This is a genomic window from Paenibacillus sp. FSL L8-0340, assembly GCF_038593145.1.
Lineage (GTDB): Bacteria > Bacillota > Bacilli > Paenibacillales > Paenibacillaceae > Paenibacillus_AQ.
Map to the genome: position 1 here is coordinate 3,978,465 of NZ_CP151967.1, position 57,671 is coordinate 4,036,135.

The following is a 57,671-nucleotide window of genomic DNA, read 5'->3' on the forward strand; positions in this document are numbered from 1 at the left end:
CGGCGATATGCTTTCGGTCGAACCGGTCGGCCACAACACCAACGATCCAGAATACTGCCAGTGTAGGCAAGGAATACATCAACTCCGCGGTCGTTGCCAGGGAGGGGCGCTCGCTGAACCGGTCTACCAGATAATAGGCAAAAGCCATGTTACCGACCACCGTACCCAGTTGGGAAGCAAAAGCCGCAATAAACAGCTTGCAGAACACAGGATTGCGAAAAAGTGACTTCATTGAATCTCCTCCCTTAAACCAAAGAAATCCATTGCTTGGCCGGCTGACGGTTGAAGCAGACTGTACAGATAGTGAAGTAGTGCATTGAATTGCATACCGGTATCCGCTTGCCTGGTGCCAACCGTGATGGAATGTGTAACGATACCTTCCTGAAAGGATGAGACCACCCTGGATATCTCACTAAGATCCATGACTGGAGTAAATTCACCGCGGCTTACCCCCGTCCGAAGCAAATCTGCAAAACGTTCGATGCCTCTTTCGTACCGTCTTTCAAGCAGCTCTCTGCGTGAAGAATCACGCCAGCCGACTAGAAAATACTCGTAAAAAGCAGGCATCATTCCGCCGCCCTCCATTTGCTCCAAATCATGAAGCTGCTGGGTATAGAGTGTGATAATGACCTGCCAAATGGATGATGAAGCAGCCTTCAAGTATTCAAGATACTGTTCATACTCAAGATCCTGACGATCCAGCAAGGCTTCAAAAATTTCCTCCTTCGTTTGATAATAGAGGTAAATCCAGCCCCGGCTCATGCCAGCTTCCTCGATAATATCCTTCAGCGAGACCGCGCCGTAGCCTTTTCTACTAAATACGCATTTAGCAGCATCCAATATCTGCCGGCTTCGCTGTTCTTTCCGGTGATCCGTCAATCGGGGAGACATTTACCCGCCACCTTTCTAAGTATCCAAAATGAACCGCGTGTCATTATTATTTTAATGACACGCGGTTCATTTTGCAACAAATAAATAGGAGGCTGGAAGAGGAAGGCAGTCAGCCGTCCTACCGTGCCATGTTATAGTATCGAATCTGAATTCCAAGGGTCAGACTGTTGTTTCCGGAGTTGTAATTCCGGTTGGTGCCGCCTTCTACAGCCCAGTAATGTCTGATAAAAAATCCTTTTACATACTTAATTTAGTATTTAAGGGTGATATATTAAAATTAGATGGGAAAAAGACGATATATAGGGAATTAAAGGAATTGCATGAAGGAGATGACACAATGGCAATGTCAGCCGTTAGCTATGAACATTTGCATATACTTCCTTTTGAGATGAGACTGCATCATGTGACGTTGGTCAAGAAAATCAATGACCACGCCAAATTGACGTTTACGGGCATGATCTCGGAAGATAGGGAAGAGCATTATGTACGGATGGCGGATGAAAATACCCCGGTAGAGCTTCTGTATACCGACGAGAAAGGAAATAGGAAGCGATTGTTTCATGGCACGATCCTCAAACTCCGTGTCAAGGTCGATAAGGAAGCCTACTGGCTGGAAGCGGAAGCCATCTCTCATACCCACGCAATGGATCTCAAACCGCAGACGCGTTCCTACCAGAACAATTCTATGCTCATTCCCGATTTAATGCAGAAGATCAGCGGGTACTACCCCAATGGGCAAAGCTTTAATACGTTTGTGGAAGATAAAAGACTGGATGCGTATACCCTGCAATATCAGGAGACAGACTGGCAGTTTCTGAAGCGTCTGGCCTCCCGTTATCACACGGTGCTGGTTCCTGTATCCACGGAAGACAGCGTTCGCGTGTATTTGGGCATTCCAGATCATCGGGACGCAGGCAGGATAGAAGCTACCCATTACCGGATGTACAAGGATATATTAGCCTTCAAAAAAGAGGCGGGAAACGGAGAGAGCGGGCTTAGTGAACGGGATTATATTTGTTATGAAGTGATGCTGAACAATCAGGTGCTTGAACTTGGAGATCAGGTCACCTTCAAAGGCCAGCAGCTTCACGTGTTCGAGGTACGGACCGAAATGAAGCAGGGTCTGCTTACACATCACTACACCCTCTGTCTGAAACGGGCAGCTTACCGGCGCATGAAGTATAATTCCAAGCTGATAGGCTCTTCCCTCTCAGGAAAAGTCATGGAAGTGGTCCGGGATGAGGTCAAGGTGCAGCTCGATTACGATCAGGACTGGAGCCTCGCGATCGCTAGCCCTTTTCCGTATTCCACGATGTATGCCTCGGACGATCAGACGGGATGGTACTGTATGCCGGAAAAAGGCGACGCTGTCCGGATCTATTTCCCCAATGCGAAGGAAGCAGAAGGCATTGCACTCAGTTCTGTGCGGAAGAAGGTGCCGGAAGAAGCAATGGCTCCCGCATCCAAGCCGGGCAGTACATCCGCTGCTGCAGGCAGACACAGCCAAAATGTGACGACGACCGTAGTCCAGCAAGAACAGCTGCAGCCTGTTATTCATTACGACAAGGATCTAAAGGAAGATTTAATGGCCAATCCGAACACGAAGTTCTTGTTGACGCCAACCGGCCAGAAGATCACGTTCGAGGAAGATAAAATCATCATTACCGGTGCGACCGGGGGCGCAACGCTTACTTTAACGAGTGCGGGCACGATTATTCTGAATTGTGAGAATAAGATTACATTGCAGGCCAGCAAGCAAATTGAAATGGTCTCGGAATCCATTATGATGGTTGCCAACCAGATTGAAATGTCCACCAAGGACGGAAACGGCGGCTTTACGATGGATCAGGGGCAGGTCGTGATTAAAGGCATCGAAGTGCTGATGAATCAATAGAACACACCGAAGAGAGGAGCGCACGGGATGCACGACCTGGAGATATGGAACCATTTTATAGAAGAAGATGTCCTGCCTCAGCGAAATGAGCAAATTAAATCCTTACATACCTATTACGTTCAGCATAAAAAACAGATCACCACCCAACTCGTCCCGCTGTTTGACCAGTTCTGCGAGAAGGTACAACTCCAGCAGCAAGAGGGGAAATTAATGAAATGCGCCTATCTTCATCTCTCCCTGCTCCGGACGAGCCTGAACGAAGGGAAGCCCGTCTATATGCTGGAGGCCAGCGACAGGGACACGGAAAGCAAGGTGCAGCTGACACCTTTTCATTATGATGCAGGCTGGATCTACGGATTCGCGGACGCTTGGGATCAAGCATGTGAGGAGAAACGCAGACGTTATTTAAACCGTATTCACCGCCATTCGTTCGAAGTCTGGAAGGCCCGGCAGCTGTATCCGTTCCACATCTATATGGTACATGCTGTTCGTTATGCCATGGATACCATCCGGCAGCTTGTTTCTTTCCAAAACCTGGAGAAAGACAGTGCATTTGAAGTGCGTGTCGGTCAATTTCGGGACCCTGAGGTCAGTGAATCTGTGTACCGCGTCAATGAAAGGCAACGTTCCTCCATTACTTGCAAAGGGTGGCTGGAAAATAAGTCAGATCAGGAATACATCTATGAACATATTGCCAAGGTCAACTTGTCCCGTGGCTATTACGAAGGCGTTGATCTGAGTTATGCAAGGTTTGAAGAGGTGACGCTGACCGGAAGTCATTTCGGGGGCAGCCGAATGCTCGGTACCCGCTTCGAGCGCTGTGTGTGCGATCAGGCCGATTTTCGCGAGAGTCTTCTGGTGGATGCGGACTTTCGCGATTGTGACCTGACTTCTGCAAGGTTCGACCATGTGCTGGGGATTCGGGACATGGCGGCAGAAGCACATGGCTTGGTATTCGGCTTGAATGGCGTGTTGTTTCAACAGGCCAATCTGACGTTTGCCAGCTTTCTGGGCGCGAGAATTGCCGGAGATTTCACAGGTGCACAGCTGGAAGGGACGAATTTCACAGGTGCAGACTTGACGGGAAGCCGAATGCTGGAGCGGGATGCTGCTTCGGTAACACTGACCAAGGAACAGCGTGGCACGATGATCTGGGTGGGGGAGGCGCAGCATGAGTAGCATGAAGTACTTCGTGCTGGAGCATGACCGGCGCTTGCCGGCAAATGGAGTGAATCTGGCATTCCCGGAACGTATGCTGAAAGGTTATGGGTATGCCGGGCCACAGGAAATCGTCTACACCAAGCCGGGCAATCTCCTCTCTGCCAGCAGTCTGATCGAACATCCGATATTGCTGGTCAGCGAGGAGCTGCGGGCAACTGTAACTAAGCAGCTACCGGACATTCCTTATAAAAGTGTGGTCGTAATGGACCTGGAACAGCAGGGGCAATTTTATTATGCATGGATGGACTTTCCGGAAATTCCTTGTCTTGCACCTGACCGCACAGAGACGGAAAATGGACGGATTCACACCCTTTGGGCAGACACAGAAGCATTAAAGGAAACGGCAATTTTTCAAATTCCATATTACCGGAGTCGTGTGCTGGTTGCACGTGTGGACATCGCTGAGAGCTTGCTTAGAAAAAGTCTGTATGGCTTAAGTGTCAGACCGATCCGGTTGACGAGAGGAGAAACTTGAAATGGGAATTATGGATACCTTGTTGACGAAAAGCACGCTTAACAAGCTCCTGGAATCCCCGTGGCGAAGCGAGGATACGTATGTGACGGCGGGGGCGTATATGCATTGCACGCGAGGCACACATGAGGAAGTGCTGAACAAGCAGGACCCGAACGGTGTGTACATCAATGGCAGGCCGATGTTGACGGTGAAGGATTGTGCGTTATCCACCTCGGAACCGGGAACGATTCAGGGCGCTATTCCCTTTGACCGAATGGGACAGGCGCTCGATGGAAACTTCTATTCGTTCGGCTATTGCCGGAGTGATATGAATCCGCTGAAGGCGGCTGAGAAAACCTTGGGTTTTACAGATCCTTCGTATATGGTCGACCCCGATCCGGAGGAACCCACCACAGGCCAGTTTATTTATCCTTGTGCGCCCAAGCTGATGCCAACGGTGCTGGGACCTTCTTCTGCTGGAGGCCCATCCCCTGAACCGCAATTCAAGCTGTCAGGTGCAGTATCTGCGCTGACCACATTGCTGGAGCGCTTAGCAGGCGCTCAGACAGAGTGGACCAACGGCAGTCCGAATGTTTCTATTCAAGGGGTACAGGCGCTGACCAGCAAGTCCTGCTTATTTTGCCAGTATGGAGGTCAGATCCGGTTGCTCACGAATGGAATGGACCCGGCGCCGCCTGAGTTCTCCGCGAGATAAAGAAGAGAGGTGATGGTGAGGGCATGGGAGCAGAGTATCACGGGGATGGCTACGAGCTGCAGTGGCCTTATGAGCTAAAAGCGATCCGCAGTTTCCGGATTGAACGGAAATTTAATACACATGCGCGGTGCACGTTTACGGCGGTCATGACGGAAGAAGAAGCGGAAGCCTGCTTGCTGAGAAGCAGCTTCGAGGACAGCCTTGTCTTCCGCAAACCGGCCAAGCCGCGGGTGGAGAGCTGGTTCGCCGGCGGCATTACGAATGTAGATATCCAAATGGAAGACGGGATTTCGCATGTGCAAATCGAGGCGCTCTCACGCAGCTATGCGATGGATATGGAGCCGAAGAACCGGTCGTACCAGAATAAGCATCTGACTTATTCGGAAGCCATTGCAGGGCTTGCTGCGAACTATCCCGGAGGGGATGCGCACAATATGGCGACGGGCAAGCAGGACGCCCTGGGCACCTTAATGGTTCAATACGGTGAAACTGACTGGCAGTTTATGAAACGGCTGGCTTCCCGGGTGGGGACAGTGATCTTGCCGGATGTCACACTGGATGCACCGCGCGTCTATTTCGGCGTGCCGGACCTGTCCTGGGGAGAGGAGCTGAAGTCCAAACATTATACGGTCATAAAGGACCGGGCCGCCTATGAAGAGCTGAAGGCGCATGCGGAAGGAACGGAAGCGGATCAGCTCCATGAGGGGGATTTTGTCCGTTACCGGGTGGTCAGCGGTCAATATTGCCAGGTCGGAGACGATGTTCTTTTTAAGAATCAGATGTGGGTCGTCTCCGAATCGGTGATCAGCTATGAATCCGGGCTGCTACAGTATGAATATGTGCTGGTGAAACGCCAGACATTGCGAAGGAAGTCGCGGCGCAATGAGGCGATTCAAGGGGTATCCCTTGAAGGCCGGGTCGTGAAACGGGCAAACAATATGGTGAAGGTGCACCTTGACATCGATGCCGGGCATGACACACAAGGGAACTGGTGGTTTCCGTACTCTGGGGAAGGGAACAATATCTTTCACTGTCTGCCGGAGGAAGGTGCGCGGATCAAGGTGTATTTTCCAAGCGGGGTAGAGAAGAAGGCGATAGCGATTAACTCGGTTCGCGGCGGGAGCGAGGAGATGAAGAGCCGGACAGTGTTCCAGAAGCCGACGACGAAGGTGTTCGAGATGCCGGGCGAAGCGAAAATGCAGCTGGGAGACGACGGCGTCCTGTTCCAGAAAGGGACGGTCAGCCTGCATTTAGATGGCGGGAACATCACCGTTAATGCCAGCGAGGATCTATTGCTGGTAGCGAGCAATCGGATGGAGCTGGGAAGCGGGGACGGAAAGAGTATACTGGAATCCATCCGGATGCGGGCAAAGCAGCAGATTACGCTGCAAACGAACGCCGCCCATTATATGGTCGTCAGCGAGAAGCGGGTGGGCATCCATAGCAGCAAGATCGACTTCCAGAAAGTCGAAGTGGATTACATGGAGCTGCTGACGGATGCCGAGCTGAAGGAGCTGTATATTGACGAGCTGGCCAAAGGTGAAATCATGATGCAAGAAATAGATTTAAGCCTTAAATTAGGTGCGGCCACGCAATTAACAGAAGGGCAAAGATCAGACATCCGCTCCAAAGTGGCGGCTGAAGCGAGCAGCAATCCGGGTACCCAGGAAGTGGCACGAAGCTGGATGAGCGGGAAGGCGGCCGAAGAGCAGCAGAGCGCCTACAAGAAGAGGTATGCCCAGCCGCCCGCCAGCGAACCGGAGAAGCAAGGCGAGGAAGAAAAACAAGCGGAGCTGGAGAAGAACCAGCAGCTCTATGAGGTGGAGGACCGGAACCGGACAGCGGTTCATGCCTGGAATCAAAGCGCGGAGAGGATCATTGAGCAAGGCAGGAAGGAAGGTAAATCGCGAGATGAGATCGAAGCGATGATACCAGCGCTGCCAGAACTGGCTGCAAGCGCACTTCAGCAAAGCAAGCAGCCGGGAGTTATGGAGCGACTGCTGGATGCAACGGGAATCCGTCATCTGGTGGACAAGATGAAGCCTGTCCTGGAGCCCGCGCTGGATGACTGGCTGCTGCAGAATGTCGTGCCGCAGAAACCAGATTATCTGAGCAAAAAAATGGAGAAAACAGTATACTTATCTCGATATACGTTCCAGGTATTAATCCTAGACCCCCAAATGCTAGTCGCGGAGTTCAACCTCTTATTCGGCGTGGTGGCGATCATCTCGGCGATTCCGACAGCCGGAGGATCGTTATATCTCTTGGCGGCTGCAGACATCGCCTTTAGCGTAGGCGTGATCGTGGTCAACGTGGAGAAGTTGAACGATCTCAAGAACGGAAACGCCTATACGAATCCGACCTTCCTCGGCATGGACCAGTCACTGCTGGATGGACTGGGGATTGGCATCGCCTTTGTGAGCCTGGCCAGCCTGCTCAAGCACGGCTTGTATAAGACTGCAGATAAAATAGCGAACCGCAAGAATATTGCGGCGCTGGATGATGCTTTGAAGGTGTTGACGAACGAAGCGGACACCGCTGCTAAACTTAAAACAAACCTGCCCCAGGAAATGGTGATTAAAGATGGCGGCGGGTGGGTGGATGACCTAGCAAAGAGCAAGAGTCTTGCAGGGGCTGATGACACCAGGACAGTGGGAAAAGCAAAAGCGGAGGGTTCGTCGCGGTCGGTTGAGGAGACGGGTAAAGTAACGAAAACAAAAAATACTGATCCGCCACCTTATGATAGAGAGAAAATACTAAGAAACATTGAAGAAAGTAAAAAAGCTCGTGAAGCCTCCAATTTCGATAAGTATTTACAAGAAGAAAAGGTGCTTCTTGAGAAGTTGAACAAGGGGACGGGTGAACTTAGTCTTAATAAAGTAAAGAAAAATACACCAGGAATTGGAGGAGAACTCTATCGACGTAGTCAAGAACTTCGAGATTTGTTGCCTGAAGAAATAAGAGATTTAGGTAACTATGGACTAGCCCGTGTTGAGATTCCTGGATTAAAGAAAGAATTTAAAGCGCATAGTCAAATTCAGGATGCAGATCAGAAATGGTCAGAAGGTTACTCTCCTTTACCACCCGAAAAGATCGAAGAACGAATATTCGAGCCTAAAGATGTTAATCCGTGGAATGAGGTAGATAGAGAGGGGGCTTATAGTAGGAAATGGGATACCGAGTATAAAATTCTCGAAGATGTTGCAAAACAACTCGGTGGCAGCAAAGGGGCTGTGAATAAAGATGTAACTGGAAAAATTGATTTCTATACTGATAGAGAACCATGTGCCAGTTGTACACCTATCATCCAGGAATTTAAAGAAATGTTTCCTAATGTAAAATTGGTTATTTACTTTAACCGTAATTTAAAAAAGAGATAGTTTTGGAGGCGATTACCATGGTAAATAAGTTGTCATACGATAAAGTAATAAAATATGGTACACAAGGCTTTGAAAAATATTTAAGTGAGGGATTCACTGTTAATCAAGCAACTTCAAGGTCAATCGTAGAATTCGAAATTCAAACTGACGATTTTCAAGATGTTGAATGGATTTTGTACCTTGTCTTAGCAAAGTTAGGTATTGAACATGGCGACTTAAGAGACGACATTAAATCCCAAGCAATGGATATCATACATTCGAATAAATTGGTGAAGTTTTGGAGACAGGAGGGGCTTGATAATAAAGAACTTGAAGAAAGGGTTTTATTTGTAGAAGGGATAAAGGATTTATTAACAACAGTCTAAGACACTTCTATGAATTAACTGGTTATAGGATCATTAGCCATGCGCACCATACACCGCCCATTAAGCGAGCGGGAGATAATGAAGCCAAGCAAATTTAGCTTTTCATGCCCGCGCGAAGATTAAACTGAACCTGAGAATCAGGGTCTGTCAATTATTTTGTGTAACCAGTCGTTCAATACCACACTACGAGTTAGCCACCCGTATTGTGGTATTTTTTGTCATAGTTCCTATCCTAGTTGTTAATGAATTGCCCCCACCCAGTGCCGAATGAATCAGGCAGCAAGGCATTCTTCGAAAATGAATTATGCAAAATGCTAAACTCAAAAATGTGTATAACTACCAGGAATGTAGTCCAAGCGATCTTTTCAGTTCTACGTATATTAACGTATAAAACTTGAAAGGGGAAATGAAAGATGGCAACAATTATAAGTTATGGTTCCAAAGCGTTAAATCCATTAGGAGCTGCTGTATTAACAATTCCACCGGGGCAAAATGTTGGAATACTTGATACCTCAGTAGTTATTCCTCCGGAAAATCCTGCATCTTTCTCAAATAGAGTTGAGTTAAAAGCAAGTATTAACATTGACCAGATTGCAACTCCTGATAATTTCAATGTTGTAATTCTCAGAGCTGGGACAGTAATATATCGCTCTCATATTCGACTTGTGGGTACAGCAAATCCTGAAATTAAGCAAATAAATGTTCTGTGGGTTGATGGTGCCCCTTTGGGCGTTATAAACTATCAATTGGGTATTGAAAATTCGATTCCGGGCACTACCTTCATCAATATAGTTGGACCAGTAGTATTTACTGCAACAGCTATTGGAGGAGAGGGCGTAATTTAAGTCGTGCACTAAGATTTTCGTTCAACCAGGTAACAAAAGCGACATTCGCCGGAGTAGTTCATTACGCCCCTGTGAAAAGCATTGGACAGTTGAACCGATCTGGTTCAGCTGTCCTTTTTTTCATGGCTTATACGTAATTAGAACGATTGCTGAAAAGGGGGTTATGCTGTATACATTTATCTCCGCAAAGCTTCCCAATGTCTGAGCCAATTAAATTACTTACAGATTCGATAACTGAAGAAATAAAAAACCACTCACGCTCGGAAATCCCAAGCTTAAATGGTTAATCGTGCTTTTATATCTTATAACAACCTTAAGTTGTCGGGTTCAACGCCCCTTGATACTCATTCATTAAATTGTCGATAATCTGCTGTACGGACAAAATCTCTTTAATCTCATGGACTCTGGACCCAGCAAAAACTAAACCGTTCTTAACATCTCCTCTAAGGGAAGTAAGCAGGGATTCCATTGTACAGAAGCGATGTGAACAAACCTTTAGACAATCATAGCATTTGACTATCTTTAATTTGGCATTATCACTGATCCGGTCCGTAAATTCATTTCGAATTGCTCTACCTTCTAGACCCACTGTAGACTTGATGAGGACAGTATCTCCCTGCTGAGCATCTACATACTTTTGCTTGAAGGCTAAGGGAGCATCACACTCATGGCTAGCCACAAAACGGGTACCCATTTGAACACCAGATGCGCCAATCCGAAGGGCTTTTGCGATATCATCCCCTGTCAGAATCCCACCTGCAGCAATAACCGGAATCGAAACGGCCTCTAAGACTTCAGGAAGGATATCAAACATGGCTCTGTCTGTACCTAAATGGCCCCCTGCTTCGAACCCTTCCACAACGACTGCGGAGGCACCAAGTCTTTCGGAAATTCTGGCTAATTTGGCGGATGAAACAATAGTTACAACAGGAGTACCATATTCTTTACCCCAAGCATAAATATCTCTAGAAATTCCGGCTCCGGAAATAATAAAGTCAACCTTTTCTTCCAAAGCAACCTTCATTTTTTCGGCAAAATCCTTTACTGCGAATAGTACATTCACACCGATATAGCCAATCCCTTTAGAGAGTTCTCTTGTTTTGCGAATATGCATTCTCAGCTCATCAGCAGTGATCCCTGTACCAGAGATGGTGCCGATCCCGCCTGCATTAGCTACAGCAGCGGCTAGTCCACTTAAGGATATGCCTACGCCCATTCCACCTTGAATAACAGGAACTCTGGATTTAATATGTCCGAATTGGATTGTTGGAAGTTTCAATTACGCACCTCTTTCACAAGTTGTAGATATCATAAAAACTCCTCTGGAGTAATTAGCTATAACTTAACACAGTTAAGTCCAGGCTGTCGAGAAAGTCTCGACAGCCTTATTTATATGTAAATAATTTAAGACGACACCGCGTTAATGTTGTATAATATAGGTAACTATTTATAGAACGGATGGTGTTTGGTATGTTGCGGTCCAACCGAGAAAAACAGCAAGCCTACGAGTTTGTTTCAATCGAAGATCTAGTGCCACAAGACCATTTGCTGCGCAAAGTAGATAAATATATCGATTTTTCCTTTATCGATGAAATAGTTCGACCGTTATACTGTGCAGATAATGGTCGTCCTGCCATTGATCCTGTCGTCTTATTTAAAATGATTTTTCTCGGTTACTTTTACGGTATTCGTTCTGAACGTCAATTGGAGCGAGAGATCCAAACCAATTTAGCCTATCGCTGGTTTTTAGGACTGGGATTGACAGATAAGGTTCCAGACCATTCGACGATTAGCTGGAACCGACGAACCCGGTTTAAAGATACGAGCATCTTCCAAGATATTTTCGATGAGATTGTTCTCCAAGCAATCTCACACCGAATGGTTGGCGGACGTGTTCTCGTAACCGACTCTACTCATGTGAAGGCCAATGCGAATAAACACCAGTACACGAAACAACAAGTGCTACAAAATACCAAGGATTACGTGGACGAGCTCAATGCCGCCGTGGCCGAAGACCGGAAAGAGCATGGAAAAAAGCCCTAAAACTCAGAGAGGAAGTGAACGAAGAAAAAGAAATTAAAGTGAGCAAAACCGATCCAGACAGTGGATATATGATTCGAGATGGCAAACCAGAAGGCTTCTTTTATTTGGACCACCGTACAGTCGATACCAAATACAATCTCATTACTGATGTGCACGTGACGCCCGGAAATGTTCATGATTCCGTGCCCTATTTGTTGCGTTTAGATCGCCAACGAGAACGTTTTGGATTTGCCGTAGAAGCTGTTGCACTTGATTCAGGTTATTTGACTACACCGATTTGCCGGGGACTACAACGTCGAAAGATCTTTGCCGTGATTGCTCACCGGAGATTTCATCCCAAGCAAGGCTTGTTTCCGAAGTGGAAGTTTACCTTTGATGCCGAACGTAATCTATATGTTTGTCCAGCGAGTCACGAACTGAAATACCGAACCACAGACCGCAAGGGTTACCGGCAGTACGCTTCCGATCCGGAACATTGCAAAAGTTGCCCGTTGCTGGAGCAATGTACACAGTCCCGAAATCATCGAAAAGTGGTGACGAGGCACGTGTGGGAGGACAGCAAAGAATGGGTCCGTAAAAACCGGCTAAGCACGTCCGGCAAGAAGTTATACCGCAAACGAAAAGAGACAATAGAGCGAAGCTTCGCGGATGCTAAAGAGCTCCATGGGTTTCGCTATTGCCGTTTGCGCGGACTTCCAAACGTCAGGGAACAAGCACTGATGACGGCTTCCGTGCAGAACATGAAAAAGATAGCGATCCACCTGGATCGCCTGGAAAAGCGGGGGTAACCCCCTCCTTTTCCCCATTTCACCTCTGCCTGAACGTAAAAAGAAACCCACAGTCATAAAAATGACCTGGGTTTCTCGACAATCTGAACTTAACACAGTTAAGTCTTTCCCGATGTGACTGTGAGCATGCTCAAACCATGTTAAATATCATGTCTTTCAACTGATTTCTTTTATGAAATTTATAACGCCTTTTGGGCAGATGACAGTTTTTAGAAACAAGTGAAGCTTGCTTTAATAATCAGTATGGATCAATTTTATATTCGTATTCATCATTGGATTGAAGGAATCGCCGCTTTCTAATTTTAATGGATTCATCCTAATGAAGATAAATCCAACTCAATTCAGGGGCTGCAGGCGATGATAGAACTGGGGAAGAAGCAAACAGGCGGTATTTAATGAAACTAACGAATGATAATCTCCTGTTTAACTATAAAGTAGAGGCAGGAAGATATCATGGTAGAGATATTCCACATGATGCACATGGGGGATGGGAGACGGAAACCTTTACACAACCTGTTCCTAACGTTCTAAATAGCAATCACAAGTGGCGATCACGACCTCATTACCGGTCCGGATTTGGAGCATTGCTGCACAAGAACACGAAAACACAATTTATCGACATATCCAGCCATCCGAAACCGTATTATGCCAGCTTGATGGAGAAAATTATGAAGCTGTTCATAACAGGAATATCTGATATAGATACTGAACAAACGCTTCAGATACATTCTTTTCCTGGAAGCGGCCAATGAAAGTCGTGAATTTGGTTTAGAAGTCTATTTATAGGTGGAGGTACCTGAATCAGCTTCAACGTACAAGTCAATATTGGAGGACAAGAATCTGTTCCGATAATTTATGGAAAAGCAACCCGCTAGGGCTGCCTTTAATTTTACGACTGATACTGCCAGTTTCTTTAATTTATTAAATCCACCGAACAGTTCTTCTTAAGAACGAAACATTTTATTAACCTGCGGTTGTTGCAACCAATCCTTCAGCGTGGTCAATTGGAGATCAGGGACAATCACGCGATCTTTAACATCATAATAGTTCAGGGAATCAATATTCGTTCCAATCCAACGGTAGAAGCTCGCAACACCAGATGCTTGTTTTTCTCCCATCACCGGCGTGAGAGATGCTTCGAAATCATCGTAGCTCAGAGACTGGAATGTGACATTTTGGCCCAGTGCTTGTGTAAAGCGATCCCCGAGTTCTGCACCAGTCAATGCTTCAGGCCCTGGAGCCAGTATCGTTAGACCTGCCAGCTCAGGATGACTTAATGCATAATAATGATATTGCGCCGCGTCATCGGAGTTGATCCAAGGAATAGATATATCCGCTGGCACAGGGTAGAACAGCATCCCATTATTGATAAGCCCTGGGATCAAGAAGTTTTCCATGTAAAGCGTTGGTTTTACCAAGATGGTCGGAATTCCGCTTTGTTGTACGTATTCAATCATTTCGCGCTTTACATCCAATGTTTTGGTATCGGTAGGCTGTTCTGGCAAGAAGCCATTCGAATTGACGACGATCAATTTTACGTTTGCTTGCTTTGCGGCTTCAACAGCATTGGTGATGTGTAGTTTGATCAATGCTGTGTCATATTCAATGGGCATATTCAAGAAAATTTTATCAACACCAGCGTTAACTTCTTTTAAGGTCTCCAATGCAGACAAGTCGCCAACATAAGCATCGATACCTTGTTCTTTCAGAACTGCTGCGTTTTTCTCCTGACGTGTAATTGAACGAACAGTTACTCCTTTAGAAGCTAACAATCTTGCTACTGCTCCACCTTGTACCCCCGATGCTCCATAAACCAAAATGGATTCCATATATCCAACATCTCCTTAAAGTATATTTCATTGGTTGAGTATCGAACTAAATGTTATATTTATATTAAACAACCAACAAACTTTATGTAAGTACGCACATTAGAGATATCTGGTATCTCTCGTGATACTATTGGAGGAAAACTTATGGAGACAGAACTATTGGGAAATTGCAGTCCATGTCCAGTCGAATTCACAGTCAATATCATCGGCGGAAAATGGAAACTTATGATTTTATATCATCTTTTAGATAATGACATGATCCGGTTTAATCAACTACAGAAAAAGCTTTCTTCAGTAACACATCGTACATTGACGCGGCAGTTGCGTGAATTGGAGGAGGATGGTGTGGTCAATCGAGTTACTTTTGCTGAAGTACCCCCCCGTGTAGAATACTCGTTGACGGATAAAGGGAAAAGTCTCACACCCATGTTATTACAAATGCGAGATTGGGGGCTTCAACATATGTGACGGCAATAAAAAACCTCGAATTTTCACAACAACAATTGGGATCATATAAGAGACGGTGATTTTTCTTGATTTGGATAAAGGAAACGACCATCCGTTTGTTAGGATGGTCGTTTTTTTAAAAAAACTTGCCGCTTCAGCAAAGAGTTTTATTCTAGATAGTTCTTCGAGTAATTCGAATTGAAGACATGGCATCATTATTAAGATAGGTAGTACTTAGATTATCATTTGTTACTAATGTTGAAGAACGTCCTTTAAAGTCCGCATCTGAGTAACCTACAACATCATAAGGTCCAACAATCTTAATAGAGCTCACTGCATCATTCATACCAATATCTTTAAAGTTCGTAACACTACTTGTCAATTGCTTAGAGGTCCCTGAAAAGTTAGAATCTTTGTAAATATAGACCCCTTGTTGCGCTAATGGAAAACTCGGGTTTGTTATTACTTCATAATCAATTATAGCTTCTGATAAATCGGCTTTTCCTGCAATATTCCCTGTATCTAAAGGAATTACAACAGATCCCATATAATCATCCGCATCTGTTGATGATGAATCATAATCCTTTACTTCCAACCACAACCGAGGACTACTATTAGACACTGCGATATGAAGTGTATTCGAACGCTCTGAAAAAGTAGTATTTGCGGTTTTTTGGTCACCACCAAAAATGACGGGGTGCGGTACATTTAAAGCCGCATCCGCTTTCATCCACACTCTTTCACTTATATATCTCTTTCCACTTAGTGGATATGTGTCCATACTAATATATATATCAGGTAGATTATTGCTTGGGTCCTTATAAACTTTAGGGGTGACAGACTTGAGGGTTACTTTATGTGTCCAATAGAGATTGTATACATATTCATGCGAGAATGTCCCTAATCCATTAAAGTCAATATCAAATAAATAAGCTGGATCGGTGAAAAAGATTCCCATTCCTAGTGTTCCATCTTGGTCTTTATCAGACCAGTTCCAAGGGGCATTTGCATGGTTGTTGCTTGTGTGTGTATTTGGAAAAACACCAAACGATTGAAAAGGCGTATTGTTATATTGAAATTTCCTCTCCCATAATTCATCTATTGGCAGGATTCCATAATTATAAGTGTGTTTCCACTTTGGTGAAAATTGATTAGGCTGTCCAGAATATGAAGGCTCTCCAAATTTATAGACAATCCCATCATCGCCAACATCTTCGTTACTAGTATAAGCACTCACACCATGCCCATGGTTCTCACCAAGTCCATTTGAACTTATAAACACCTCTGGATGGGTTACTTCAGAGTAACGAACTGAAGTACTTTCAATTCCAACGTATCCTGGCTGCACATTAGGATCTTTTAAACGATACCGTAGGAAATCAGAATGACTAATTGTTTCCATTGCCACAGGAACACCATAGCTTCCATCTTTTCGAACTGCCATCATCATTCCTTCTAAGTCATTTTCGTGTTGTTCGGCGGAAACAGGTCCATCATCACGTGCATGATAAAAATAATAGCCTAAAAAGAGATGTGTCTTCGTTTCTTGAACAGAAGCATATACATATGGGACTTGAGGGACTACTCCTATTGTTTCCCATTGATCAGCCATGTTCCAGTTCCCGTCTGCATTAAATTTCGCAATTAAATCCGCTATCCCACCAGCAAAATCCTTATTAATATCTTGATAAATAACAGGGGAATATCTTGTAAGATAATCCCAGTAAGGTTTTCCATCTGTACTTAAACGATCGAATAAAGGACTGTGGCCGTTCATCGTTTGTGACTGTGCACATTCTGCTGAATTTGAAGAATTTTCATTTAAGTTCATGGATAATCCTCCTTTATAAATATGGTATGATTTTCTAAACACTTTCCAACTAAATTTATTAAAGCAAGGTTGTAAATATGATATAAATTTCTTAGCGGGCCTCAGCGACTTTCCAAAACTGAAAATCAGTTACCAAACAGTAGGTTCAAGTAATCGATGAGATGAAGAGGAGAAAACTGAAATGAGGACAATCAAGTGCATGATGGATCACCTGTACTGGGCAGACGGACGCATCTTGGACGCGCTCGAGGAGAGTGAGACGAAGAACAAGGACCTGCTGATGCTGGTTCGGCATATCGCGGTCGCGGAATATGTTCTACCAATCGAATTGACTTGAAAGTGATTTTGAAAAGTTTTAAACGAATGACTATCTAGATATTTACTTTCTAGACGATTAGTGTATAATACCAATAAACCAATTCTTTCCTCTAATAAGAGGGGGCACAACACCATGTTGTGCCCCCTTATTTATTTCCATGGAGGACTGTTCGGTAACCAATTAAGAGGTAGGAGGTAATGATCCTGATGTGAAAGAACTTATTAAGAGCTGCTGATCTGAGTGGGAGTTGGCGGCCGTTACAACCAAAACTAGAACTTTATTTACTGTGTAAAATGTAAGAGGACAAGAATTTCGTGAAATTCCATCGTCACGCAAAGGCAGTTATGAATCCCGTTGCTCGTTTTAGTCAACTCTGGATATGTATACATAGATGGCACTAACACCATCGGCATATCAAGCCGTACAGCGTACGATCTGCGATGCTCGATATTGCCGTCTGGCAGCACACAGATTTCTCCAAGCGTTAATATAAGGTATACGTGTTGAGAAAAAACACATCGCTTTACCCTTCTAGATGTAATAATCTAAAGGGGGTTTTTTAAAAAAGAGAACGTAGCTATATTGAATTGAAGAGGTCGCTATAGCCTACCATAATAAAAACAAGATATCCACACCCTTGTACAAGGAGCAGATTCTATGAAAACAATCGCCATTATTGAAGATGATGAACATATCGGAAATATTCTGGCAGAAACTTTGACCCGTGAAGGATATGATGTTGTCCGGGCTTACTCAGGTACAGAAGCAATCTTATTATTTCAGCAGTGGACACCGGATTTGGTGTTGCTTGATTTGATGCTCCCTGGACGATCCGGTGAGGAATTGCTTCCTGAATTAAAAGGGATTCCGGTAATTGTAGTCAGTGCCAAGGCCGGGATTGATGATAGAGTTAATTCTCTGTTAGGCGGCGCCGCGGACTATATAACCAAGCCCTTTGAGATTAAAGAATTGCTGGCTCGAATTACCGTTCAGCTTCGTAGTCGAAGTGACCATGCCTCCGTCCTGACCTTTGGCGATTTAACGTTAAATAAGACCTCTCATGCGTTAACCGTACAGGGCCATCCAGTGCATTTGACAAAAACAGAATTTGCAATCATCAAACTTCTGATGCTAAACCCAACGCAAGCGATAGCAAAATCAGTTCTGCTTGACCGAATCAGTATGGATACACCTGACTGTATGGAAAGCTCTCTAAAGGTTCATATCAGCAATATGCGCCGGAAACTCCGTGAAGTCAGCGGGAATGAATACATTGAGGCCGTATGGGGAATTGGCTTTAAGCTGTCTGAGCATAAATCTTAACTGATTCTTTACTGTTTTCTTTACTGCCTTCTTAACTATTTCTCGATACACTCCATACATCAGTAGTAAGGAGGCGATTTAATGGATTATTGTTTAACAACCAATAACTTAAAAAAGTCATATGGGAATTTTAAAGCTTTGAACGGGCTGACCATGAAAGTGCCCAAAGGCTCAATTTATGGTTTTGTAGGGAGAAATGGGGCCGGAAAGACAACGCTCATTCGTTTGATTTGTGGTTTACAGCAGCCAACGGCAGGAGACTATACGCTGTATGGTAAAAAACACACCGCTAAGGATATAGTGAAATCCCGCCGTCGTATGGGTGCTGTGGTGGAAACGCCGTCGATTTATCTCGATTTGACTGCGGAGGACAATCTCAGAGATCAATATCGTGTATTAGGACTTCCTTCGTTCCATAATATCCCGGAACTGTTGCAGTTTGTGGGACTGGGGGATACAGGAAAAAAGAAAACAAAAAATTTCTCACTCGGTATGCGCCAGCGTTTGGGCATTGCCGTCGCTCTTGCGGGGGATCCCGATTTTCTTGTTTTGGATGAACCCATCAACGGACTCGATCCACAGGGTATCATTGAAATGCGTGAGCTACTTTTGAAACTTAACAAGGAACGGCAAATCACTATTCTAATCTCCAGTCATATTCTGGATGAGCTATCCAGATTGGCGACTCATTATGGTTTTGTTGATCAAGGGCAAATGGTTAAGGAAATCAGTGCAGCGGAATTGCACGCAGCATGTCGGACATGTACCTGGCTTAAGGTATCGGACACGGGTGTGCTCGCCCGTGTGCTCGACCAGCGGGGAATAGAATACATAATTCGTACGCAAAACGAAGCCGTTATGTATGGAAAAGTGAGCGTAACCGACCTTGTTATGGAACTTGCAAAAAATAATTGCGAAGTCTTTACTTTGAACGAGCAGGATGAGAGCTTGGAAAGCTACTTTATCGGTCTAACCGGGGGTGGCGAAGTTGAATAAGTTGTTATCTTCCCATTTCTCACGCATGCGGAAAAGCAGAACGCTCCTGTCTTGCACAGCGGCTATGATGCTGTTTGCCAGTGCAATACTGTTCATTATCTACAGAGAAACAAGAATGAGCGATGCTAGTCTGCAGCTTCATGAACTGCCCCTCTTTCTTTTTAACATTGTAATTGGAGGAGCTCTGGCTACGTTTATAAGTCTGTTTTTGGGCACGGAATACAGTGACGGTACGATGAGAAATAAGCTGATCGTGGGACATCGAAAAAGTGACCTTTATCTGTCCAATTTAATATCCAGTTTTGTTGCGGGACTGATTCTTGCCCTTGTCTATATTGTCATTCTTATGGTAGGCGGCATTGCGGTACTTGCTTCTTTTGAGGCGGATTGGAATACAATATTGCTGTTACTAATAAGCAGTGTATTGTTAATACTGGTATATGCTTCTATTTATACCATGATGAGCATGCTGTTTCAGAATAAAGCCGCGGTGGCGGTGACTGCCTTGATTGCATTTTTTGTTTTGCTCATAGCGGCAACCCAGCTTCAGAGTCGGCTCAGCGCAGAGGAATTTTATTCAGTTGACACACTTACGGATACAGGGAAGTATGTACAGGAATTGGTGGCGAACCCCAGTTATCCGCGTGGCACAAAAAAGGCAGTATATCAATTCTTATATGATTTCCTTCCGACAGGTCAAGCCAATCAAATTGCTATGGGGAATGCAACGGATTTTATCCAGATGTGGGTCTATTCTCTGGCAATTACAGTTATGACCACAGTTATTGGATTGTTAGGGTTCCGTAAAAAGGACATAAAATAATGGAGTAGGTGTGGAATGAAAATCGGATTGTGGCTCTTATTCGGCGTATTCGTGTTAATCATTGTATTTCTTGTAGGGAAGGTGTACCTTTTACGGAAGTCTACTCAGGAAATAAAGAACTCGATCGACGATATCCTCACATCCGATACCAATATATTGATTAGTATTTCCAGCCGTGACGGACAGATGCAGCAGTTGGCGCACAACCTGAATACCCAACTTGGTTTGCTGCGCCAAGAACGTCACCGTTATCAGCAGGGCGATACTGAATTGAAGGAAGCAATCACAAATATATCCCATGATTTGCGCACCCCTTTGACTGCAATATACGGTTATCTTGATTTATTGGAAGGGGAGAATAAGTCGGAATCCGTACAGCGGTATCTTGACCAAATTCAGAATCGGACCGAGGTCTTAAAGCAATTGACCGAAGAACTTTTCCGCTATTCATTGATCACTTCGGTGCAAGAGATAAGCTATGAGAAGTTGACCCTGAACCGGGCGCTGGAAGAAAGTTTGTTATCCTATTACGGTGCATTTAAGACACGGCAAATTGATCCGGAAATCGAGCTTCCGGATTCACCGATTCACCGGTCGCTTGATCCCACTGCCCTCAGCCGTATTTTGGGAAACATCTTAAGCAATGTAATTAAGTATAGTGATGGTGATTTGAAGGTAAGTTTACATGGGGATGGGAAAATCACTTTTACCAATTCCGCTAAAAAGTTATCTCCGGTTACGGTGGGCAGGTTGTTTGATCGATTTTATACCGTTGAAGACGGCAGAAGCTCCACAGGATTAGGATTATCAATCGCAAAAATTCTTACAGAACGTATGGAGGGATATATAAACGCTTATTATCAAGATGGAAATCTAACGGTTGTATTGTATTTTCCTAAATAAAAGCAGAATGCCGCAAGCGGCGAGGTAACTTTGTGCCATATGTGTAGGCAACTTTATGTCATTGGCAAACCATTGTCGGTAGGCAAGAACATAGTTCTATAAAAACCCGCGCTCCGCGCGGGTTTTCTGTTTTAAGGGATCAAGTTTTTGTCCGTTTCTCTGGACAAGAACTTGATCCCATTGCCGAAAATGGACAAGAACAAGAACATGGTACTATGCCGATTAGATGATTATCTAAACATGTTGTTATGTTGATACATCGGACCTGAAATTACACAAAGTTGATTTTTTGATAAAAGAACATGCATTATAAGCCTACCAAATGTAGTTTTCCACCAGCTTCAGTGCTGTGTTTTCTTTCGAAGATGTGAAGTGTCCGTGGCTTCTACAAAGGGATGGAGAATACTGGTACGCATGATTCTTATCATCAAAGTATATCAACGTCAAATACAACTTTTCTCATTTCCCATATTGTATTTTTACTATGGGAATTTCTCACCCTCATCTATACTGTTCTCGAAAGAACTCACTGATTTCTGTTATTTCGACGAAGAGAGAAGTTCTTGTTCTATAAGGGACTTAGGACCAATCAAATGGACTTTAAAATTCAACGTGCTGCTGGTTTTTAGATTGTGTTATTCTGTCTAATAGTGAACTCAATTTAGAGAGCGGGATGTTACTTGAAAAGAAATATATTATATATTGAAGATAATGAGAAAATAGGCAGTTGGGTAAAAGAAGAATTGGAACAGCGGGGATTTTCAGTTCAGTGGCTGCTTTCTGGTGAAGGAGCTGAAAAAGAAGTGAATCAGCATGAAATCGTTATTTTGGATATCATGTTACCCGGTTTAGATGGATTTACTGTGGGAAAACGATTAAAAAAGGCAGCTCCTGCTGTTCCTATTTTGTTGTTAACTGCCCGAACATCGATAGATGATAAGGTAGAAGGTTTACAATTTGCTGATGACTATTTAACGAAACCATTCCATACGGATGAATTAGTTGCAAGATTAGAAGTATTAATCCGTCGAAGTGGCGGAACACATTCCGAACGTATTTCATTAGGGAATTATATTGAAGTAGATCCAGAAGTTCAAATGGTGTTTGACAAAATCACAGGAGAAGAAATTATATTGACAGGGAAACAACATCAAATTTTAATGTACTTCTTACGCCACCCTAATCAAGTGTTACCAAAAGAACAAATCTATGAAGCCGTTTGGGAAGAAGCTTTTATAACAGGTGATAAAACATTAATGGTACATATCCATCGACTGCGCCAAAAGTTGGAACGTCATCCGGATTCCCCAGAGATTATTGAAACGTTGAAGGGAATAGGTTATCGGGTGAAACTATGAAACAGACTAAATCATTATTTCGCCGTTTTCTAAAAGGACATTTTCTATTTATCTTTTTTCCTCCGATTGTACTTATTTTCTTATCTGCGTTCATTGAGTCTCCTTTTAATGAAGAAGAGCTGAATAAGTTAAATTATTTTTACGTTGTACTGCTTTTGTTTGGTTTTATTATTGTAGCATTTGTTGTGATATCTTGGATTTTCTTCTTGAGGCTTCGTAAACGTCTCACCCGCTTACAGGAAGTCATGTCATTTTCAGCTAATAATTTTCCTAAACCAATATCTGTTCAAAGAGATCGTATGGATGAAATAGACCAGTTAGGAAGTTCTTTTAATTGGATGATTCAGCAGCTTGAAGACAGCCGCAAGCGAGAATATGAAGAGGAATTATTACGACATCGGCTCATTGCTAATTTATCTCACGACTTACGAACGCCACTTACTATTTTGAGAGGACATATCACCAGATTAAATAAAGAAGCAATAAGTTTAGAAGGACAAAACTCATTAACAGAGATGAACCATACGATTACAAGAGTCGGAGATCTAATGGATGATTTACTTTCCTATACATTGCTTACATCAGGGAAATATCCTTTTGGGCCCACTTCAACAGATATTGGACGTTTAGTAAGAGCCTCTGTTGCTGCGTGGTATCCAGTATTTGAAGAAAAAGAAATTCAGGTTGATGTTGATTTACCGGCAGAGGCGACTTTTTATTGGGAAGCAGATCCTAAATGGATGACACGGGTTCTGGATAATTTATTTCAGAATATTCTTCGCCATGCAGCAGAGGGGAAATATGTACACATTGTGGTTGATGTAGAAAAAGAACTGATCCTTGTTGCAGACAGAGGTCCAGGTATGGATAACTCTTCCTATGAGCATGGGGCGGGGATTGGTTTATCGGCTTTAAATTATATGTTGAAAAAAATGAAGCTGAAAGCTGACTTTACATCAAATGAAAATGGCACAAGAGTGGTTATTGGTAGAGCTTAACCTAAAGGTAACCCAGAATTAAACAACATGATCACCGGGATGTAACTTTGCTTCTTTATAATTAGAACCATAACAGAAAGGAAGTGTTGTGGTTGCTTACAATTGATAACTTAGTCAAACATCGCGGGACTGGGGAAATCTTATCAGGTATTAGTTTTAAAGCTAGACCAGGTAGAGTAACTGGTTTTTTAGGTCCAAATGGGGCAGGTAAAAGTTCTACACTTCGCATCCTGCTTGGATTAGATCGTGCCACCTCAGGGAGTGCGCTAATTAATGGAAAGCCATTTGCAGAATTACATAATCCTCTGGCAACAGTAGGTGCCGCACTTGATGGATTTGGAGCTCATCGTATGCGAACAGGACGGGCACATTTGCGTTGGATTGCCCGTGCCGCAGGATTGTCCCGCTCACGTGTCGAGGAAGTTCTGGAAATAGTAGGTCTTACTAATGCAGCTGGTAAAAGAGTGGGGAATTATTCCCTTGGTATGGGGAGAAGACTTGGAATGGCAGCTGCATTACTTGGTGATCCACAAATATTGATTTTAGATGAACCCGTAAACGGGCTCGACCCAGAAGGAATTCGTTGGATTCGGACATTTTTACGTGAACGTGCTGATTCTGGAAACACGGTGTTACTGTCCAGTCATCTAATGGGAGAACTTGCAGAGACTGTTGATGATGTGGTGATTATTAAGCATGGAACAATCGTTGCAGATGGAACATTGGAAGAAGTAATAGGTAACCATTACACGCTGGAGGAAGCCTTTTTTGCCCTGACATCTGAAAATGCAGGTGAGGTTGTATGAGAGCATTCAACGCGGAACTATCTAAATTGTTCTCCCTGCCGGGCATTTGGCTTGCCTTGCTTATTGGAGCATTTGCCCCAGCGGTCATTGCTGCCTTGGACAGTATAGCAGAAAAAGATGCGATTATAGCTGGAGTTAGCACACGGCTATCGGAAGTTGGATATATTGGCTTAGCTCTTGGTGTGCAAGGCGTTATTATTCTTGGTGTGCTTGCTGTCAGCAGTGAGTATTTGACAGAGAGCAGTGAATCTGGTGGAGGACAACAGATTACAACAAGTTTAACCGTTGTTTCATCCCGATTTCTTTTTTTGCTGGCAAAAGCAGGCGCTGTGACAGTGATCAGCATACTGCTATGTATTGTTGCTATTATGACAACTGTGTCTGCAACGCATCTTATTCTCGGCGAATATGCCCCTGCATTTGAATGGTCCAGACTTATCGGTGCAGTTTGTTACTGGACATTCACTGCTCTTTTAGCACTTGGGATTACTTTGCTAACTAAGAATGGCATCATCCCGCTTGCTGTGCTCATAATAAATTCTTCCGTTGTATCATTTAGTGTCCTGCTTTATAGGGTTACAAAGTTGGCGTTTTACTTACCAGATAGGGCTGGCGCTGAAATGTTTATGTTTACGAGCGACAGACTTCACACCCCGTCCACAGGCAGTTTATTCGACAGATTTCACACTCCCTTCACAGGCGGTGTAGTCATGTTTGCCTGGGTAGCCGTTATTTTCATTGTTGCAGCTATTGTATTCCATAGGAGGGACGTTGCATCATGAGTGTCTCACCTAGTAGAAAGATAACACAAATCCTTGGTGCTGAACTGGATAAATTAGTTACATTACCATGGATATGGCTCACTCTTATGGGGACGTTCATTCTTAATTTAGCTTTAACTGCAGCTTTTACTTCTGTTGGTCTACAAGGGGCAGCAGGAACGCAAAGTATACTGAATATAGGACTTGCTTCTATGGGACATATTCAAGCAGGGTTCATTATTCTTGGTATCATAGCTACTTGTTCGGAGTATACGGGTGGACAGATTCGAACTACTTTAACCACGATACCTTGGCGCGGGTTCCAATTATCCATGAAGCATTTGGCATTGGCCATTATATCTATTCCTGCTGCGTTTATTATTGCTGCATCAGGTGTACTATATACTTTTATTATGATGAGAGACACAGCCGTAATGATTGAAATAGACCCAATGATAAAAACATTAATAGGTGCAGCAGGCTATCTAACCTTAACCACACTTCTCAGTGCAGCTATAGGTGCTTTATTAAGACGAACCACTCCTGCTTTAGTGGTACTGCTTGGTTATTATTTCATTGTCAGTCCATTGTCGAGAGATTTTCAACCTAGTATTAGAAATTATTTTCCGGATACGGCAGGATATTATATGTATATGCCGCCTTCCTCTGATGTAATAAATGTCCTTACACCTATGCAAGGGACAGGTATTTCAATGGTATGGACACTGATCTTTTTTACAGCAGCTATTGTATTTTACCGTAAACGAGATGCCTAAGTTTATTCCAGCGATGAATTCCACGGGATGTACTTGAGAAAAACTCTATATGTATCGTCAACGAACTGAAAACGTAAACCAGTATTGTATGATATAACTTCCAAACCACCAGCAACGTTTTAGTGGGAATAGCTTAGGAACAAAAATACTCTCTTTTATCTGCTTGTATAGCAAATAGAAGAGAGTATTTATTATATTGGATAAGTAAAGTAGTACTCGAAGTATTTATTTTGTAATTCCAAAGCTAGTATTAGTTGTATATTTCGGTTCATTGCTATGCAGGACATAAGGTTTGGCTGTCATAATAACATTCCTTCTGTGCCTGTTCATACTCCGTTCATATTGCCGTAACGAAGGGGACATTTTGGTTGTTTACACTTTGAATATGTCGCTATATAGATTGAACTTGAGAATTATATTTAGGGAAAAGTGGCGGAGGGGAATTTTGGAACTGGAGGAGCGATAGCGTCCGCCTTTAGATTTGGATTTCTACCGCGATTCGCGGTTAAATTCAGGAAATCCAAACCTAACAGCGGCCGGAAGTCCAAATATTCTCTGTAGTCATGGCCAACCCCAAAATAGAAGAATTATAAGTTCAATTTATATAACGCGGCTCTACAGATATAAGGACAGGAGAAGATGAACGTGACAGGGACCGGTGGAAATCAAGAAAGGGAACAGAATCCGCAAAAAACAGAAACTATGGTCGAAAATAATAGGAGGTCTTCTCGGGGCGCTTGTGCTGTTCATGGGCATCTTGTTTATCGTTAATGTGATCAGTAACGGGGTCGAGAAAAAGAAAATCGAACCATACGGCCAGTATGTCAATGTGGATGGTAAAAAAATGAATGTGTTTATTCAAGGCAGCGGCGAACAGACAATCGTCCTTCTTCCTGGACAAGGAACTCCGTCGCCAGTGCTTGATTTCAAATTGCTGATCGATGAATTGTCTCCAGAATACAAAGTCGTAGCGATTGAGCCGTTCGGATACGGGTTGAGCGACGAAACTGAGAAGGAAAGAACAACAGAGAATATCGTCAGTGAAGTTCACGAAGCAGTGCAGCAGTTGGGTATTGACCGTTACGTTCTTATGGGACATTCCATCACTGGACTATACGGAGTGTCCTACGTGAACAGCTACCCGGATGAGTATACTAAAGAACAAATGCGTCTCATTTCGAATCAAGTCGCGACCAATCCAACAATGATGGATGAGCTCAGACATCTCGGTACCAATTTCAAAAATGGAGAACGGCTTACCTACCCTAACGATTTGCCGGTGCTTCTCTTCGTCCAGTCGAATAACGAGAACAATGAGCAGTGGGTTCCGCTGCATGAGGCACAAGTCAAACAATCGGCACAGGGAAAAATGATCACGATGGAAGGCTCACATTACCTGCATCATACGAAATTCAAAGAAATCGCCGGGGCATTCAAAGCGTACATGAAGCAAATACAACCATTCAAATAATAAGAGGAGAGAGAGAGTTTGGCACAAACAGCAGGAGAGGAAGTAAGGAAGGGTTCAATAGTAAAAAGAGTGCTGCATATTTCATTAAAAGTAATCGCCGCAGTGGTTATCGCTATTCTACTTTTTATCGCCATCGTATTTACCGTAAACAAAATCAGCAGTCATTCAGAACAAAAAAGAATGGAACAGTATGGTCAGCTTGTGTCTGTAGATGGTAAGCATATGAATGTTTTCATCCAAGGCAAAGGCGAAGAAACCGTAGTGCTTCTTCCCGGTTATGGAACAGCGGCGCCTGCACTTGATTTTAAGCCACTCCTATCAGAGTTAAGCCCTTATTATAAAGTCGTCGTGATCGAACCTTTTGGTTACGGATTGAGCGATCAATCCCGGAAGGGGCGCAGTTCAGCCAACATTGTAAGTGAAATTCATGAAGCGTTACAAAGTCTCCGGATCGATCGTTACACCCTTATTGCCCACTCCATTTCCGGGCTCTATAGTCTGGATTATGTGAACCGATATCCAAATGAAGTGAAAGCCTTTATCGGGCTGGACAGCAGTGTTCCGTCACTAAGTGAACAGAAGATTGATTCGTCTGATACAGAACCGGTTAAATGGTTCCGCAACCTGGGCTTCGCCCGGTTACAATTGAAACTGAGTGCTGACCCTTATGAAGGACTGCCCTATGATAAAGCGACTAAAGAACAATTGGACATCTTGATACGCAAAAACATGTATAATACAACTCAATTAAATGAGGCAGTGAGCATGTATTCCAACTTTAAAGCAGCAGAAAAGCTTACTTTTCCTGCCAATTTACCAGTTCTTTTCTTTCTTCAGGCAAATCACCCTACGACGGACCGATGGATTCCGGAACATGAGAAGCAGATCCAGAACTCTGTACATGGAGAAATGGTCTTATTGGACGCGGGACATTATCTGTATCGTTCCCATCCAAAAGAAATCTCTGAAAAAATAAGGGATTTTACGGGAGGAATAAACTCAACAGATTAACAGACTGGTACCATCATAAATCGCGCGCTGGACGATTTTTTTTGCGTTGCAGTTGCTCTCATTTACGAACAAAAGGAGGCGAAAAATGATCTTTCCTCCATTCCAGAAGGCATTGTTATATGAAGTGTAGTAATGGACCGTGGAGCGGATCTGTAGCCCGTTGTTGTCCAGACTGTTGCTGCCAAAATGCTGGAGATGATAGTCATAGGTTCTCTCAGCATTATAAGCCGATATCTCCGAAATATTGAACCCCTATCCGAAATTCGAGCCATATATAACAGAGATCTTATATTTTATAATGTAATTCATAATAGCTATTTAATTACATTAAAGAATTTGGTTTGCAATAAAAAGGATTATATTTCATTTTATGAAAGGAGAATATGAATTGCCGGAAATATCAATCATAATCCCGACATATGAAAAAGCTTTCTACCTAGACTTATCTATTTCAAATAAAAATTATATATAGGATAGGTGAATAAAATGATTGATTTATTACAGTTACAAAAAAGAGTTTATCAGAATAAAATTGCGAAAGGATTTAATGTTACTGATATTTTTCAAGAATTTTGTTTTATATATGGCGAATTATCAGAAGCTTGCGAAGCTTATCTGAAAAAGAAAGACGATTTGGGTGAAGAATTGGCTGATGTTGCACTCTACTTAATAGGACTTTCGGAACTTCTAGGAATTAACTTGGAAGAAGAGATAGTGTGTAAGATGGAAAAAAATGAAAAAAGAATATACCAAAATAAAGATGGTGTACTTACAAAAGAAAAAGAATAAAACTATTCCTCACTCGGCAAACGGTATGACACCTCATGTAAAGATAGGGACACATCTAATTGAAGCAGGTGACTACATCATTCCACCCAAAGAAGTTTTACGCTTAATGGACAAAATAATGAGAGTAGTTTATTGAACACAACTCACTGGAGTTGTGTTTGTTTTTTTGTCGGTGGACAAAAACATCATCCCCTAAGAGTCCGCGCCCTGCGCGGGTTTTCTATTTTAAGGGACCAAGTTCTTGTCCTTTTCTCAGGACAAGAACTTGGTCCCATTGCCGAAAATGGACAAGAACATAGTACTATTACCGATTTGATGATTATCTAAGTAAAATGTTTATGGAGCATCAAGGTTAATCTCACAACGGTCATTACCGGGATATGACTGGAAACTTTGGGTACGAAACGGTGATACAGTTGCACAAAAATGGCCAACTGCCGCAAGCTTTGTTCTGTCTGAATGATATCTGTGCCATTGGGGGGTATTGAAGGCCTACAAGGATCTGGTCCTGTCTGTACATTAAAACCTTGCAGTACTCGGTGTTGATGTCATGCCGACTGTATCGGAGCTCCTAAGTCTGCCAACGATCCGGCATCCGATCTTTGCAATACGGGAGTGTTCACATCGAAGAAACCTCCAACCGGTAAATACTTCTTCGTGGTATCCGCTTCAGATGGAACGACAGTTAAGACCAAAAACGTGACTCTAATACGCGATTTTGTGAGTAATGATCGTAAAGTAGCAAACAACTTGAGCAAGTCCAAATCAAAACCCAACCTCGATTATAGTCGGGGTTGGGTTTTTTTGATTGCGATGAACAGAAGAGAAAGGGTGAATATAAATGTATTGACCATATTAGGGTTCATGGGTATAATTTACAATGATAATAGTAATCATTACTATTTAATATCGTTTTGTTCCTGTTAGAGAATCAATGAATCTACGTTTTTAAGGATGTGAGATATGCGCCGGGAAATCTCTTTTGTTAAAGCAAGCCCTACACAGAATATGACCATCCTAGTCAGAAGCAGCCATGAGGAAGACGAATACGCACCGATTGCCCTGAAAATGATGTCATACGACAACGTATATGCCGAACAAGTCGGATTCATTAAGAAAACTATGCATCCTGATGCAGATGCAGCTCTCCGCATGGCCGGCGGTGAGTTTTGCGGAAATGCCTGCATGGCCTTGGCCGTACTGATAGCCCATCAGCAGACAAACTCCAGTGACTGCAGGTCGGTTAAATTGGAGGCTTCAGGAACAGATCAATTGATTCAATGTATGGTGACGAATACTGATGAGGGTTATTGCTGCAAGGTCATGATGCCTGCGCCCCGGAGCATTGAAGCCAAGATATTCAAGTATGACGGCAATCAATTTATGGTCGGTCTAATTCAGTACTCCGATTTCCTTCATGTGGTATTAGAAGTGGAGCGGTTTACTAAGCCGGTCAAGAAAATGGCACAAAGCTTAGCGAAGTTGCTTGAAATCACGTCGACCAATCAACTGATCGGCATTCTGCTGTACAAGCCAAGCTCCGGCGAGCTCTTACCGCTTATTTATATTCCTATGCTGGACAGTATGGTCTGGGAAAGAGGGTGCGGATCAGGAACAGCTTCCATTGGTGCATATATGGCCTGGAAGAACATTGCTCCCTTTGAAGGGGCTATACTGCAGCCCGGTGGACTCATCAAGGTATCTGCACATCTGGACAAAAGTGAACTCACCGGCTTAAGCATTTCAGGCAATGTCAGCATCGTAGCAGAAGGAACAGCATATATCGATCTTTAATCACTGGAGGAGAGAGGAGAAGGTTGGAGATGCTTTTATCTACACTCTATGAATTTGCAGCCAAGTTCCGTAAGATGGCAGATGAGTTTGATGGTACCTCCGGGCGAAGTGTGGAACTTACGGGTATTATAGACGATTACACCGGGTTTATTATGAATCCTTGCAATCAGGAAATTTGGGAAAAGTTAGAACCACAAAGCTCCAAGGAAGTGATGCGGCTTACAGCAGAATTAAGAGAGGTTTCGGCGAGATGCGTGTCCATTATGGAAAAGTACCGCGCTCTACATGTCTTGAACGGGAGTGAGGAACGAACCGAATATTTTGCTAATATTGAATCCGGTATTGAGCGTGAATTCGGAAGCTTTCAGATCGATTCAGAGTCCAGGGTAGTCATGGTAGGAAGTGGCGCGTTTCCAATGACGCCGATGCTGATAAGCAGACGTACGAATGCAGAAGTCCTTGGAATTGATATAGACGAAGAAGCGGTAATCCTGAGTAATAAAGTGCTAAGCAAGTTAGGAGATTATTTGCCGGTACGTCTTGTAACAGGGTTGGTTATTCAGTATGAAACGGAATTGAAGCAGGCAACACATATCATATTCAGTTCAACCGTGGCGGAAAAGTATAATCTGCTGGACCAGTTGTATGCGTTAACCGGCCAGCAGGTCGTTGTAGCAATGAGATACGGGAACCGGTTAAAATCCCTCTTCAATTACCCTATGAAAACTGTTAATGAGACGAAATGGATACTTGCCGAGCAAATTCTGTGTCCTGATCAGGTTTTTGATGTAGCGCTGTATTGCAAGTCTCAGCCGGGATCTTAACAAAGGAGGCTGTATATGGACGACTTCAAGCGTGTATTATTACTCGGAACCGGGCCAGTCACCATTCAGCTGGCTGTTCTGTTCAAGAATCATTTCCAGTCCCAGGTTGGAATTGCCGGAAGAATCTCACACAGATCAGAACAGGTTATGGCCGCACTTCGTGAGAGCGGGAACCGGTTATTCACTGCAGTACAGAACGAATCACACCGCCTAATGAAAGGTGAATGCTGTGCGGACCAGGTATTTCAAGGCTATGAGTCGATAACGGGGGCTTGGGATACTGTAATTTTATCCGTAACAACCGATGCATATCTGCATGTATTGCGCAGTCTGAACAAAAATCTGTTACTGCAGGTTAAATGCCTCATTCTAATTTCTCCTACTTTGGGCTCTAACAGCTTAGTCCACAATTACATAAAAGAGATGGGGTCTGAGGCAGAAGTTATCAGTTGCTCCACTTATCTGGGGGATACTCGCTGGATTCACGGTGTACCGTCGAACGGTGCCATTACTACCGGAGTTAAAAGAAAGGTGTTCATCGGCTCTACTCGGGGCACTTCATACAATCTTGATTCGCTGAACCAGCTTTACAATGTATTGGGGATTACGCTTAGTGTCATGAGGTCTCCGCTGGAGGCGGAGAGCAGGAATATCTCCTTATTTGTTCATCCGCCGCTTGTCATGAATCACTTCTCGCTCAGTGCAGTCTTCGCTCAGAGTCCCGGCAGGAAGTATGTATACAAATTATTTCCGGAGGGGCCGATTACCCCCCGGCTAATTCATGAAATGCTGGAGTGCTGGAAGGAATTATCGGGGCTGTTCGAAGCGCTTAACCTGCCAAGCTTAAATCTCCTGAAGTTCATGACAGACGATAGTTATCCGGTCCGGGCGGAAAGCTTACCACAGCATGATATTGACAACTTCTTGTCAATGGAACCTATCCATCAGGAATACCTTTTATATATCCGTTACGCTTCCCTGCTGATCGATCCGTTCTCTGAGCCGGACCAGGAGGGAAAATACTATGATTTCTCCGCAGTTCCGATCCATCCTGTATTTATAAACAGGGAGGGAGAATGGGACATTCCACGGATGCCCAAGGAAGATTATTACCGTATCAAAATCATTCAGGGGATCGCCGGTCAGTTGAAGCTGAGTTGTCCAACGATTGACAAGTTCATTGAGCGTTACGAGCAACAATTAGTGATTACCGCTCATGCACTCCAAGGACAGGCTCTATCCAAGGCATTTCATGTCCAATCATTTTCTGAAGATATCAGAATAGTAAATATGGGGGGGTTCAAATGAAAAAAAGATATACTATTATCTTGGCAGCACTGGCATCAATGGCTGTATTAGCCGGATGCGGGAAAGCAGAGAACGGACAGACGAATGCATCCAAGCCAAACCAAGAACTGGTTTACGCCACTGTAAAGGATATCAATGATATGAATCCGCATTTGTATCCCGGCTCTATGCCTGCGCAAGGGAAGGTGTACGAATCGCTGGTTGAGAATACACCTGAAGGAATTAAGCCCTTGCTTGCAGAGTCATGGGATATCTCGGCGGACGGGACTATCTATACGTTCCATCTGAGAGAGGGCGTTACCTTCCATGACGGAGAGCCGTTTAATGCGGAAGCTGTTAAACAGAATATTGACGCAGTCCAGCATAATGCCGTCAAGCATACCTGGATCAAATTGTCGACCAAAATCGTGAATACCAAGGTCATCGACGAGTTCACCTTTGAACTGACCTTGTCTGAGCCTTATTATCCGGCATTGCTTGAGCTTTCCATGACGAGACCTTATGTCTTCCTTTCCCCGAAGGACTTTATGAATGGGGAAACCAAGGATGGGGTTAGCGGTTATAACGGCACAGGCCCTTACCGGCTAACAGAGCATAAAACGGACCAGTATGCGGTGTTCGAGGCCAATGAACATTATTGGAACGGCGCACCGGAACTCCAAAAAATCACGGCAAAGGTGCTTCCGACAGGGGAAACGACATTCCTGGCCCTGCAAAAAGGAGAAGTTAATTTTGTCTTTACCGATGACCGGGGGACTGACAGTATTGATGCGGAGGCCATGGACCGGCTGGCTGAATCCGGAGACTACCAGGTAGTGAGAAGTGAGCCGATGAACACGAAAATGATCGTGGCCAACAGCGGCAAGGCAGACAGTCCCGCACATGACAAAGCCGTCCGCGAAGCCATCTGGCATGCCATTGACCGGGAAACGATCGCCCGGCAAATCTTCAACGGCAAGGAGACTCCCGCCGGCACCTTATTTTCTTCCAATGTGAACTATGCTGATCTCGGACTACAACCGCGGGCCTATGATTTGCAGGCAGCAGAGGGTCTGCTGGAAGAAGCTGGTTGGACGCATTCAAGCGGAGATATCCGCATGAAAGATGGCAAAGCCTTAACCATGAAACTATATTATGATGCGGCTTCCTTATCCCAGAAGACACAAGCGGAACTGATTCAGAATACCGTTCAAGGTATAGGTATGCAGCTGGAGCTGATTGGTGAGGATTCTTCCTCTATTGCGAACCGTAGATCAACGGGGGATTATGATTTGTTGTTTAACCAGACATGGGGACTTGCCTATGACCCGCAAAGTACAGTCTCTGCATTTACTTCGGAAACAGCTTATTATCATGCCACAAAAGGTATTGCCCAGGCGGAGCAGCTTATCAGCCAAATAGAAGAGGTCATGGTGACCACCGATGAGCAGAAACGAAAATCTCTGTATACGGATATTTTAACAAAGGTCCATGAAGAGGCAGTGTTCATTCCGCTTACAAATGGTAATCTTACCGTGGTTGCTCCGAGCAGTCTGCAGGGAATTACCTTCAAGCAGACTCAATTCGAGCTGCCCTTCGAGAGCATGCACTTTAAATAAACCGGAAATGGAAGGGGAGGTCTGTATGAGCGGATTTATCCTCAAAAGGACACTGCTGGCAGTTCCGCTGCTTATCATCATTTCGTTTCTGACCTTTGCTCTGAATCATCTGTCGCCGCTGGAACCGGCTGAGGTTGTTCTGCGGTCACAGGGAGTACCTCAAATTACCGAAGCGTTAATCGCAGAGACCAAAACAGCACTGGGCATGGACCGGCCGTTTCTGATCCGTTATTTCGATTGGCTGGGCTCCTGCTTCCGGCTGGATTTCGGCGAATCCTATATAACAGGTACTCCGGTGTGGTCCCTGCTCGGGCCAGCCTTTCTTAATACTCTGAAATTGACGATGGTATCAATCGTTGCGATTTTTGCGCTGTCCGTCGGACTCGGAATCCTCTGTGCTTTGAAAGAAGGCAGGCTGCTGGACCGTTCAGTACGCGGTGTTTCGTTCTTCCTGACCTCCATGCCGTCCGCATGGCTTGCAGCAATGATGATCTGGTATTTCTCTGTCAAGCTGGACTGGCTGCCGACCAGCGGCATGGATTCCTTAGCGGGGTACATCCTGCCGGTGATCATTCTGACCGTCAGTTATGCCGGAATCTACTTCCGTATAGTCCGAAGCTCCATGTTGAGCCAGTTATATGAGGATTACACGCTATATGCCAGGGCTTGCGGGCTGCCTGAACGGAAAATTACGATGCGTATGTTAAAGAACTCCATGCAGGTCGCCGTATCAGTGTTCTGCATGGCCGTTCCGATTATTCTGGGAAGCACAGTAGTCGTGGAAAGTATCTTCGCCTGGCCGGGACTGGGAACATTGACCGTGAATTCAATCCTGGGCCGGGATTTCCCGGTCATCCAGGCTTATGTTCTGGTTCTGGCTGCCTCCTTCGTGCTGTTTAACACCTTGTCAGATCTCATTAATGCAGCATTGAATCCCCGATTGAGGAAGGAGTTCTAGATGACTGTATTTCATAAAATGTGGAGTGACAAGTTGGCTGCCTTATCTCTGACGGTCACCGCACTGGTCGCAATCATTGGAATTTGTGCGCCCTGGTTCGCACCCTATAGCCCGGAACAAGTTCGTATGGAGCTGCGTTATGCTTCACCGTCCTGGCAGTACCTGCTGGGCAACGATCATCTGGGACGCTGTGTATTGTCTAGATTAATTTACGGAATCCGTCCCAGTGTCCTCTGGGTGTTTGTGGCGCTGGCGGTATCTGCAATCTTTGGAGGCCTTCTCGGATTCCTGGCGGGCTATTTCAGGGGCAAGACGGATAACATCATCATGAGAATCTGCGATATCATGCTCTCCTTTCCCGGTTATGTGATGTCGCTGGCTGTAGTCGGTATATTGGGACCGGGAATCCAGAACATTCTGATTGCCTTCGTCATTATGAAATGGGCCTGGTTTGCACGCGTCATCCGCACCTCGGTCATGCAGTATGCCGATGCTGATTATATAAGATTCGCTAAGGCGCTTGGAATGGGCAACTTTGCCATCATCATGAAGCAAGTTCTGCCGGTAGCGCTTCCGGATATTGCGGTGATCTCCAGCAGCGCATTTGGCACCATGATCCTTCAAATCTCCGGCTTGTCCTTTCTCGGATTAGGCATTCAGGCTCCTCATGCAGAGTGGGGAATGATGCTGAATGAGGCCAGAGGAGTAATGTTTTCACGGCCGGAGCTTATGCTGGCCCCTGGATTGGCTATCGTTATCGTAGTTTCGGCGGTTAATTTCTGCTCCGATGCGCTGCAAGCGGCACTCGATCCTAAATTACAAAGGAAAATCCGCAAATTCCCGCGTAGTTTGGCAGTGTTCTCCGCCAAAACAAAAGGGGAAGAGGTGGCATAGATTCAATGGTTACGCTGGATGTTTCGAATTTACGGATATGGGACAACCTGAGCGGCAAAATAATCGTTTCGGATAGCTCATTCCAGGTTAGACAAGAGAGCTGCCTCGCTATTGTGGGGGAGAGCGGCAGCGGAAAGTCTGTCACCTGCCGGGCAATCATGAGGTTGAACAAATCCAATATTCATCAATCAGGGAGTATGCGGCTGAACGGGGTTAATCTCGCTGAACTTTCCGAAGCGGAAATGCGAAAGCAAAGAGGCAGGCAGCTGTGTCTGATTATGCAGAACGGCATGCGAGCCTTTGATCCTTCAAGTGTAGTCGGAAGTCATTTCAGAGAGACACTGCAACAGCACTATGGCTGGAACCCGAGTGATATAACGTCCAGGATGGCCAAGGCAATGGAGAGCGTCATGCTTAAAGATCCGGTTGCCCTCATGAACAAATACCCGCACCAGCTTTCCGGGGGGATGCTGCAGCGGATGATGATTGCGCTTGCTATTGTTCTTGAGCCCACGCTGATTATCGCCGATGAGCCTACGTCCGCCCTGGACACCCTTTCACAATTTGAAGTGATGGAACAGCTGATTTCCTTGCGGGCAAACACAGGGTGCTCCATGATCTTTGTTTCACATGATTTAGACATGGTGAAGCAGATCGCTGACGACATTGTGGTCATGAAGGACGGCGAGATTCTGGAGAGTGGAAGTGCAGCTGATATATTTTCAAATACCCGACATGAATATACCAGGCACCTAATAGAAGCAAAGCAAGTGCTGAACCGGCATTTTAGCAGCAGGATGGGGGGCTTAGACCTTGTTGACCGTTGATCAGGTGGAGAAATCCTATGCAGGCAGGGGGTTGTTCTCCCGCAAAAGCAAGAAGGTATTACACAATATCAGCTTTACATTAGAAGCAGGCGAGGTATTAGGGATTATTGGCGAAAGCGGGAGCGGTAAGTCTACCCTGGGGCGCTTGCTGCTTGGCATTGAGAAGCCTGACCGCGGGACCATACAATTCGAAGGAATAAACATAGGTGAGCGGGCAGGCAGAAGGGGGAAGATCAGCGCGGTATTCCAGGATTATACTTCATCGATTCACCCCTATTATACTGTTGAGAAAGCCTTGGCTGAACCCCTTCAACTGTTGGGACAGAAAGGCAGGGAAGTCGAAGAGAGGATTGACCTCCTGCTGCGTCAGGTGGGACTGGACCCTTCTTACCGTAAGAAATATCCCCATGAACTGTCAGGAGGTGAAGCACAGCGGGTGTGTATTGCCAGAGCAGTTTCGACGGAGCCAAAATGCATTCTGCTGGACGAAGCAGTCAGCTCACTTGATGCTTCGGTTCAATTTCAAGTGCTGGAGCTGCTTAAGAAGCTGAAGGAATCGTACGGGATGAGCTATATCTTCATCACTCACGATATCCAGGCAGCAGTCTATCTGTGTGACCGCCTGATGTTTGTCCGCTATGGACAAATCGAGGAGATCTTATCTGCCCACCAATTAAACGATGTCCGGTCTGAGTATTCCAAAGACATGCTTCGGATGGCTTTACGCTTAGCCGGCCCAGGTGAAGACCGCAGCGTTGACCTGGAGAACCGGAAGGAGAGAATACTGTGAAGGGAGCCCTGTCCTGGCCCTTTCTGCGCCTGTATGTATTGACCCTCTTATATTTCAGTGCAAACTCTATTCTTAATGTAATCATCCCTCTTAAGGGAGAGTCCCTGGGCGCCAGTAACTCAACCATTGGCCTAGTTATGGGAGCCTATTTGTTTACGACCATGTTTCTGCGGCCCTGGGCCGGCCAGTTGATTCATCAGCTGGGTCCGGTTAAAGTACTGCGTGTTATTTTGGTAATGAACGCAGTCGCTTTGTCTCTTTATACATTTACCGGATTAGGCGGATATTTTGTCGCCCGAATGCTGCAAGGGGCATGTACGGCTTTCTTCTCTATGTCGCTGCAGCTGGGCATAATTGATGCCTTATCAGAGAAAGACCGCTCGCAAGGCATTTCCATGTATTCGCTTTGTGCATCGATGCCCGGTGTAATAGGTCCTTTACTGGCTATTAATATCTGGGAAACCGGGGAAATGAGTGTTTTTACAATAACACTTGTCGGAATGGCTGTCCTTACTGGAGCTGTAGGCTTCAGTGCCACGATGAAGACGGAGTCGGATAACCGGCCGGCTGCTCAGAGAACCGGCATGCGGGGTTCGTTTACCCAACTGTTCACGAATCCACATTTATTTCGCTGCAGTATACTAATGCTGGTATCATCCATTGTGTTTGGCGCAGTCACAACCTTTATACCTTTGTACGCAGCTCAGATTAATCATGGCAGTGCAGCCGTATATTTGATGCTGCAGGCGGCGATGATTGTCGCGGCACGGTTTTTTTTGCGGAAAAAGATTCCTTCAGACGGACGATGGCATCCTGTGTTTGTAACTTGGATTATTCTCGCACTCACGGTGGCGTCCTTATGCACGGGGTTTTCTATTGTCGGCGGATTTGCAGTCTTTTATAGCGGCGCTTTATTAATGGGATTAGCCCAGGCCATGCTTTATCCGACCTTAACAACTTATTTGACGTTCGTGCTCCCGGAGAATAACAGGAATGTGCTGATCGGTTTATTTATTGCAATGGCTGATCTCGGCGTATCGCTTAGCGGAGTGATTATGGGACCGGTTGCCGATTTATTATCATATACCTGTGTGTACCTTATTTGTTCATTATTGGGAGGCTCGTTATTATTCTTTATATATAACCAGCAAGGCGAAAAATTCAGAAGCTCCGGTTAACGGAGTGATCGCTGTGACTGCTGGGCATAGGTAGCACCTAAAAAGCAGCATTCTCATCAAGAGAATGGCTGCTTTTTTGTTAGGTATATTGCATTACTTCATCAGCTCAACCTTAGTCCCTCGACAAGCATGGGCCGATATCATGCAGGGAGCCGCATTCAAGGTATCACTGTGAAAATGTCTTCAAGCTTTGCTAAACGCCATGATCTACAGTCCATCATGCAAACAGTAAACGGTGGTTCAGTCCAGCCATTTCAAATATATCCGATGACCATGTTTTTATTGGAACTGTATTTGGAGTGGGGTATAAATTCTTGGTGAGTCATGATGTTTAATAGAGGCGGATTGAGCAGAAAGCTTCTTATTTCCCATGTCGGTGTTGCCCTTGCTGCTCTTCTGTCTATTGTCTTGCTTGTGAACTTGGTAATGAACATCTCGTTTAACCAATATCAGAAGAACCAGCAGCAGACAGAAATACAAGGTTTACTGGATGATTTAGAAGACGCTTATAATGTCTCTACCGGCCACTGGAATACAAACATTTGGATGACCATTTCGCACCAAGCGATGATTAGTGATTATATGGTTCGTGTTTATGACCAAAACCGTCGCTTGATTTGGGATACTAGTCAAATGGGCATGCAGATACAAGTGAATTCCCAGTCTGCACAAGACACCATTAAAAAAATAATCGTAAAAGGAAATCAGCAGGTAGGAACATTGGAATTTCTACCAGAGAAAGAAACGTCGCAAAGTCTGGATCAGCAGTTTCTGCGAATGTTTAACACCTTGTTATGGGCCGCAATGATACTCGTAATTGTCGGGACGTATCTGTTCAGCCGCTATATGGCCAAAAGCATTAGCCGACCTCTCTTAGAGATTAAAGATATTGCTTCGAAAATGAGGGAGGGGGATCTCAGCTCCCGGGTTGAAGTGTTAAATCAGAATACTGAAATTGATGGCGTGGGGCGTACACTCAATCATTTGGCTGATGGATTGGAGAAGCAAGATCAACTAAGGAAATCACTGACCGCTGATGTGGCCCATGAGCTGCGAACACCCTTAACAACAATTCAAAGCCATTTGGAAACCTTTCAGGATGGCATTTGGGAACCGACGCCGGATAAATTACAAGTGTGTCATGATCAAGTCCTGCGACTTGTCAGGCTCATCAGTGATTTGGAAAATCTGGCTGCTGTAGAGAATCCAATGGTTCAGCTTATGACGGAGGTCGTCTCACTTAACGAAATCGTTAGTGAGTCTTTAAATACGGTATGCAGCCAGTTTGGGCAGGAAAGACTTTCAGCTGACCTGATAAGTAAAAGTGACGTTTGGATCACTGGGGATCGTTCGCGGCTCCTTCAGGTATTTGTAAATCTGATAAGCAATGCCTTCAAATACACGAGTTCTGGAAGTGTTCATATTGAAGTGTTAAAAGAGAATGCAGAAGGCGTCATTATCGTTTCCGATACCGGAATGGGTATATCTAAAGATGAGCTTCCCTTTATCTTTGAACGTTTTTACCGCGGAGAGAAATCAAGGAACCGGAAAACTGGCGGAGCCGGAATAGGACTTGCAGTTGTTAAAGCCATAGTGGATGCTCATGCCGGCTCTATTCATGTTGAAAGTGAGATGGGAAAGGGAACTACCGTTCACGTTCGTCTTCCATTAATTCGATGAAAGGATGAGAGAAAATGATGATGGGTTATGGCTTCGGATTTGGAATATTTGGATTAATCATCAATTTTTTACTGATCGTAGGTGTAATCTATTTGGTGATAAGATGGGTTAGGGGAAATGGGAACTCACGATTTAATGACAATACACCAAGAAGAATCTTAGATGAACGCTTTGCAAGAGGTGAAATCACGGAAGAAGAATATTACCGGATGAAGAACATTTTGCGGGATTAAAAATTAATGGAGATATGGTAAAATAACAATGAGCCCTTCACTCTTGTGAACGGCTCTTTTGTTATTTATAATTCTAGCTTGACTTATTATTATCATTTAAGATATTTTTTATACGGCCAAAACATGATCGGAATTAGCAATAAAGAAAGGATACTACCGGTATAAGAGAGAGTTGAATAGCTCGAATGTGCAACCACCATACCTGATAATGCTCCTCCGGAGGCACCCGCCAATGCTATTAGAACATCTACAGATCCTTGTACTTTGGCTCTATTCACAGGCGTAGTTGAATCTACGATTAAAGCAGTTCCACTAATTAAACCGAAATTCCATCCCAATCCCAAAAGTGAAAGAGCAACTATTAACATAACCATGGAGTCGGCAGGTGCAAGTGCAGCTACAACCCCCGAAGTAAGTAATGTTACACCTGAAGCAACAGCCATTATCTTGCGCCCAATTTTATCAACCAATATCCCAGTAATTAAAGACGGGAGATACATTGAACCGATATGAAATCCTATAACTAAACCTACATCTCCCAGCCCATGTCCATGATGCTTCATATGTACAGGTGTCATTGTCATAATGGCCACCATAACAATCTGCGTTAAAATCATGACCGAAGCCCCAAGAATTACACCTCTTCGCTCTAAAGACTGTTCCGATTGATGATCAGGATATTGTTTGGTATCAACTGAATGTACGGCGAGAGCATTCGCGATCAAAAGCGGATCAGGACGAAGAAATATGAGAAGTACAATACCAGCTAAAATATATGCCACTGCTGCTAAAATAAATGGCCCGCCTAGACTTGGAATCCCAATTGAAACCGCAAACTCTCCAGTTGTGTTAACAAGATTCGGTCCGGCTACTGCTCCAATGGTTGTAAATACCATAGCCATGCTTGCTGCCGTTGCTCTCTGTTTAGAGTTTGCTAAATCCGTACCGGCATAGCGTGCCTGTAAATTGGTTGCTGTTCCTGCACCGTAAACAAGAAGGGCGGGAAGGAGCAGCCATATGCTATTTAAAACGGCAGCTATAATAACGCCAATGGCTCCTATACCACCTGTAATAAATCCCAAACCCAATCCAAATCTTCTACCATGCTTCTGAGATATTCTACCGACCAACAAGGCTGCGGCTGCTGAACCAAGTGTAAATAATGCTGTCGGAACACCAGTGAAGTCATCTCTACCAAGCATATCCTGAGCCAGTATCGCTCCTACAGTTACTCCAGCTGCAAGTCCTGCACCTCCAAAAATCTGGGAAAAAATCACGGTAATCAATGTCCGTCGATACAGCTTCCTCTGTTTATCAGGTGATTCAATGTAACTTTTTATTATATCTTGTTGTTTAGTTGAAGATTTCGTGATCTGCATTAAAAACATCCTTCCACAGCATTGAGCTAATAGTATTGAACAACTTTAGAACGTCACCGTCTTATCAGCCCACTCAACAAGTTCTACGCAATCATTCATTGTGGAGATAGGACACTGAGTTAAATCTTCCAACTCTCTAGACTTCAAGCATGCCCCGCAAGCCAACAATTCTCCGCCTTGATCATTAAAAGTTGTCATTTGTTCAAATACATTATGTTGTGGATGGGTAATAGACTCACATTCTACGGCTTCTCCCATTAAGAAAAACCTAACTTTATGTTGTTTCTTTAGTGCCGCGTTAGCGAATCGAAACGCATTCCACGCTTTCTCGGACTCTTTTGTTTGGAGAATAATCCCTAACTTCATGGAGCTAACACTTCCTTACCTACATAGTCATTCCATTCATGAACGCTTTTATCCAAACGATACGCATCAAATCCCTGAGCTTTAAGCAATTCAATAGCTTTAATAGCCATTAAACAATAAGGTCCACGGCAATAAGCGACAATTTTAGTGTCTTGTGGCAAAGCGGATAACTGATCAGCCAGTTCTTCAATTGGGAGCGATATTGCTCCTGGAATATGAGCTGCTTCATATTCATCGTTTGGTCGTACATCCAGAAGAGTGACCTCTCCAGATTCTAAGCGACTTAGTAATTCATCCATTGACACTGCTTCAACTTCTAAAAATCGGCCCATAAATTGATCCTTTATGTGTTGTATTTCAATTAACTGTTTTTCTGATAGATCATAAAAAGAGTTCAAGAAATGCAAAACAGCTGGATCGGCTAATTCATAATAGACGAAATTTCCACGCTTTTTATAATCGACAAGCTTCGCGTAATAGAGCGATTGCAAATGCTGCGAAACATTTGCGATAGACATAGAAGTAATTTGTGATATTCTCTCAACTGATTTTGGACCTTGTGTAAGTACATCAAGAATCTCTATTCTTTTCGGACTAGATAGACATTTACCAATGCGAGAAAATTCCGTAAATAACACATTTTTAAATTCTCTCTCGTTCAAACTAACCCCTCCTGTCTATTCAACTAATTTATTGAATGCTTTAACTTTATGCTGTTTCTGTTTAAATGTCAATTTACTTTTAGACAAAAATCAACGATTAGTCCAATATCTTAAAATAGAAGTGTGCTGAAGTAAGTACACCTTTTAAATCCTAATAGTTGTATGCTTTAACTATTAAACCGAAAAATGGAATCCAAATTTTCCTGCATTCGTATTTAAGAAAACAGACCCTTTAATAAGAATTTGCAGCCCATAGTTTGCTACAAAAGAATAAAACAATTCCTCCTCAAGCTTCTTGGTGTGTGCCCAAATTTACAGCTAGGTATGCGGGAACGGATTTAGAACCACTAACACAGCAGGCAAAATATGGTGCTACACGATGTCAAGACAGAGAATTTAATATCTTTAGGTTGTGAAAATAGTTACAAAGTCAGCGCTACCCGAGGAATAGGTGGGGGGCAAAGCCCAAGCGAAGGCGCGGGAGGGGAACGAAGTTCCCTCCATTATTCGCTTGGGGATAAGAGCAAAGCCTGACGGTTATACACCGCTGCGGGTGTAAAGTTCTGCAGAGATTGATGAGGCAAGTAGTGGTTGTGCAAATTTGATAGGAATATTGATGTCCTACTATGATAAAATAAGATTAATGCAGTGACTTTCAATAAACTTGAAATTTAGATCAGAACGTTATATGGTCAGTTATATAGTTGAACAAAAGGATGGGTTGAACACCTATGGATGATAAACAAATTGCTGAATTTTATAAAGAACAATTATTTTTGCAGTACGCCCGAATTGGAAAATGTTTATCCAGCGAACGAAGATTAGAAATTTTGAATATATTAGCAAACGGACCTAAGGCAGTCGAAAATTTGGCCCACATATCTGGAATGAATGTCGCTAATGTTTCGCGTCATCTTCAGATTTTGTTAGATGCCAATTTGGTACGCTTTTCAAAAAAAGGAACCTATGTTATCTATTCCTTAGCAAACCCATTGGTTGCTGAATTTATGGTATCTCTATGGAAGCTTTCTGAGAACCAGCTCTCTGATGTGATACGGATTAAACAAGACATTGAACAACACTTTAATACTGTTCACACCATCTCTAAGCAGGAAGTTTTAGAACGGATGAATAAAGGCAATTTTGTAGTATTGGATGTACGTCCGAGAGATGAATATGAGACGGAGCATATTGATGGAGCCCTTTCAGTACCTATGGAAGAACTCGATGCATATCTTGATACAGTACCGGATAATACCGAGATGGCGACCTACTGTCGCGGTCCTTATTGTGTGTTCACAACCCAAGCTGTTGAGAAAATACAAAAGAGGGGATTCAAAGCATATCGTATTGAAGAAAGTGTATTGGAATGGCGATCTAGCTAATATAAAAAATACTTCAAAAGAACATCAGGGATGGTGTTCTTTTTTGTTGATTTTAGTTTAATACAATAAGTTCACGAAAGTATATTCCAATTAAATATGGTGAATTATAACAAGGATAAATTCCTTTATTATATTATTCAATTATACAATAGATCAATATAATAAAATGATGTATGCTGATAAAGCACTACACATGTAAGGATAAGGGAGGAAAAAACATGCGAAAGATGAAAGCGATGCAAATACAAGCCAAGGGAGAAAAAATGAAATTGGTCGAGATACCGATACCTCAACCAGAGATGGGTCAGGTTCTCCTACGGGTTGAAGCGTGCGGTGTATGCAATGGAGACTCGAGAACGATTATGGGAGGTGCCCCAACCTATCCCAAGATTCCAGGGCATGAAGTAATCGGAATTGTAGAAGAGCTTGGAGATGGCTCGACAAAATGGAATATTGGAGATCGTGTGGGTATCGGATATAACGGTGGCCATAGTCACGTAACAGGTCTAACCATGAATGGTGGGTATGCAGAATACATGGTTGCATTTGAGGATTATTTAACAAGCATTCCAAAGGAAGTTACCTCTATTGAAGCAGCCCCTCTTATGTGTGCAGGTGAAACAACATTTAGCGCTATTAGAAACAGTAAAGCACGACTTGGGGACCTAGTAGCAGTCTCAGGTATTGGTGGCCTAGGACATCTTGCTATTCAGTATGCACATAAGGCTGGTTTTCGAACGGTTGCTATTTCTCGTGGCATTGATAAAGAGAAACTGGCTCGAAAACTTGGAGCGAATCATTATATTGACTTAAATAAAGAAAATCCTGCTGAGGTTTTAAAAAGCCTGGGTGGTGCCAAAGTCATTTTGGCTACAGCGCCTAATCCCAAAGTTATATCTTCACTAATCAACGGACTGGGAACCGATGGAGAACTTATCATAGTCGCGGGTTCGAGTGATCCTTTGGAATTAACTTCAATGGATTTCGTGCGAGGGCAACGTACGGTTAGAGGTTCGTTTACTGGACAGGCAAAGGAAATTAATGACACTATTCGCTTTAGTGTTTTAACTGATGTGCGACCGATGATCGAAGTTTTTCCACTGGAACAAGCTAGTGAAGCTTATGAGAAAATGATGGCCGCTAAGACACGGTTCCGTGCGGTGTTAAATATATCCTAATAGATTATATGAATAGTATTAGTGATTTTCGCTGTTAATATAAAGGTCACGTAGAAGATTATTGACAGATATCATTTCATACACTACAATTCAATTGTATGATTGAATATTTGAATATTGATTATTTATTCATACATTAATTTACTATTAAACGGAGGTAGTAAGTATTATGCAAAAAGCATATCTAGAGATCACTTTAAAGGTTGAACCGGCAAACCGTGATGCGGCAACAAAAGTGTACACTACGTACAAAGAACCATTTTTAAAAGGAATTGATGGCGCTCTGACAAAAGAGCTGTTGGTTCGTGATGATGATGTACAGGTTTTACATTGCTTTAGCAGTGAAGCCGATGCAAAAGCTTATCTGCAAAGTGATCTTTTTAATAACGATGTTGTAGTTGGTCTAAAGAATTTGTTGGAAGCAGATCCTGAAGTCAGAATTTACGCAGCATTCTAATTAGAACTCAAAGGCCTCGTCATCGGGGACGAGGTCTTTTGTAAATCAATGTAATTCAAGTGATTAATTGAATGGAGTAAACCACTTTATGTTGAGGAGGAATATTAATGGGTGCAACAGCTTTGACTAAATATACTTTCCAAGAATATATTACTTCTGGTGTTTCTCTAGTTGACTTTTGGGCTTCTTGGTGCGGACCATGCCGAGTGCAACTCCCAATTGTTGAAGAACTAGCCACTGAAATGGTGGGGCAAGCAAACATTGCTACAGTCAATGTGGATGCTGAGCAAGAATTGGCTGCACAATTCGGGGTGCAAAGTATTCCGACTTTACTTCTGTTTAAGGATGGTAAGTTAATTGATCAAATGGTCGGTGTGAAACAAAAAGAGTTGCTTAAGGATAAAATTCTGAATGCCGCAGGAAAATGAGCATTTTTTACACGAAATTAATTCTGTAGATGAGATTGAAGGCTTTCTGAAAAAACACCAATTTTGTCTACTCTATGTATCTAGACCAGAGTGTACTGTATGTCATGCAATCTTACCAAAACTGCTTATAATGCTTGAGAGCTATCCACAAATCTATGTAGGACACATAAACGCGAGTAGAGTAGAACAAGTAGCCGAAAGATTTCTTGTGTTCAGTGTTCCTACTATAATGATTTTTATTGACGGCAAAGAGTATCTCCGAACAGATCGCTTTGTTCGATTAGAACAGTTATCTGAGCAAGTTAATAGTATGTATAATTTTTTATTCAGTTAAACTCAGGAACTACTAATGTCATCTGCGATTGCTTGTTATAAATAATATTTCCTTTTAATATTTATCCTATTATAATCGTTGTGACCCTAATCTACCTACTGGTAGGTAGATTAATAAAATCAGAAGGAGATGCACATAATGAAATTTGAAAACAAAACTGTAATTGTAACTGGCGGAGGAACAGGGATTGGAAAGACAACAGCACAACGTTTTTTTGAAGAGGGAGCTAATGTCGTAATCAATGGCCGGCGCGAGGATGTTCTCAAGCAAACTGCGCTGGAAATTGATCCATCAGGCAAGAAGGTCATTGCTGTAGCCGGCGACATCAGCTTGCAGGAAACATCGAGAAAACTTGTACAAGCTGCTGTAGAAGCTTTCGGAGGAGTCGACATACTGGTGAACAACACTGGGAAATTTAATCCGACACCGTTTCTTGAACATACAGCAGAGGATTTGCAATCGTACCTGGATACCATTGTTAAAGGAACATTCTATCCTTCTCAAGCAGTTATTCCGGAAATGAAAAAAAGAGGTGGAGGAGCAATTGTTAATACTGGCTCCATGTGGGCAATACAAGCGGTAGAAGCCACTCCATCGGCTGCATATTCGGCAGCTATGGCAGGAAGACACGCATTGACAAGAAACTTAGCGGTGGAGTTAGCTGGAGATCATATCCGAGTAAACGCAGTGGCACCTGCAGTCGTTGAAACACCGATCTATAATACGTTCATGACTGAGGAGCAAGTAGCAGAAGTTTTGCCTAGCTTTAATGCCTTCCATCCCATCGGACGAAATGGTACAACAATGGATGTAGCAGAGGCCATCTTATTCCTGGCCAGTGATTCGACTTCTTGGATCACCGGTATAGTAATGCCTTTGGATGGCGGTGTTACTGCCCGACTCAGATAAACTTCCTTCAGCCTAAGTAGATCGATCGGGCTCACCTGAATCAATAAGGAGTGCAAACATAGAATGGATGACTCAGTAATAATAGTTGGTGGGGGTCTAAGTGGACTTAGGGCTGCTTCTTTACTTCATTCACAAGGAATTAAATGTGCGGTTTTGGAAGCTCAGGATCGAATTGGTGGAAGGGTCTTAAGTGTAGAAGTCGAGGATAAACCTGAACTAGGTAAATTTGATCTTGGACCCACATGGTACTGGCCGCGTTATGAGTCAGCCATGAACCGACTGGTCGAAGAACTCGGTTTAGCCACATTTGAGCAGTTTAATGATGGACGCGTTCTGTTAGAACGATCTATAAACGAATTACCAGAACAACATAATTTGTCTTCAGACGCAATGGAGTACTCGCGTAGGTTTATAGGCGGGGCTCAGTCTCTAATTGATGCGTTGGCAGCTACATTACCACCTGATGCAATTCATTTAAATACAAGAGTAATCTCTATTCATCATCAAAACAATGATAGGGTAATGGTTCAAACAAATGCAGGGGATTTTTATGGTAACTCAGTGATAATTGCTTTACCACCACGGGTTGCTGAACAAAATATTACATTTTGGCCTGAACTTCCGGCTAATGTAAAAACCAATTTAATGAATAAACCAACTTGGATGGCTAACCAAGCTAAGGTTATTGCTGTATATGAAAAGCCTTTCTGGCGTGATCATGGTCTATCAGGCTTCGCTTCAAGTTGGGTCGGTCCATTACAGGAGATTCATGATGCTTCACCTTCGCCTGATTCTGGCGCACTGTTTGGCTTTTTTAGCCTTCCTTCAGAAATGCGCCTAAATATGGGGCAGGAACAACTCCTTGAGCTTGTTGTGGAACAATTAACGCGGCTATTCGGTCCTTTTTCAAAGAATACAAAGGCGATTTTATATAAAGATTGGTCTACTGACACTAATATAGCTGTTAACGAGGATGCGGCTCCGCTTCAATATTTCCCGAATTATGGACCAATACTTGATGGAGATCGAGTACAACATATCTATTTTGCTGGGACCGAGACAGCTTACGGACAAGGTGGACATCTTGAAGGAGCCCTTCAGTCAGCTGAAAGAGTTGCTAGTGAGGTAATTAAACAACTCAGCTAAATATTATAAAAAACATATGATAGGAGAATATAAAGATGAGCAAAGACAACTTGTACAAAAAATCATATATAAACAGGCTAGGAGAATTTGGTAATTTGTCTGGCGTAGCTTTTCGGGCATTTGTGAACTTCGATCAAAAGGCTTTAGCCCAAGGACTCCTTTCAACTAAATTAAAGGAATTAATTGCTGTTGCAGTAGCTCACGTTACAGGTTGTCCGTACTGTATTGAAATCCATGTCAATAAAATAAAACCAGAATCTTCAAAAGAAGAAATGGCTGAGGCTATTATGGTTGCTACCGCATTAAAAGCGGGGTCTGCAATGGCTCACGGGGTAAATGCTCTTAACGCTTATGATAGTAATGCTAGTAATGATGAACTGTATAATGCTTCTTACTTTGATCGAATCAATGAGTATGCTAATCTAGCCGGTGATGCTTTTAAAGCTTTCATCAATTTTGATGTGCAGGCAATGAAAGCTGGGATGCTTAGTGTAAAGGAAAAAGAACTGATAGCGATCGCGATTGCACACGTTACGGGATGTCCATACTGTATTCAAGCTCACGTAAAAGCAGCTAAAAAGGCCCAAGTGTCCAAAGAAGAAATGGCTGAGGCAATTATGGTGGCAACAGCATTAAAGGCGGGATCTGCGATGGCACATGGTGTGAATGCTTTGAATGCATATGATGAATCTTGATAATAAATTTGCAGGTATTTAAAGTCTTAATGTATAAAAACAAAATCAAATCGACAAACTACCTATTAGTAGATAAAGGAGATGCACAAAAATGAAATTTGAAAACAAAACTGTAATTGTAACTGGCGGAGGAACAGGGATTGGAAAGACAACAGCACAACGTTTTTTTGAAGAGGGAGCCAATGTCGTAATCAATGGCCGGCGCGAGGATGTTCTCAAGCAAGCTGCTCTGGAAATTGATCCTTCGGGCAAGAAGGTTATTGCTGTAGCCGGCGACATCAGCTTGCAGGAAACATCGAGCAAACTGGTGCAAGCTGCTGTAGAAGCTTTCGGAGGAGTCGACATACTAGTGAACAACACTGGGAAATTTAATCCGACACCGTTTCTTGAACATACAGCAGAGGATTTGCAATCGTACCTGGATACCATTGTTAAAGGAACATTCTATCCTTCTCAGGCAGTTATTCCAGAAATGAAAAAAAGAGGTGGAGGAGCAATTGTTAATACTGGCTCCATGTGGGCAATACAAGCGGTAGAAGCCACTCCATCGGCTGCATATTCGGCAGCTATGGCAGGAAGACACGCATTGACAAGAAACTTAGCGGTGGAGTTAGCTGGAGACCAGATCCGAGTAAACGCAGTGGCACCTGCAGTCGTTGAAACACCGATCTATAATACGTTCATGACTGAGGAGCAAGTAGCAGAAGTATTGCCTAGCTTTAATGCCTTCCATCCCATCGGTCGAAATGGTACAACAATGGATGTAGCAGAGGCCATCTTGTTTCTAGCCAGTGATTCGGCTTCTTGGATCACCGGTATAGTAATGCCTTTGGATGGCGGTGTTACTGCTCGTCTTCGATAATAATCTTTGAATGGGCTGATCACGTTAGGTGGTCAGCCTTTTCTATAAAACTAAGAGGGGATGGAGGGAATCTTGACAGTATATTTACTGGATGGTAGATTTCAATTATGAATAATAAGAAAAATACTTTACAATATATTATGGATACAGGCCTTACCCTGGTTCAAGAACGGGGCTATAACGGGTTTAGTTACGCTGACATCGCTGAAGCCATAGGAATTCGTAAGGCGAGCATTCATTATCATTTTCCAACTAAAAAGGACCTTGTCCAAGCTGTACTGATTCGTTACCGTAGAGAGTTCATAGATAAACTTCAACGAATCCATGAAGATGATAATAGTTGGAAAAAAAAGCTAAAATCATTTTTTGATTTATACCGAGACACACTAGAAAATAATACTAAACTTTGTTTGTGTTCAATGATGGCTGCTGAGTTGAATTCTTTTCCTGACGAAATACGTAACGAGTTAAATATATTTTTTGATGCCAATACGAGTTGGATCGAGAAGGTACTAAGTCACGGAAAATCAGATGGCGAATTCAATTTTTCAAATGAGCCTTTGGATCAAGCGAAAACACTTATTGCTTTCGTACAAGGTGCCCAACTAATGTCTAGAACTTCAGGTCAAATCGACTATTATGATTCACTTGTCTTAAGTTACATGCGGATTTTGTCTAATGAATAATGTTCTCTTGTTTTCTAATCGGGTAGGCGCTATCCACTAATTGAGAGGCCGTCTTTTCACACCACTGTACTAGGTTCGTATACGGCGGTTCAACCGCATAAGTGCAATTACGTAGACGCTCGCACTGCGCAGGAAAAAGTATAATAACCTGCCTTTGTGAGCTTATTGTTTGAAAGGAGCCCGATAGTACTGGGCTTCCGGTGAAGTACCAACCCCAGACGGGCGTTCCCCCTGTTAAGTCTGCTATCCGAGTATTCCCAGCAGACTCAAGATCTTACGATCTGCATATATTTGAGTTCATCAGGTTACAGACCGGTAGGCGAGCAAGATATTGCTTTTGTCGATCAAGGGAATGAGACGACGGTCGTTGAAACGTTCGACGCGGAGAGCTCCAATCCCGTCGAGTTGCAGCAAGCAGGCTGGCAAGCAATCATGGACAATTTCAAAGCCTATACCGAACAAAACTAATCATCGCGAAGAAGACGCCGGGGAAGATTTCCCGGCGTTTTTCTTTTTAACCCTATTACGCTCCGTTAGTCTTAACTTTGTGCCGCATCCATGTTCATGTAGTTAATAGCCCACAGATGACCGTCCAAGTCCACGAAGCCCCAATGATACATGAACCCATGATCTTCAGGTTCAGCGTGTAATTCCCCCCCCAAGAAGAGCGCGGTATTCACGATTTCATCGACCTTTTCCCGGCTCTCGAAGGCCAATGCGATCGTCATCTGCGCATATTTGCTTGTATCGACGGATTCCTTCTCCGTGAGCGTATTAAAGAATGTTTGATTGATCAGCATGACCTGCAGGTTGTCGCCGATCACGATGGCTACCGAATTCTCATTCTCAGGGAATTGCGGGTTGATCTCGAATCCGAGTCCGGTGAAGAACGCTTTCGATTGTTCTACGTTTTTTACAGGCAGGTTGAAGCTCGTGAATGCGGACGTTAATGCCATTTTCAATACACCTCTTCGTCAAATTAGTTTGTGTTCATTTATGCCTTCGTTTATATAGACGACAGCCGATCCGGGAATTCATCGGTCTCATGGATTCGGTCGTGGGGAGTTTGAGTTTAGGATATTAGCGCATTACATATAACTGGAGCTACACTCCAACGTTTTACTAGTTAGAGTGCAGCTCCATGAAAATGAGTGTTTTCAATTACTCTAAGATAGGAAGATCTGCGGTATTCATCGGAACTGGTTCAGTACATACTGGTTTTCCCGCCATAGCTGCATGGTCAAAACCGCCAGTCTTTTCAGGAGCATATGGCCAATCCAACCATTCACCTTGCTTGTCTGCAGGTATGATAGGTAAGGTGATGGAAGATGGATGTGCAGCATCGTGATAGATGGTTTGGTCAGCAATCACATAGTCCTTTAAAAAACCAACAGCTGTCTTGAACTGATAAAAAAAGTCCTAGACTACTGTTGGGTCAATTAGTACAAAGGCTATCTAAACCGGTTACTCCCAATATTATTGACTGATTAAGTCTAACTCGAAAATAAGTGAATCTCTATCAGGATAATCATATTGAATTGCCAAATCGCCTTTAGTAATTTCTTTAAATCCAACTTTTTTGTAAAAGCTGTGTGACCTAGTTGCTTTGGATGGAGTATCCAAAATCACCTTAGAAAACCGATGTTTCTGCGCAAAATCAAGCATAGCTTCGTAAAGGCCTGTTCCTATCGCAAGCTCTTTGCCGCGGTAATCTTTATAAACAAAAAATTTCTTTAGTACAGCAATATCGTCAGTTTTCTTTTGCAACCCGATTGAGCCTACAACATCACCGTTATCGTTTAAAGCTACCCAAAATTCACCTCCATCTTTAACATAGTTCGATTGAATATCTAGTATATCTGGTTGCTCTTCAACACTAATCCCTACACCATATTCATCATTTTGTACATGCAATATTAGTTTAATGACTTCTTCTTTATATCTATCAGTATAAAACGTAATCATTTTATTAACTCCTTTATGTGTATTTTTTTAAGAATACTACTTTTTTATTTGTAATGGAACGTTAGCTTAATGCTCCCGACAGTCTAGTGCTTTATTTCCTTAGACTAATATTTCTTCTTTTGACAAAAGTGATTCCGCTAGATGATGCGCAGTTCGAAGACACTGGCGGTAGATGCATATAGCGAAGGAGTGAATGAATCATGAATATCAGTTTGGAGTTGGAAGACAAATTAACAAGAGTTGTGGTTTGCTTGCGCTTTGAACAATGTATTGAAGTGAATATCACAGAGCACATTGTCACTCGACAGTTTAGCGAAGGCGGTTTTTGTATAGACAATACTTACTTTAAATTGTACGCAGGTCAAATAGGACAAGTAAAAAACTATTATGTTGAGAATGGCTTTGGAGCTGAAACGTTTATTATTGGTTCAAAATCGTAGAGGTGAAGAACTATTGATTAATAGAATAAAATCAGATGTTGAAGCGCAATTGACAAAAGCAATTATGTTTAAAGAGCGTGTATCAGATACAAAGAAAAATTATATTAGCGAAGTCGATAGAACACCTTGGGGTGAAGATAAGTATTCCCATATGAACTGAATGTATGAAAATACTGAACAATAGACGAATACTGTGACGAAGGGAAGAAAGATTATGGAATGTAGAAACTGTGGTTCAGATCGTATGGATTGGACTCACTTAGAATGTACTGATTGCGGAGCGAATGAATCGAATGGATATGATCCATCAGCCAGTAGATTAGGGATTTGTATTGTTTGCGAAGAAGAAAAATTAATAAACACAGATGAAATTTGTAATCATTGTTTCGTTTTTGAAAGTGTCACGAAGTCAGAAAAAGTCTAATCAACAGCACAAAAGCACGTTATTACTGAAGCTTAGACGCAAACTGTGCAGTAATGGGGGCGTTGCCAAATATATAATCGACGGCAGCTGTGAACAAGATAATAAAGTCCGAGTCTGTAAAATATATTGTGTAAACTCTCAAACCCATTAAAATGGAAGTAAGAGAAAGGATGGGGAGAACACATGGGACTTTGGTCAAAACAGCAACTTCGAGAATTTATTAAGGAGAATAATCTGGTTACAGCACAAGATGCACAGAATGCCTTAAAAGATCTATTCGCAGAGACAATTCAGGAGATGCTGGAAGCCGAAATGGATACCCACTTGGGCTATGGAAAGCATGAAGTGAAGGCGAAGCTCACGCCAAACAGTCGGAACGGAAAGAGCCGTAAAACGGTAGTGAGTGAGTACGGCGAACAGGAGATCACCGTCCCTCGGGACCGGCTGGGGGAGTTTGAGCCTCTGGTCGTCAAGAAGCATCAATCGAATGTAACGGGCATCGAAGAGCAGATTATCGCCTTATATGCCAAAGGGATCAGCACCAGAGAAATTCAGGATCATTTGGGGCAGATGTATGGCATTGAAGTCTCCCCTACGCTCATTTCCAATGTGACGAACAAGATTGTGCCTCTCATTAAAGAATGGCAGAATCGTCCGCTGCAGGGCGTCTATGCGGTTGTCTATCTGGATGCGATCCACTTCAAGGTCAAGCAAGACGGGGCCATTATCAACAAGGCCGCCTACATGGTCATTGGCATCGATCTGGACGGAAATAAAGACGTGCTGGGCATGTGGATTGGTGAGAATGAGTCCTCCAAGTTCTGGCTGAGCGTGCTGAATGAGCTTAAGAATCGCGGGGTCCAAGATATCCTCATTATCTGCGTGGATAATCTGTCCGGATTCTCCCAGGCGATTGCGGCCTGCTATCCCCAAACCGAAATCCAGAAATGTATTATACACCAAATCCGCAGCTCCACCCGTTACGTGTCGTACAAGGACATTAAGAAAGTAACTGCCGATTTAAAGCCCATTTACAAGGCAGCTACCGAGGAAGGTGCCTTGCTTGAACTTGACCGTTTCGAGGAAGTTTGGGGAGCGAAATATCCCCTAATCCTCCGTTCATGGCGAACGAATTGGGACGAGCTCGCTACCTTTTTCAAGTACCCGCCCGAGATCCGCAAACTCATCTACACCACCAATATGATTGAGAGTTACCACCGTCAGCTTCGAAAAGTGACGAAGGGAAAGAGCATCTTTCCTACGGATGAAGCCTTGCTGAAAATGCTCTATCTGGCTACCGTGGACGTCACCCGGAAATGGACAGGACGTGTCCAAAACTGGGGCCAAATGCTACTCCAGCTGTCGGTCTTTTTCCCCGATCGGGTCGGTCAACACTTGCGTTAGTTTGAGAATTCCCCCTCGGGGGAACCTATGCTTAAAAGAGTTTACACAAAATTATTGACAGACCCTAAAGTCCTAGACTGCCGCTGTTTAATTAAACTAATAAACTAACGTTTCTCGTTAGTTCAATCCTTTGTATGCTATTCCGTCAATCATCATAAGACAATCAGAGTCAAAAAACTCTGTCGTAGATGTCATTCTAGCAGGGAATTTATCCTTTTCAAAATACTCACAAAAAACCTGTTCCATTTCAGGTAAGTCCTTAATGTACTTTAGGTATACATTCACCTTAACAACATTATCCAGTGGTACATCAAGTTGATTAAGAGTCTCTTTTAAGTGAGAGAAAGTATTGTGAATCTGTTCTGTAAAGCTCTGTCCAAAACCCCGATGTAATCCGAGAAACACATAGTCACCAGCCGCAACAGCAGATGAATAACTAAATGGTGTTGAAATTCGATTTATCATATACATGAGCCTCCTATGTATTAAGTTCCATATTATATTTTAGAACATACGTTTTTAAATGTAAATATTTACTTTTTGTTGGCTCTCCACGCAATCCTTTTACCATCCAGCCCCGTTACAATCGGTTTGTCCCGGTAACTACCGTCCAGCCGTTTCTGCACGTAATCCGGAGTGTATACCTCTGCCCCAACGTCAATAACTTCCCGCATGGAGAGCGGCGACCCTTCCGGGTATCGCAGCGTGTCGAACGGCTTCTTGGTTCCGATAACTATCAGCCGCTTACGTTCCTGCGGCAGCCACATATTCGCGTTAACTGGACACTCCACTCGAACATAATAGTTCGGCAGTTTCGTCATGCATTCCATTACAACCTGAAACTTCTTCATCCCTGAAACATTTTCAATGACATAGGCTTCAGGCTGGGCCAGCGCCACATGCCGGAAGAAGTGAAGGAATAAATCATCACCCGTTCGGGTCCCGTGAATATCGGCAATAGCGCTGTATTTCGTGCAGGGGAATGTCCCGATATAAACATCAGCGTCCTGCTGGTCCAGCACCGTAATCTGTGTGATGTCGCTTTCGTTCACTGTATGGCCGAAGTTTGTCCGCAGCGTGTCGCAGGCAGCACGGTCAATTTCATATGATTCAATGACCTCAATCCCGGCCTCAATCATTCCCAAATCCATGCCGCCAGCTCCGCTGAAATAGCTCTTAGCGCACCTGGCAGAACAAGCAAGCAGCGTCCCTTACTGGCTCCTGAGTGCTACGCTGCTGCAGAAATACCCGTCATGGCTTGAGCCATACCTAAGATTCAGAACAGTTATATGGGACCCGGGGACTTTCACAGAGGACTGCATCAGTTACCAAGGATACAGAGCCTTCATTGACCGGCATGTTAAATCCCGCACCATCACATGCAATATGACGAAATTGGTAACCCGGCAGCTACAGAGTAGTATTTGAGCTGGGTTAAGCTTGAGGACGAAGAGTCTCTAGCCGAAATCGAATACTACAAGAGTATTGCCGTTGCGAATGCTTTTGTTATTGATTTGCTTGAAGGAAATAAAGAAGTATTGCCAGAATACGTGAGTTTCCTAAAAGCATGTGACAGGGAAGAATTGACCGCTGGCTTGTTAAACATCTTGGACTCGGCTTTGAAATTCAGTTACTCAGTGGATTGGGCTTTGGAAGAGTTACAGGGTGGTGTGGAGAAAGCTAATGATAATTCACCTGCTGTGGATGTTCGCTACTACGTAGAATATATTCATCTGTTATCCATTTACTTATTTAAACGGGGGAAAACAGAATATGCAGTAAACCTAACATTGGAAAATATCATATTAAGTAGTTAACTTGGAGATGAAA

63 protein-coding genes (1 of these 63 only partly in view) are annotated in these 57,671 nt (G+C 43.6%); 49 read left to right on the top strand and 14 right to left on the bottom strand.

Annotated features, from left to right (window positions below; all coding sequences use genetic code 11):
• Together NST07_RS17645 and NST07_RS17650 are read right to left on the bottom strand one after the other, a co-directional pair.
• Nucleotides 1-232, bottom strand: partial view of an MFS transporter gene (locus NST07_RS17645; protein ID WP_342479870.1) — the start only. Its footprint begins 1,049 nt before the window's first position; the window shows 232 of its 1,281 coding nt (coding positions 1-232); the start codon lies at nucleotides 230-232; its stop codon lies beyond the left edge, outside the window.
• Nucleotides 229-891, bottom strand: coding sequence for a TetR family transcriptional regulator (locus NST07_RS17650; RefSeq protein ID WP_341378733.1), 663 nt, complete (start codon nucleotides 889-891; stop codon nucleotides 229-231). The genes NST07_RS17645 and NST07_RS17650 overlap by 4 nt, the downstream gene beginning before the upstream one ends.
• Nucleotides 892-1,228: 337 nt before the next feature.
• Between NST07_RS17650 and NST07_RS17655 the strand changes: the two genes are divergently transcribed.
• The 7 genes from NST07_RS17655 (at nucleotide 1,229) to NST07_RS17685 (ending at nucleotide 9,765) form a co-directional block, all read left to right on the top strand.
• Nucleotides 1,229-2,785, top strand: a complete 1,557-nt coding sequence (locus NST07_RS17655; RefSeq protein WP_342479871.1) for a contractile injection system protein, VgrG/Pvc8 family — start codon at nucleotides 1,229-1,231, stop codon at nucleotides 2,783-2,785.
• 27 nt (nucleotides 2,786-2,812) lie between these two features.
• Nucleotides 2,813-3,964 (top strand): pentapeptide repeat-containing protein, encoded by a 1,152-nt coding sequence (locus NST07_RS17660; protein ID WP_342479872.1) that lies wholly within the window; start codon nucleotides 2,813-2,815, stop codon nucleotides 3,962-3,964.
• Nucleotides 3,957-4,481 carry a hypothetical protein gene (locus tag NST07_RS17665; protein WP_341093407.1) on the top strand — a complete coding sequence of 175 codons (525 nt, stop codon included), beginning with the start codon at nucleotides 3,957-3,959 and terminating at the stop codon, nucleotides 4,479-4,481. The genes NST07_RS17660 and NST07_RS17665 overlap by 8 nt, the downstream gene beginning before the upstream one ends.
• A gap of 1 nt (nucleotide 4,482) precedes the next feature.
• Nucleotides 4,483-5,175, top strand: coding sequence for a PAAR-like protein (locus tag NST07_RS17670; protein WP_342479873.1), 693 nt, complete (start codon nucleotides 4,483-4,485; stop codon nucleotides 5,173-5,175).
• A gap of 23 nt (nucleotides 5,176-5,198) precedes the next feature.
• Nucleotides 5,199-8,555 (top strand): deaminase domain-containing protein, encoded by a 3,357-nt coding sequence (locus NST07_RS17675; protein ID WP_342479874.1) that lies wholly within the window; start codon nucleotides 5,199-5,201, stop codon nucleotides 8,553-8,555.
• A gap of 17 nt (nucleotides 8,556-8,572) precedes the next feature.
• Entirely contained in the window at nucleotides 8,573-8,920 is a 348-nt protein-coding gene (locus NST07_RS17680; protein ID WP_342479875.1) for a hypothetical protein, read from the top strand.
• Between the two features lie 413 nt (nucleotides 8,921-9,333).
• Nucleotides 9,334-9,765 (top strand): hypothetical protein, encoded by a 432-nt coding sequence (locus NST07_RS17685; protein WP_341093432.1) that lies wholly within the window; start codon nucleotides 9,334-9,336, stop codon nucleotides 9,763-9,765.
• Between the two features lie 313 nt (nucleotides 9,766-10,078).
• On the opposite strand, the gene NST07_RS17690 is transcribed toward NST07_RS17685, so the two are convergent.
• Complete coding sequence (locus tag NST07_RS17690) at nucleotides 10,079-11,044, bottom strand: nitronate monooxygenase (protein ID WP_342479876.1); 966 nt, start codon at nucleotides 11,042-11,044, stop codon at nucleotides 10,079-10,081.
• Between the two features lie 191 nt (nucleotides 11,045-11,235).
• Here NST07_RS17690 and NST07_RS17695 point away from each other — a divergent pair.
• A protein-coding gene (locus tag NST07_RS17695) for an IS1182 family transposase (protein ID WP_341377036.1) occupies nucleotides 11,236-12,596 on the top strand; the annotation gives its coding sequence in 2 pieces (ribosomal slippage) (nucleotides 11,236-11,803 and nucleotides 11,803-12,596; 1,362 coding nt in all).
• A gap of 395 nt (nucleotides 12,597-12,991) precedes the next feature.
• Complete coding sequence (locus NST07_RS17700) at nucleotides 12,992-13,348, top strand: hypothetical protein (RefSeq protein ID WP_342479877.1); 357 nt, start codon at nucleotides 12,992-12,994, stop codon at nucleotides 13,346-13,348.
• A gap of 192 nt (nucleotides 13,349-13,540) precedes the next feature.
• Here the strand turns inward: NST07_RS17700 and NST07_RS17705 are convergent, their stop codons facing one another.
• Entirely contained in the window at nucleotides 13,541-14,425 is an 885-nt protein-coding gene (locus NST07_RS17705; protein ID WP_341093436.1) for an NmrA family NAD(P)-binding protein, read from the bottom strand.
• A gap of 144 nt (nucleotides 14,426-14,569) precedes the next feature.
• Between NST07_RS17705 and NST07_RS17710 the strand changes: the two genes are divergently transcribed.
• Nucleotides 14,570-14,893, top strand: coding sequence for a helix-turn-helix domain-containing protein (locus NST07_RS17710; RefSeq protein ID WP_342479878.1), 324 nt, complete (start codon nucleotides 14,570-14,572; stop codon nucleotides 14,891-14,893).
• A gap of 151 nt (nucleotides 14,894-15,044) precedes the next feature.
• On the opposite strand, the gene NST07_RS17715 is transcribed toward NST07_RS17710, so the two are convergent.
• The gene (locus NST07_RS17715; protein WP_341093440.1) at nucleotides 15,045-16,703 is read right to left on the bottom strand and encodes a beta/gamma crystallin-related protein; all 1,659 of its coding nucleotides are present in this window, start codon (nucleotides 16,701-16,703) and stop codon (nucleotides 15,045-15,047) included.
• A 181-nt stretch (nucleotides 16,704-16,884) separates the two neighbouring features.
• Here NST07_RS17715 and NST07_RS17720 point away from each other — a divergent pair, with 181 nt between their 5' ends.
• The 12 genes from NST07_RS17720 to NST07_RS17775 all read left to right on the top strand — a co-directional run bounded on the left by NST07_RS17720 (nucleotide 16,885) and on the right by NST07_RS17775 (nucleotide 28,248).
• Entirely contained in the window at nucleotides 16,885-17,040 is a 156-nt protein-coding gene (locus NST07_RS17720; protein ID WP_341378740.1) for a hypothetical protein, read from the top strand.
• A 639-nt stretch (nucleotides 17,041-17,679) separates the two neighbouring features.
• On the top strand, nucleotides 17,680-18,345 hold the full coding sequence (locus tag NST07_RS17725) for a response regulator transcription factor (protein WP_341378742.1): 666 nt from the start codon (nucleotides 17,680-17,682) through the stop codon (nucleotides 18,343-18,345).
• An 81-nt stretch (nucleotides 18,346-18,426) separates the two neighbouring features.
• Entirely contained in the window at nucleotides 18,427-19,341 is a 915-nt protein-coding gene (locus tag NST07_RS17730; protein ID WP_341093444.1) for an ATP-binding cassette domain-containing protein, read from the top strand.
• A gap of 25 nt (nucleotides 19,342-19,366) precedes the next feature.
• A complete protein-coding gene (locus NST07_RS17735; RefSeq protein WP_341097682.1) occupies nucleotides 19,367-20,164 on the top strand; it encodes an ABC transporter permease subunit in 798 nt (265 codons plus the stop codon).
• A gap of 51 nt (nucleotides 20,165-20,215) precedes the next feature.
• The gene (locus NST07_RS17740) at nucleotides 20,216-21,067 is read left to right on the top strand and encodes a HAMP domain-containing sensor histidine kinase (RefSeq protein WP_342479879.1); all 852 of its coding nucleotides are present in this window, start codon (nucleotides 20,216-20,218) and stop codon (nucleotides 21,065-21,067) included.
• 680 nt (nucleotides 21,068-21,747) lie between these two features.
• On the top strand, nucleotides 21,748-22,425 hold the full coding sequence (locus tag NST07_RS17745) for a response regulator transcription factor (RefSeq protein ID WP_341378744.1): 678 nt from the start codon (nucleotides 21,748-21,750) through the stop codon (nucleotides 22,423-22,425).
• Nucleotides 22,422-23,423, top strand: a complete 1,002-nt coding sequence (locus NST07_RS17750; protein ID WP_341378745.1) for a HAMP domain-containing sensor histidine kinase — start codon at nucleotides 22,422-22,424, stop codon at nucleotides 23,421-23,423. Before NST07_RS17745 ends, NST07_RS17750 begins: the two co-directional genes overlap by 4 nt.
• Nucleotides 23,424-23,515: 92 nt before the next feature.
• Nucleotides 23,516-24,229 carry an ATP-binding cassette domain-containing protein gene (locus tag NST07_RS17755; protein WP_341378746.1) on the top strand — a complete coding sequence of 238 codons (714 nt, stop codon included), beginning with the start codon at nucleotides 23,516-23,518 and terminating at the stop codon, nucleotides 24,227-24,229.
• Entirely contained in the window at nucleotides 24,226-25,011 is a 786-nt protein-coding gene (locus tag NST07_RS17760) for an ABC transporter permease (RefSeq protein WP_341093451.1), read from the top strand. The genes NST07_RS17755 and NST07_RS17760 overlap by 4 nt, the downstream gene beginning before the upstream one ends.
• Nucleotides 25,008-25,766, top strand: a complete 759-nt coding sequence (locus NST07_RS17765) for an ABC transporter permease (RefSeq protein ID WP_342479880.1) — start codon at nucleotides 25,008-25,010, stop codon at nucleotides 25,764-25,766. Before NST07_RS17760 ends, NST07_RS17765 begins: the two co-directional genes overlap by 4 nt.
• Before the next feature lie 658 nt (nucleotides 25,767-26,424).
• Nucleotides 26,425-27,237 (top strand): alpha/beta hydrolase, encoded by an 813-nt coding sequence (locus NST07_RS17770; protein ID WP_342479881.1) that lies wholly within the window; start codon nucleotides 26,425-26,427, stop codon nucleotides 27,235-27,237.
• An 18-nt stretch (nucleotides 27,238-27,255) separates the two neighbouring features.
• A complete protein-coding gene (locus NST07_RS17775) occupies nucleotides 27,256-28,248 on the top strand; it encodes an alpha/beta hydrolase (protein ID WP_342479882.1) in 993 nt (330 codons plus the stop codon).
• Here NST07_RS17775 and NST07_RS17780 read toward each other — a convergent pair.
• Nucleotides 28,237-28,491: a hypothetical protein gene (locus NST07_RS17780; RefSeq protein ID WP_342481955.1), complete on the bottom strand. Its 255-nt coding sequence runs from the start codon at nucleotides 28,489-28,491 to the stop codon at nucleotides 28,237-28,239. The two genes, NST07_RS17775 and NST07_RS17780, sit on opposite strands and share 12 nt — an antisense overlap.
• 243 nt (nucleotides 28,492-28,734) lie before the next feature.
• On the opposite strand from NST07_RS17780, the gene NST07_RS17785 reads away from it, so the two are divergent.
• From NST07_RS17785 to NST07_RS17840, 12 genes are all read left to right on the top strand, one after another.
• The gene (locus NST07_RS17785) at nucleotides 28,735-29,037 is read left to right on the top strand and encodes a MazG-like family protein (RefSeq protein ID WP_342479883.1); all 303 of its coding nucleotides are present in this window, start codon (nucleotides 28,735-28,737) and stop codon (nucleotides 29,035-29,037) included.
• A gap of 963 nt (nucleotides 29,038-30,000) precedes the next feature.
• Complete coding sequence (locus NST07_RS17790) at nucleotides 30,001-30,831, top strand: diaminopimelate epimerase (RefSeq protein ID WP_341093459.1); 831 nt, start codon at nucleotides 30,001-30,003, stop codon at nucleotides 30,829-30,831.
• A 29-nt stretch (nucleotides 30,832-30,860) separates the two neighbouring features.
• Nucleotides 30,861-31,655: an SAM-dependent methyltransferase gene (locus tag NST07_RS17795; protein WP_341378750.1), complete on the top strand. Its 795-nt coding sequence runs from the start codon at nucleotides 30,861-30,863 to the stop codon at nucleotides 31,653-31,655.
• A gap of 15 nt (nucleotides 31,656-31,670) precedes the next feature.
• Nucleotides 31,671-32,963 carry an opine metallophore biosynthesis dehydrogenase gene (locus tag NST07_RS17800; RefSeq protein ID WP_341378751.1) on the top strand — a complete coding sequence of 431 codons (1,293 nt, stop codon included), beginning with the start codon at nucleotides 31,671-31,673 and terminating at the stop codon, nucleotides 32,961-32,963.
• A complete protein-coding gene (gene nikA / locus NST07_RS17805; RefSeq protein ID WP_341378752.1) occupies nucleotides 32,960-34,561 on the top strand; it encodes a nickel ABC transporter substrate-binding protein in 1,602 nt (533 codons plus the stop codon). Before NST07_RS17800 ends, nikA begins: the two co-directional genes overlap by 4 nt.
• Before the next feature lie 25 nt (nucleotides 34,562-34,586).
• Nucleotides 34,587-35,519, top strand: a complete 933-nt coding sequence (gene opp1B / locus NST07_RS17810; protein ID WP_341378754.1) for a nickel/cobalt ABC transporter permease — start codon at nucleotides 34,587-34,589, stop codon at nucleotides 35,517-35,519.
• Nucleotides 35,520-36,413, top strand: a complete 894-nt coding sequence (gene opp1C, locus NST07_RS17815; protein ID WP_341378755.1) for a nickel/cobalt ABC transporter permease — start codon at nucleotides 35,520-35,522, stop codon at nucleotides 36,411-36,413. It abuts the gene before it with no gap.
• Nucleotides 36,414-36,418: 5 nt separating this feature from the next.
• A complete protein-coding gene (locus NST07_RS17820) occupies nucleotides 36,419-37,240 on the top strand; it encodes an ABC transporter ATP-binding protein (protein WP_341093469.1) in 822 nt (273 codons plus the stop codon).
• Nucleotides 37,227-38,030, top strand: a complete 804-nt coding sequence (locus tag NST07_RS17825) for an ABC transporter ATP-binding protein (protein ID WP_341378758.1) — start codon at nucleotides 37,227-37,229, stop codon at nucleotides 38,028-38,030. Before NST07_RS17820 ends, NST07_RS17825 begins: the two co-directional genes overlap by 14 nt.
• Nucleotides 38,027-39,208, top strand: coding sequence for an MFS transporter (locus NST07_RS17830; RefSeq protein WP_341093472.1), 1,182 nt, complete (start codon nucleotides 38,027-38,029; stop codon nucleotides 39,206-39,208). Before NST07_RS17825 ends, NST07_RS17830 begins: the two co-directional genes overlap by 4 nt.
• A gap of 345 nt (nucleotides 39,209-39,553) precedes the next feature.
• Entirely contained in the window at nucleotides 39,554-40,888 is a 1,335-nt protein-coding gene (locus NST07_RS17835) for an ATP-binding protein (protein ID WP_342479884.1), read from the top strand.
• A 14-nt stretch (nucleotides 40,889-40,902) separates the two neighbouring features.
• Nucleotides 40,903-41,121, top strand: coding sequence for an SHOCT domain-containing protein (locus tag NST07_RS17840; RefSeq protein ID WP_342479885.1), 219 nt, complete (start codon nucleotides 40,903-40,905; stop codon nucleotides 41,119-41,121).
• Between the two features lie 92 nt (nucleotides 41,122-41,213).
• Here NST07_RS17840 and NST07_RS17845 read toward each other — a convergent pair whose 3' ends face one another.
• From NST07_RS17845 to NST07_RS17855, 3 genes are read right to left on the bottom strand one after another with little or no spacing between them, the layout of a single operon-like run.
• Complete coding sequence (locus NST07_RS17845) at nucleotides 41,214-42,500, bottom strand: MFS transporter (protein WP_342479886.1); 1,287 nt, start codon at nucleotides 42,498-42,500, stop codon at nucleotides 41,214-41,216.
• Between the two features lie 45 nt (nucleotides 42,501-42,545).
• Nucleotides 42,546-42,866: a DsrE family protein gene (locus tag NST07_RS17850; protein WP_341093479.1), complete on the bottom strand. Its 321-nt coding sequence runs from the start codon at nucleotides 42,864-42,866 to the stop codon at nucleotides 42,546-42,548.
• Nucleotides 42,863-43,528, bottom strand: a complete 666-nt coding sequence (locus tag NST07_RS17855) for a metalloregulator ArsR/SmtB family transcription factor (RefSeq protein ID WP_342479887.1) — start codon at nucleotides 43,526-43,528, stop codon at nucleotides 42,863-42,865. Before NST07_RS17855 ends, NST07_RS17850 begins: the two co-directional genes overlap by 4 nt.
• Nucleotides 43,529-44,259: 731 nt before the next feature.
• Here NST07_RS17855 and NST07_RS17860 point away from each other — a divergent pair.
• From NST07_RS17860 to NST07_RS17910, 11 genes are all read left to right on the top strand, one after another.
• The gene (locus NST07_RS17860; RefSeq protein ID WP_341093482.1) at nucleotides 44,260-44,913 is read left to right on the top strand and encodes a metalloregulator ArsR/SmtB family transcription factor; all 654 of its coding nucleotides are present in this window, start codon (nucleotides 44,260-44,262) and stop codon (nucleotides 44,911-44,913) included.
• A 218-nt stretch (nucleotides 44,914-45,131) separates the two neighbouring features.
• The gene (locus NST07_RS17865; protein WP_342479888.1) at nucleotides 45,132-46,091 is read left to right on the top strand and encodes a zinc-binding dehydrogenase; all 960 of its coding nucleotides are present in this window, start codon (nucleotides 45,132-45,134) and stop codon (nucleotides 46,089-46,091) included.
• Between the two features lie 169 nt (nucleotides 46,092-46,260).
• On the top strand, nucleotides 46,261-46,548 hold the full coding sequence (locus NST07_RS17870; RefSeq protein WP_341378762.1) for a hypothetical protein: 288 nt from the start codon (nucleotides 46,261-46,263) through the stop codon (nucleotides 46,546-46,548).
• 107 nt (nucleotides 46,549-46,655) lie between these two features.
• On the top strand, nucleotides 46,656-46,976 hold the full coding sequence (trxA, locus tag NST07_RS17875) for a thioredoxin (RefSeq protein WP_341093486.1): 321 nt from the start codon (nucleotides 46,656-46,658) through the stop codon (nucleotides 46,974-46,976).
• Nucleotides 46,960-47,310 carry a thioredoxin family protein gene (locus tag NST07_RS17880; RefSeq protein WP_342479889.1) on the top strand — a complete coding sequence of 117 codons (351 nt, stop codon included), beginning with the start codon at nucleotides 46,960-46,962 and terminating at the stop codon, nucleotides 47,308-47,310. Before trxA ends, NST07_RS17880 begins: the two co-directional genes overlap by 17 nt.
• Nucleotides 47,311-47,448: 138 nt before the next feature.
• Nucleotides 47,449-48,219, top strand: coding sequence for a glucose 1-dehydrogenase (locus tag NST07_RS17885; RefSeq protein ID WP_341378763.1), 771 nt, complete (start codon nucleotides 47,449-47,451; stop codon nucleotides 48,217-48,219).
• A 63-nt stretch (nucleotides 48,220-48,282) separates the two neighbouring features.
• Nucleotides 48,283-49,365, top strand: a complete 1,083-nt coding sequence (locus NST07_RS17890; protein WP_342479890.1) for an FAD-dependent oxidoreductase — start codon at nucleotides 48,283-48,285, stop codon at nucleotides 49,363-49,365.
• A gap of 35 nt (nucleotides 49,366-49,400) precedes the next feature.
• Entirely contained in the window at nucleotides 49,401-50,060 is a 660-nt protein-coding gene (locus NST07_RS17895) for a carboxymuconolactone decarboxylase family protein (protein ID WP_342479891.1), read from the top strand.
• A 91-nt stretch (nucleotides 50,061-50,151) separates the two neighbouring features.
• Nucleotides 50,152-50,922, top strand: coding sequence for a glucose 1-dehydrogenase (locus NST07_RS17900; protein ID WP_342479892.1), 771 nt, complete (start codon nucleotides 50,152-50,154; stop codon nucleotides 50,920-50,922).
• Nucleotides 50,923-51,029: 107 nt separating this feature from the next.
• Nucleotides 51,030-51,608: a TetR/AcrR family transcriptional regulator gene (locus NST07_RS17905; RefSeq protein ID WP_342479893.1), complete on the top strand. Its 579-nt coding sequence runs from the start codon at nucleotides 51,030-51,032 to the stop codon at nucleotides 51,606-51,608.
• A 291-nt stretch (nucleotides 51,609-51,899) separates the two neighbouring features.
• Nucleotides 51,900-52,076, top strand: coding sequence for a hypothetical protein (locus tag NST07_RS17910; protein ID WP_341093495.1), 177 nt, complete (start codon nucleotides 51,900-51,902; stop codon nucleotides 52,074-52,076).
• Between the two features lie 71 nt (nucleotides 52,077-52,147).
• Here the strand turns inward: NST07_RS17910 and NST07_RS17915 are convergent, their stop codons facing one another.
• The 3 genes from NST07_RS17915 to NST07_RS17925 all read right to left on the bottom strand — a co-directional run bounded on the left by NST07_RS17915 (nucleotide 52,148) and on the right by NST07_RS17925 (nucleotide 53,573).
• Entirely contained in the window at nucleotides 52,148-52,564 is a 417-nt protein-coding gene (locus NST07_RS17915; protein ID WP_341093496.1) for a VOC family protein, read from the bottom strand.
• Between the two features lie 205 nt (nucleotides 52,565-52,769).
• On the bottom strand, nucleotides 52,770-52,979 hold the full coding sequence (locus NST07_RS17920; RefSeq protein ID WP_341093497.1) for a hypothetical protein: 210 nt from the start codon (nucleotides 52,977-52,979) through the stop codon (nucleotides 52,770-52,772).
• A gap of 105 nt (nucleotides 52,980-53,084) precedes the next feature.
• Complete coding sequence (locus NST07_RS17925) at nucleotides 53,085-53,573, bottom strand: GNAT family N-acetyltransferase (RefSeq protein ID WP_341093500.1); 489 nt, start codon at nucleotides 53,571-53,573, stop codon at nucleotides 53,085-53,087.
• A gap of 200 nt (nucleotides 53,574-53,773) precedes the next feature.
• Here NST07_RS17925 and NST07_RS17930 point away from each other — a divergent pair, with 200 nt between their 5' ends.
• The 3 genes from NST07_RS17930 (at nucleotide 53,774) to NST07_RS17940 (ending at nucleotide 55,841) form a co-directional block, all read left to right on the top strand.
• Nucleotides 53,774-54,013 (top strand): hypothetical protein, encoded by a 240-nt coding sequence (locus NST07_RS17930; protein ID WP_341093501.1) that lies wholly within the window; start codon nucleotides 53,774-53,776, stop codon nucleotides 54,011-54,013.
• A gap of 13 nt (nucleotides 54,014-54,026) precedes the next feature.
• Complete coding sequence (locus NST07_RS17935; protein WP_341093503.1) at nucleotides 54,027-54,173, top strand: hypothetical protein; 147 nt, start codon at nucleotides 54,027-54,029, stop codon at nucleotides 54,171-54,173.
• A gap of 447 nt (nucleotides 54,174-54,620) precedes the next feature.
• Entirely contained in the window at nucleotides 54,621-55,841 is a 1,221-nt protein-coding gene (locus NST07_RS17940; protein WP_342479894.1) for an IS256 family transposase, read from the top strand.
• A gap of 117 nt (nucleotides 55,842-55,958) precedes the next feature.
• Here the strand turns inward: NST07_RS17940 and NST07_RS17945 are convergent, their stop codons facing one another.
• Both NST07_RS17945 and dcm read right to left on the bottom strand, forming a co-directional pair.
• Entirely contained in the window at nucleotides 55,959-56,306 is a 348-nt protein-coding gene (locus NST07_RS17945) for a RidA family protein (protein ID WP_036684125.1), read from the bottom strand.
• A gap of 68 nt (nucleotides 56,307-56,374) precedes the next feature.
• Nucleotides 56,375-57,046, bottom strand: a complete 672-nt coding sequence (gene dcm / locus NST07_RS17950; protein WP_342481956.1) for a DNA (cytosine-5-)-methyltransferase — start codon at nucleotides 57,044-57,046, stop codon at nucleotides 56,375-56,377.
• 219 nt (nucleotides 57,047-57,265) lie between these two features.
• Here dcm and NST07_RS17955 point away from each other — a divergent pair, with 219 nt between their 5' ends.
• The gene (locus tag NST07_RS17955; protein WP_341378780.1) at nucleotides 57,266-57,658 is read left to right on the top strand and encodes a hypothetical protein; all 393 of its coding nucleotides are present in this window, start codon (nucleotides 57,266-57,268) and stop codon (nucleotides 57,656-57,658) included.
• Nucleotides 57,659-57,671: the final 13 nt, after the last annotated feature.

Coding starts and splice junctions, on each gene's coding strand:
- NST07_RS17940 (WP_342479894.1), top strand. CDS start 54,621: ATGGGACTTTGGTCAAAACAGCAACTTCGAGAATTTATTAAGGAGAAT.
- trxA (WP_341093486.1), top strand. CDS start 46,656: ATGGGTGCAACAGCTTTGACTAAATATACTTTCCAAGAATATATTACT.
- NST07_RS17715 (WP_341093440.1), bottom strand. CDS start 16,703: ATGAACTTAAATGAAAATTCTTCAAATTCAGCAGAATGTGCACAGTCA.
- NST07_RS17840 (WP_342479885.1), top strand. CDS start 40,903: ATGATGATGGGTTATGGCTTCGGATTTGGAATATTTGGATTAATCATC.
- opp1B (WP_341378754.1), top strand. CDS start 34,587: ATGAGCGGATTTATCCTCAAAAGGACACTGCTGGCAGTTCCGCTGCTT.
- NST07_RS17930 (WP_341093501.1), top strand. CDS start 53,774: ATGAATATCAGTTTGGAGTTGGAAGACAAATTAACAAGAGTTGTGGTT.
- NST07_RS17680 (WP_342479875.1), top strand. CDS start 8,573: ATGGTAAATAAGTTGTCATACGATAAAGTAATAAAATATGGTACACAA.
- NST07_RS17865 (WP_342479888.1), top strand. CDS start 45,132: ATGCGAAAGATGAAAGCGATGCAAATACAAGCCAAGGGAGAAAAAATG.
- NST07_RS17665 (WP_341093407.1), top strand. CDS start 3,957: ATGAGTAGCATGAAGTACTTCGTGCTGGAGCATGACCGGCGCTTGCCG.
- NST07_RS17760 (WP_341093451.1), top strand. CDS start 24,226: ATGAGAGCATTCAACGCGGAACTATCTAAATTGTTCTCCCTGCCGGGC.
- NST07_RS17945 (WP_036684125.1), bottom strand. CDS start 56,306: ATGATAAATCGAATTTCAACACCATTTAGTTATTCATCTGCTGTTGCG.
- NST07_RS17845 (WP_342479886.1), bottom strand. CDS start 42,500: ATGCAGATCACGAAATCTTCAACTAAACAACAAGATATAATAAAAAGT.
- NST07_RS17800 (WP_341378751.1), top strand. CDS start 31,671: ATGGACGACTTCAAGCGTGTATTATTACTCGGAACCGGGCCAGTCACC.
- NST07_RS17795 (WP_341378750.1), top strand. CDS start 30,861: ATGCTTTTATCTACACTCTATGAATTTGCAGCCAAGTTCCGTAAGATG.
- opp1C (WP_341378755.1), top strand. CDS start 35,520: ATGACTGTATTTCATAAAATGTGGAGTGACAAGTTGGCTGCCTTATCT.
- NST07_RS17925 (WP_341093500.1), bottom strand. CDS start 53,573: ATGATTACGTTTTATACTGATAGATATAAAGAAGAAGTCATTAAACTA.
- NST07_RS17895 (WP_342479891.1), top strand. CDS start 49,401: ATGAGCAAAGACAACTTGTACAAAAAATCATATATAAACAGGCTAGGA.
- NST07_RS17750 (WP_341378745.1), top strand. CDS start 22,422: ATGAAACAGACTAAATCATTATTTCGCCGTTTTCTAAAAGGACATTTT.
- NST07_RS17850 (WP_341093479.1), bottom strand. CDS start 42,866: ATGAAGTTAGGGATTATTCTCCAAACAAAAGAGTCCGAGAAAGCGTGG.
- NST07_RS17785 (WP_342479883.1), top strand. CDS start 28,735: ATGATTGATTTATTACAGTTACAAAAAAGAGTTTATCAGAATAAAATT.
- NST07_RS17905 (WP_342479893.1), top strand. CDS start 51,030: ATGAATAATAAGAAAAATACTTTACAATATATTATGGATACAGGCCTT.
- NST07_RS17725 (WP_341378742.1), top strand. CDS start 17,680: ATGAAAACAATCGCCATTATTGAAGATGATGAACATATCGGAAATATT.
- NST07_RS17655 (WP_342479871.1), top strand. CDS start 1,229: ATGGCAATGTCAGCCGTTAGCTATGAACATTTGCATATACTTCCTTTT.
- NST07_RS17860 (WP_341093482.1), top strand. CDS start 44,260: ATGGATGATAAACAAATTGCTGAATTTTATAAAGAACAATTATTTTTG.
- NST07_RS17820 (WP_341093469.1), top strand. CDS start 36,419: ATGGTTACGCTGGATGTTTCGAATTTACGGATATGGGACAACCTGAGC.
- NST07_RS17870 (WP_341378762.1), top strand. CDS start 46,261: ATGCAAAAAGCATATCTAGAGATCACTTTAAAGGTTGAACCGGCAAAC.
- NST07_RS17705 (WP_341093436.1), bottom strand. CDS start 14,425: ATGGAATCCATTTTGGTTTATGGAGCATCGGGGGTACAAGGTGGAGCA.
- NST07_RS17735 (WP_341097682.1), top strand. CDS start 19,367: ATGCGGAAAAGCAGAACGCTCCTGTCTTGCACAGCGGCTATGATGCTG.
- NST07_RS17730 (WP_341093444.1), top strand. CDS start 18,427: ATGGATTATTGTTTAACAACCAATAACTTAAAAAAGTCATATGGGAAT.
- NST07_RS17915 (WP_341093496.1), bottom strand. CDS start 52,564: ATGGCATTAACGTCCGCATTCACGAGCTTCAACCTGCCTGTAAAAAAC.
- NST07_RS17890 (WP_342479890.1), top strand. CDS start 48,283: ATGGATGACTCAGTAATAATAGTTGGTGGGGGTCTAAGTGGACTTAGG.
- NST07_RS17885 (WP_341378763.1), top strand. CDS start 47,449: ATGAAATTTGAAAACAAAACTGTAATTGTAACTGGCGGAGGAACAGGG.
- NST07_RS17720 (WP_341378740.1), top strand. CDS start 16,885: ATGAGGACAATCAAGTGCATGATGGATCACCTGTACTGGGCAGACGGA.
- NST07_RS17685 (WP_341093432.1), top strand. CDS start 9,334: ATGGCAACAATTATAAGTTATGGTTCCAAAGCGTTAAATCCATTAGGA.
- NST07_RS17710 (WP_342479878.1), top strand. CDS start 14,570: ATGGAGACAGAACTATTGGGAAATTGCAGTCCATGTCCAGTCGAATTC.
- NST07_RS17765 (WP_342479880.1), top strand. CDS start 25,008: ATGAGTGTCTCACCTAGTAGAAAGATAACACAAATCCTTGGTGCTGAA.
- nikA (WP_341378752.1), top strand. CDS start 32,960: ATGAAAAAAAGATATACTATTATCTTGGCAGCACTGGCATCAATGGCT.
- NST07_RS17670 (WP_342479873.1), top strand. CDS start 4,483: ATGGGAATTATGGATACCTTGTTGACGAAAAGCACGCTTAACAAGCTC.
- NST07_RS17790 (WP_341093459.1), top strand. CDS start 30,001: ATGCGCCGGGAAATCTCTTTTGTTAAAGCAAGCCCTACACAGAATATG.
- NST07_RS17660 (WP_342479872.1), top strand. CDS start 2,813: ATGCACGACCTGGAGATATGGAACCATTTTATAGAAGAAGATGTCCTG.
- NST07_RS17675 (WP_342479874.1), top strand. CDS start 5,199: ATGGGAGCAGAGTATCACGGGGATGGCTACGAGCTGCAGTGGCCTTAT.
- NST07_RS17700 (WP_342479877.1), top strand. CDS start 12,992: ATGAAACTAACGAATGATAATCTCCTGTTTAACTATAAAGTAGAGGCA.
- NST07_RS17880 (WP_342479889.1), top strand. CDS start 46,960: ATGCCGCAGGAAAATGAGCATTTTTTACACGAAATTAATTCTGTAGAT.
- NST07_RS17900 (WP_342479892.1), top strand. CDS start 50,152: ATGAAATTTGAAAACAAAACTGTAATTGTAACTGGCGGAGGAACAGGG.
- NST07_RS17650 (WP_341378733.1), bottom strand. CDS start 891: ATGTCTCCCCGATTGACGGATCACCGGAAAGAACAGCGAAGCCGGCAG.